This window comes from Mesorhizobium amorphae, assembly GCF_014843845.1.
In the GTDB taxonomy this organism is placed as follows: Bacteria; Pseudomonadota; Alphaproteobacteria; order Rhizobiales; family Rhizobiaceae; genus Mesorhizobium; species Mesorhizobium amorphae_A.
In genome coordinates, this window is sequence record NZ_JHQS01000057.1 from 1 (window position 1) to 56,281 (window position 56,281).

Sequence of the window (56,281 nt, forward strand, 5' to 3'; positions counted from 1 at the left end):
GCGACGCCACCTGTCCACCGATCAGCGGCAAACAAACCCAGGATGCGTCATGAATAAGCCGGGCTAGGGGTTGGAGTGGATTGGAATTTCAGCAGGAGGCGAGGACCGGGGCTTTGAGCGATATTGAACATTGCGCCATTTTGCGAGGCGCGGCCGCCGGCCGATGGTGATCGGCTATGCATTGAGGCGACATATATGAATTCCACCGCCACCCGGCTCTGACAGGACCGAATTCAGGCGAAATGCTGCGGTCGCACCATCATGTTTTTGGGTGGTGGCCCAAGTCCTGATTAACCTGAAAGGTCCGCCGCCCGTAGCGCCAGCGTTTGATGCCAAGGTGAAGACATGCGCTTGCATGCCCTTCTTGATCGCAGTGGTGGAAATACCAGGTTCGAGCCTTGGTTTGCGGCGGATTCCGTTTTTTGAGGCGATGACAGTGGGGAATCGCCTGTGGCATAAGGCCAGCGGTCGAGCCAACACAACAGAAGGGATGGAAACTATGGCCGTAAACACGATCGATATTGCCGAACGCCTTGCTGACGCGCATGGCCTGTCGAAAACCCAAGCGAAGACCGTTGTCGAGGATGTGCTGAAAGGCATTGCGGAGGCCGCTGCAAAGGGCGAGGAAATCAGCCTCAACGGCTTCGGCAAGTTCAAGGTGCAGAACAAACCGGCTCGTGAGGGGCGCAATCCGTCAACTGGCGCCACGATCAAGATTGCTGCTTCGAAGAAGGTCGTCTTCCAGCCGGCAAAGGCGCTCAAGGATGCCGTAAACGGCTGATCATCCGTATGAACGACGATGTTCTCGACTGGCGGCGAGGCGATGTCATTCGGGACGATGGTCGTCCAGGCTACGACCCTCGAAGTGTTCTTGACGCGCAATGCACGACGAGCAGGACAGTTGCAGACAATTTTAACGGGGCTTTTACCCTGCTCAAAGGCCCGGCGCATCGACCCAGCGCCCGGACTTTTAGTTTGCCCCTAGGTGCTTTGTGCTCAGCGAGCCTGTGTCCTCGGTCTCATTTGAGGGATTGCTAATCTGCTATAAATGCGTTCAGAGCGGGTTAGTGGTCTCGCAGGGCCGGTGCGGTTGGGGCTTGGCTAGGGCGCTGCACCGGCCGTTAGCGCTCGCTCATGCCACTCATGCATACTCCGGGTTGCGGAACTCCAGGCTCATCCAATTTGAGGATAGTGGAACGACCCACCGCCGTTTTGCCGAATAGCGATGATGCTTGACCGGCCTATAACCTCGCCAGCCGGCGAGCCTTGCCGGTTAGGCCCGGCGGTCAAGCCCAAGCGCCCAGCCCCCGACCGTCGGGCCGCTGAACGTGGTAATCCCAGGAGCCGTCCATTTGAGTGATCGCTAATACTGGTGTAAAGTCCTAGCGCGGGTTCGAACACCATCCGCAATGGCCAGTGCAAGGCTGCCCAAGCCCAACTTCCAATAGTGCACCGGCCATTTCTATTGCCGGGTGTTTTGCCTGACACGATCCTCGCTAGACTCGCCTTGGGTCGCCTGCTCAATGAACAGCCTGGCTTGTTCTGCCCAGTCGGAGGGACCAATGTCATTCTCGCGCGCCGATTTCTTGAACGCCTCACGCAGAGCGTCGAGATCAAAGGCCGAATGGCGGTTCGGTATCGCTCTATCCATCACTGCACCCTAGAAGCAATGGGGACACCGAATTCGATATGCTCCTTAAGCTCGGGCTTTCAAGGGGGCGGGTAGCGGATAGCCGGCCTGCCTAATTCGAGTGACACAGGATTCCACAGGCCGGGCCATGCTCACCGGCTTGAGGAAACCGGGCAGCAAAAAACATGTGCTGCATAGTGCAGGCCTTCAAGGGAAATCGCTGTACGGATTCATACCGTCTGGGTGGTGAACCCGCGCCTTCTTGGACGGGAACGCGCGGGCAGTTGCCACCAGAATCACGAACAGTGAACACCTGACACAACCATCGAAGTCAGGCGCATGTCAATTACCAATATTGCGAGGTTTAGAATCGCTAACGAAGGCCGGCTTGACTTCCGACGCCTGAAATATTTAATTCCCGTTGGAAGCGGCGTTCTTACGGCAGTGGCCCCAACGGGGGTGAACCTGATGTTGAAGCGTCATGAACTCGCTGCCTTGTGGCCTTCTGATCCGCAGATATGCCAGCGCGTGTTCGACCGGTTTTGTGTCGAGCGACATTTCGAACGCGCCAGCGAGGAAGCACGGGATCTCGCCACGCTATCCTCTTTCTCTTTCAAGACGGCCATACAGAGGAAGCAAGCCTGTTGAGTGCGGTCTCTGCTACTTTCTATTTCCGCACTCCCTCGGCGAACGCTGCGAGGGGAAAAGCCTTGGTCGGGCGCAGTTAATGGGAAAAAATCTGGCCTGGATCGATCGCGCAGGGCTAGATGGGGGCCGGTAGACTAGCAAGCTATTGGGGACTTCCTTCAACCGGCGCTCACCTTGGTGCGCACCGCACCAGGCTAAGGCTAGCACGAACCCGTGAAGGCTTTCCTCTATCGAATGGATGACACAGGTTTATCCATACTAGGGCAATCTGGGACTAAGGTCCGATAGTCTCGCGCAGTGGTCGAGGGGCGGAAACCTTCGTCTCGCCACGGTGTTTGGTACGCGACCGTCGAGCAAAGTCCCTTCATTTGGCGGTTACCGGGTGCCCGCCTAGTCCATGGCTAGCGTAACGGGCACCCGACTAAGGAGCACCGCCATGCGCTTTGGAAATATGATAGCCAACACATGCGCCTTGTTGCTGCCTAGTTTTATCGTTTTACACAATCCTCAGTTGCTAGACTTGCATAACACACCGGGCGTTAATTTTGCCTCAGCACCAGGAGGAAAAGGTCGAAAACTGGGAGGTTTGTAGTCCATGAATGACGATTTCAGCATCGCCAATAAATCTGAAAATCAGCCATATGAAGTTACCTCTTTCGCCAAAAAGCATGGCCTGACGATTCCAGCCGCGGATGCGGTTCTTTTCGCCAAAGGTCCGTCTCGCACGGCGTGCGCTGCCGCCGCATTGGCGTGCAGTCGCCCAATACGCTAAGAAACAATCGGCCCGCTAGCCTTCCGCGCCATCCGGCGGGTGCCGAGTAAACCGATCCGGGCATTGTTCGCCACGCACGGTTGGCGCGGTTGGCGGCTGATAGGTGCTGACTGCCCGCCGCGGGGGCGTGGCAGCGGGCCTTTGACACAGGGTACCAATGACCGCCGGGCAACTGCCGACCGGCGAAGAAAACGGCGATCGAACGCCTTGGTTCAGCCGTTTCATTTTATATTAGCTGCCGCTTATCTAAGCCCTCGCTCGGCAGCAATCTTCGGCTCAAGAGCCGCTCATCGGGTGGATGTCGGCGTGATAGGATTTGTCCCATGACCCCGGCCAGATGCTCGCCCACCTCCGCGCCGCCAATGCGGTCGCGCGCGAGGCCGCCGCGCTCGGGCATCATCCGTTCGGGTGTGTGCTGGTCGGGCCGGACGATCGCATCCTCATGCGGCAAGGCAACATCGACACCGTGCGCCACGCCGAGACGGAACTCGCCCGGCGCGCCGCGGATGCTTACGAGTCGGATTTCCTCTGGTCATGCACGCTGGTCTCACCCGGCGAGCCCTGTGCGATGTGCACCGGAACGTTCTACTGGGCGAATATCGGCCGGCTGGTCTACGGCTTCGAGGAGACCAAGCTTCTCGCGCTGACTGGCGACCATGCCGAGAATCCGACGATGAGCCTCCCTTCGCGCACCGTACTCGGCTGGCCAGAAGAAGATCGAGGTCTTTGGCCCCTTCCCCGAGACCGAGGACGAGCTGATCGCGCCGCACCGCGATTTCTGGAAGCGCTGACGCGGTGGCGAGAGCCTGACTGCAACGTTCAGCCTCGCCTATGCCGCCTTGCTGGTGATAATCATAACACGCACCGCCTAGCGCTCTTAACCTTCGGCGTGATCTCCTCGATCTGCACCTTAACTCCGTCCTTGGACCATCGCCTGTTCAAGCGCCTTCGCTTCGGCCTTGTGCTTGGTGGTCAGCACCGTGCGCCAATGTGCTTTTCGAACACGCTAACGACGTAGGTTGTCACCGGCCTGTCCGTAATCGCGTTGCGTTCGGCATGGTGTCCGGGGTGTAGATCAGCCTGACTTTCTTGCCGCTGCACTTGGCGCATCGCAGCTTTGGAATGAGGTCGTCGAGCATCAGGCACAAACCGGTCGCGAAGCTTTACCGGGTCGAGCTTCTGGCTATGGTTGCAGGGCGCGCAGTGGCAATGTGCCGTCACCGTCATCTTGCAGTCCATCAGCGATTGGAACGTCCAGCCCGAGCCGTTCGGCTAATCTAGCGCGCCACTAGTCCACCAGCGGTCCATAGCGAAATTCAAATGCTCGTGGTCACTACTTCCTTTTCGATCGGCCTTTGAGCCTATTGGCTTTGTAGCGCCTAGACTCTGCGAATGGTAAGATTGCATATTGTATTGGGAGGCCTGATGACATGTCGACCGGAAACACAAACGATTCGGAAAACAGACCCGAGAGCCTCGTCTCAGAGTCTCAAGCGCGTCGCGACTTTCTCAAGAAGGCGGGACGGTTCGCGGCGGTAACGCCGCCGGCAATAACGCTTCTGCTCGGCACAAGCTTGAACTCCAGGGCAATTGCCAAATCGGGTGGATCACGTCCTGGCAAAGGTGGATCACGTCCGGGCAATGGATGGGGGGACAAGAACCACATTCATCTCGGCCCTTCCGGTCAGGTCCGCAAGGCCGGCTTTGGTCAAGCCCGGAGGGTTGATCGAGGTCACTCCGACAACGCCGGCGGCGGGTCCCACGGGGGCTCGAGGTCCGGCGATCCTAACTAGCCAGATACGACCCATCATTTGTGAAGGACATCACCGGCAAGGATACCCCGTTCGTTCAATGGAACGGGACAGGGCCGGTGAAGCCGCCTACGGCTGAGTAGCGGACGCTTCACCATTCGTTTACTATATTACATTGAATGCCGATCCCGAAGCGCGCACGCGAGAATGGATCGAAAAGACGGAACAATGGCGCTGAGGCGAGAACCGCATGTGCTTGTTGTTGGCGGGTCGGACTCCAGCGGCGGCGCCGGAATCTCGCGCGACATCGAGACGATCTCTTCCATTGGCGTGCGCACCTGCCTTGCTGTCACGGCACTAACAGTGCAGACGCACGAAGCCGTCATGGAAATCCATCATTTGCAACCCAGTCTGGTGGCCGATCAAATGCGGGCGGCGTTGCAAGCCAACACAGTGGCGGCCATCAAGATCGGCATGCTCGCGACGGCCGAGATCGTCGTTGCCGTTGCCGGCGCGCTGCGCGAGAATCCGCAGGTGCCGGCAGTACTTGACCCGGTGCTGGCCTCGACCTCAGGCCGGGCGCTCCTGGAAGCAGGCGCCATCACCGCCATGAAGCGCAATCTGATGCCGCTTTGCCGTCTCGTCACCCCAATTTCATCGAACTGGCGCTTCTTGCCGGCTCAGAACTGGCAGTGGATGAGGACGGCGCAGTTTGGCAAGGCCAAGAATTGCTGGTGGCCGGGTTGCAGGCCCTGCTGATCAAGGGCGGCCACGCATCGGGACCTCGATCGACCGATATTCTGTTGCGCCCCGATCACGAACCGATCCGCTTCGACACGCCGCGCCTTGCCGCATCGATGTGCGGGACGGGTTGCATACTGGCCAGCGCGATTGCTGCGCAACTGGCGAAGGCGAGGTCGCTTGAAGACGGCGTGCGCAAAGGCAAGCTGTTTGTTTTCGAGAAGCTGCAGAAGAATGCAGCCGAACGACAGTGACGCTGCCTCAGTCAATCTAATCGCGGCCGCGCAGCGATCAAGCCAATCCAGCGCTCTGCAGATAGCGCCGTGCCGGCGGGGAGGAGACCGGCAGGCGCGCCGCACATAGGTCGCGACCGTTTGGCAAGGATAGAAAAAGATCAGAGAACAGGCTTGGCAGCGTTTCTGGTCAGGATCGCTTCCTCATGCCACATCGCGCGTGGATACGCCAACAGCGGTCGGTTCAGTACGCGCTCGACGTAGCAGTGCACGACGAGCATCGCAATGCCGGGGGCTTTATTGCTTTCAGCGGCAACCGCCACTATGACTTCGCCGACTGTCTTTCAAGCCGCCCGGAGAGTTTCATGACAGAAGAAGCCGACAGCAACATCGACACCCTCATCGAGCTCACCGCCGATGTCGTGTCAGCCTATGTCTCGAATAATCCGGTCCCGGTGGGCGATCTTCCCGCCCTGATCGGCCAAGTGCACGCGGCCCTGAAAGGCACGGCCGGCAGCGTTTCCGAAGAGCCGGAGGCTCTCAAGCCTGCAGTCCCGATCAAGAAGTCGGTGGCGCCGGATTACATCATCTGCCTTGAAGATGGGAAGAAATTCAAATCGCTAAAGCGCCATTTGTCGACGCACTATGGACTGACACCGGATGCATATCGGGCCAAATGGGGCCTGTCGGCAGATTATCCCATGGTCGCGCCGAATTACGCCGCGGCGCGCTCGGCGTTGGCCAAGACGATGGGTCTCGGCCGCAAACCGAAAGAGCCGGAAAAGCCGGCGCCGGCGAAGCAGACCCACAAGAAGGTCGCAGCCTGACCTCATCTCCCAAGGTTAATCTGCCGCGCGGCAACCCCCAATGGAATTGGCGGAGGCCTGGAGCAATTTGCTGCTCCCGGCCCTCGTGTTGAGCCATGTTTCTCGCCCGCCCTTGTCAAGCGGCCGTCAGCACATCCGTCACTTGCCGCGTCCTTCCGGCTCTTGCGGGACGCGGCAGAAAATTCAGCCAGCTTTGGTGAGGCTGCCGGCACAGGACTTGCCAGTGCGTCCTGTTCGATCTCATAGTTGATCTTCTGGCCGTCAGTCAGCGTCGAGAGGCCCGCGCGTTCGACAGCGGAAATGGGGACAAAAACATCCTGACCGCCACTGTCGGGCTGGATAAATCCAAATCCCTTGGCGCTGTTGAAACACCTTCACGATTCCAGTCGCCATACGGGCCGAGCGAAGCCTAGCCGCAGGAGCCTGCTAAATTTCATCGTGAACGGTTGAAGTTCGTTTTTCCGGTGAAGCCCGGAGCAATGCAGCGCGGAATCCCGATCGCATTTGCGGCGCCCGTTCTAAAGAACGCGCCAATAAGCGCCGGCAGCTATATCTACGTGTGGCCCTATCTTGGCAGAGGTGGGAACGACCTGCTTTCTAGCCGGGATGCCGAGGACATACTTTTTAATCGTCGACGGCCGAGAAGAATTGATCGCTGAGCTCGAAGCCGCGGACGACGAGGTCCGCACCTACATCGGCGACCAGTTCAAAGCTCTGCTTGAAGCCCCAGATTTCGATGACTTTCTGGACGGCAATATCAGAGGCCCCAAGGCCGGGTCGAGATCGTGCGCGAGCGATTTGTCGCGATAAGCCAGAATGCCAGCGGCGGCTGACATGGGCTTCGAAGTTGATTGGCACAGCCAGCAGGGCACAAGAACTCCCGATAACCGCGACTATGTCGGTGTCGGTAGGGGCATAGGGGCGGGCCGGAGCACGACCGCCGTCCCCGGCTCCCGATATTGCGTCCATCAAAACTGCTTTTTACGGGAGGGGCTCGAAAGCAAGATTAGACTGAGTTGGCTTGAATAGCCGAGCTCAAGGGCTTTTGTTCTTTTCCAGCAGGCCATGCTGCGCTACTGCCCGAAAATAAATCCTATTCTAGACCTCGGCCAGGTCACAGCGAGATGAAGCCAAGGGTTCCTAAATCAAAATCTTTTGCGGGAATGCTCATGCATTCATCGGTTTTGATGCAGGATCGTCTCGGCGGCGATGAAGCCCCATGTCATGTTGGGGCCGAGGGTCGTGCCGGCTCCTACGGCGCGGGTGCCGATGGGGTTGGCCATAGCCAGCCCGGCCGCATAAAGACCGGGGATGATCGAGCCGTCCGGTCTCAACACCTGCGCTCGCTCATTGGTGCGGGCGCCGCCCTTGGTGCCGAGAATTGAGCGATTGATCGTCATGCCGACATAGGGAGGCTTGTCGACAGGCTTCAGCCGGCCCTCGGGTCCATGCGCCTTGTATTCCTCCCAGCCGTTCTCACCGCGGCGGAAATCCGCGTCATGGCCCTTCGCGCAAAAATCATTCCAGCGGGCGATTGTCTCCTCGAGCGCCACCGCCGGCAGCCCGAGCTTGGCGGCAAGACCGCCGATCGTATCGGCCTTCTTGACCCAATCGCGCTCGTAGGAGGCGTACCAGCGGAAAGGCAGCGACGTTTTCAGGAAACGGTGATCGCCAATGAGATAGCAGGGCAGATTGACGGGCAAGCCATCCGGTCCGCGCGCATCGATCGCCTCGCCGATATTGAAGTCGTTTTCACTGACGAAGCGCTTTCCACCGCGATTGACCACGATCGAATGCGGCTCGGCCTGGAAGGTCATGGGCAAGCCGTGCGGCTGTCCTTGGTAGCGCGTCGGCAGGCAGGGATAGACGTTCGCCTGGTCCATGCGGTCCAATTGCGCGCCAACGGAAGCCGCGAGCTTCTGGCCGTCGCCCTCGTTGCTGCGCGGGCTGCCGATCCGGTCGAATGCACCGGGGAAATGGCGCATACACATATCGGCATCCCATTCGAAGCCACCGGTGGCTATCAAGACGCCGCGCCGCGCGAGAATCTTCGTTCGTTGGCCGTCGCTCTCCACTTCCGCGCCGGTGACGCGAGAGTCCGGTTCCTGAAGCAGGTCGACGGCGCGCGTCCCCAGCCGAAAGGTGACGCCGGCATCGAGGCAGCCCCTGATGAGCCCGGTCATCAGCGCCGTGCCCTGCCCGCCGGAATTCGTCAGCCATCGCCAAAGAAGCCTCGGCCAGACCTTGAGCCCGGCCAGGATAGGGCGGTGATAAAGATCGAGGTCAACCACCTCCTGGTAAGTGAAGCTGTGCGGCAAGGTGGAGCGGCGCAGCCGGGCTGCGAACCTGCCAAGGATACGGCGGCTAAGTGGTCTGGGCGAGACCATGCGTCCGTAGAGCTTGCCGCCCGGCGCTTCGGCGAAGGGGTCCGGCTCGTTGACCAGGCGAAAATCGAGCGGCGTGTTGCCGGACAGGAAGCGCAGCATGTCCGGCGCGGCCCTGACGAAGGCGCTCCAGAGCGCGTCTTCCTTACCTGCCCAGCCCTCGGGCGCAACGTGGCGTAGATAGGTCAGCGCGTCTTCGCGGCTATCGGCAATGCCGGCCTCGGCCGCGGCGTGATTGGCGGGCACCCATACGCCGGCGCCTGACATGGCTGATGTGCCGCCCAGCCATTCGCTCTTTTCGATCACGAGAACCGTGAGACCGCCGTTGGCGGCCCTCAATGCCGCCGCGCAGGCCGCCGACCCCGAACCGATGACCAGAACGTCGAATTTATCCATTGGCGTTCCCCTGCTTTTTGTCGCCGCAACACTATAGGAGCAGGAAATTAAATCTGTCTACTATTGTGTCGACACTTTTTTGCCTATAGCTTCCCTGGAGGTCGGCAGCTTGTCGGCTCGACCCTCGCAGCTCCTTTCGACAGGTAGAACCATGGACGATACCCGCCTTCCAACCGCCCCGTCCGGCATCCATATTTCCGGATCCGAAACGCGCGAAAGCTACTGGCAGCCGGTGCCGGCAAACGGCCATATCGACGTGGCGCTCGCGCCGCATATCGTCGGCATGGAGCACCCCTTCGGGCTGGGCACGCAATCGGTGGCGCCCGGCGGCTATGTGCGCGAACACACGCATGACCGCAACGAAGAGACGATCTACGTCATCGAAGGCCATGGCCGCGCCGTCATCGAAGGCAAGGAATATCCGCTGGAACCGGACAGCGTGGTGTTCCTGCCGAAGAATGTCAGGCACATGTTCATCAACGATGGCGAGACGCGCCTGCGCTGGGTCTGGTTGATCGTGCCGAACGGGCTCGAGGACTTCTTTCGCCTTATCGGCAAGCCGCGCAAGCCGGGCGACCGCGTGCCGTCCAATTTCCCGCGCCCGGAAAACGTCCTGGAGATCGAGCGCAAGACGGTTTTCGGGGCAGACCTCGCCGACAAGTTCGATCCCCTGAAACAGAACCCCTGAAGAAGCCCCGATGGTGACGCTCGGCCTCATCGGCTTCGGCACGATCGCGCGCGAGATCGTCTCCGCTTTCCCACCGGACTCATGTCGCTGGGTAGCGCTAATGCGCGAAGGCGCCCGCCCCGCCCTGCCGGCAAATGTCAGCACTGTCACGCAGCTGGACGCGCTGATCGACGCGCGCCCAAGCGCGGTGGTGGAGGCGGCAGGCCAAGAGGCAGTGGCCGCCTACGTCCCCGCGCTTCTCGACGCCGGCATCCCAACCATCATCGCTTCGGTCGGCGCGCTCTCCGATCCGGTACTTGCCACCCGGTTGACCGATGCTTCACGCAACGGCGGCGCGCGCTTGGTCCTGCCATCAGGCGCGTTGGGCGGCCTCGACTACATCAGGGCAATAGCCGCCCTTCCCGATGCGCGGGTGCGCTATACCTCGCGCAAACCGCCGGCAGCCTGGGCAGCGGAGCTAACTTCAGCCGGCCTTTCGGCCGGCGATGGCGCCATAACCCTCTTCGAGGGTACGCCAGCCGAAGCAGCAAAACTCTATCCGAAAAACCTCAACGCCGCCTTCGCCGTGGCGCTCGCTGCAGGCATCGACAAGGTCTCGGTGAGCGTGGTTGCCGATCCGAAAGCTGCCGGCAACACGCATGAAATTGAGGTCGAGAGCACCGCTGGCACCGCCTCCTTCCGCCTCATCAACGCGCCCTCGCCCAACAATCCGAAAACCTCGATGCTCACGGCGCTCAGTCTCGTAGCGGCCCTTGGCGAGTTGCTCGATAGGGAAGGGCCTCGCTGATGCCCTTCTTCACCGCCGCCGATGGCTGCCGCATCCACTACGAGACGTTCGGCAGCGCTGGCCCGCGCCTCATCCTCATCCCGGGGCTCGGCGGTGACGGAAGATTCTGGGCTGGCGTGGTGCGCCTGCTCGAGACCGACCATCGCATCATCGTCACCGACCATCGCGGCGCCGGTCGCAGCGATCGCCCGGAAAGCCCCTGCTCCATTCCCCTGATCGCCAGCGACATTGCCGGGCTGCTGGCGCAGACGGGCGGTTCCGCACACATTGTCGGGCATTCCACCGGCGGCGCCATCGCGCAGGTGCTGGCGCTCGATCATGCGGAACTCGGCCTGAGCTACACGATCAGCAGTTCCTGGGCGCGAGCCGACGCCCGTTTCCGCACGCTCTTCAGCGCCCGCGCCGAACTGCTGGAGGCCGGCATGGCCGAAACCTACCAGCGCCTTGGCAATGTGCTCTGCCACGAACCGTCCTACCTCGAAACGCATGCCGGACAGCTCGAGGCAGCCGTCGCCGCCGCCGCTCATAGCCTGGCTCCGCTCACGGTCACCGCCGCACGCGTCCGCATGCTGCTCGACCACGATCGCCTTGACGACCTGCCGCGTATCGACGCCCCGGTTCAGGTGATTGCGGCCACCGGCGATATCCTGACGCCACCCGCCCTTTCACAGGCGATAGCCGCTGCGATACCGGGTGCGGGATTTGTCCCTGTTGCCGGCGCGCATTTTCATCCGCTCGCCGACCCCGAGGGTTTTGCCACCATCATTCGCCGTTTCATTCCCGAAGCTCACCTAGACCGCATAGCATCATGATCGCTGACCTCAGCCCCGCTCTCATCGACCCGCGCCTCAAGCCTGGCGCCGAACTCCTTGCTGATGGGCGCGGGATGGCGCGCGACTGGCGCCTCGGCGGCTGCCGCTTCCTCGCCGAGACCGGAATGCCGTCCGAGGCCGCATGGAAGCGCAAGGCAGTGGCCGAAAAGCGTGTCATGCAGCACGCCCATATCGGCTTTAGAAGCGTCGACCGCACCGTGGCAGCGATCGGCGAGGTGCATGAGCAATGCCGCAAGGCTGGGGTGACGGTCGACCGTTTCGGCATCACCCTCGACTGGTCGATGGGATATCCGCAGGCCATGCGCGCCAAGGCCGCGCGCGGCACCGGGATCGTGCTCACCGGTCCCGAGGATTTCGCGCGCATCACCAACGCCGCGCCCGCTGCTGCTCATTTCGGCGACTTCATGCTCGGCCTGCCGGGCGCGGTGGAAAACACCCGCGCCGCGATCGCCGCCGGGGCAACGGCCATCGGCAATCTGGGACAGTATTTCACCTTCCGGCTGCCCTATTGGGACGATGACGTGGCAACCACCGAAGCGACCGTCACCGCGCTCGGCCTGATTGCCGCGCAGGATGCCGAAATCCTCGTCCATTCCAACCTCGACGACGGATTCGCCGGGCTGTTCATCGACATGGCTTGCGCGCTCGGCATGGTGCTAGTCGAAAAGCACATCGTCGAGGACCTGATCGGCGCGCGGCTCGGCCATTGCTACGGCCACCATTTTAGCGATCCGCTTTCGCGCACCGCCTTCCATGCCGCGCTGGTGCGGGTCAGCGACACGCCAGGCACCATGATCTTCGGCAACACCGTCTCCTACCAGTCGACCGCGGCAGGCAATTACGCAAGCCTGGCGAGTTATCTCCTGGCCGACATACTCGCCGTTGGGCGATGGCCCTCCGGCCATGCGATCAATCCGGTGCCGGTGACCGAGAACCAGCGCATTCCCGATGTCGACGAGATCATCGACGCGCAGACCTTCGCGCACCGGCTCACGCTGAACGCACCGTTCTACGACCCCGTCTTCGACTGGGCCAAGGTGGAGGCGATGGCCGATGTGCTGGTCGAAGGCGGGCGCCGCTTTGCCGATGCCGTCATGAAGGGGCTGGCCGAGCGGGGGGTGGATACCGAAGACCCGGCCGCGCTGATGCTCGCCATCCGCCGCATGGGGCCGAAGCGCATGGAGGCGCTGTTCGGTCCGGGCGCGGACGGCATGCGCGGGCGAACGCCCTTGATCCATGCCGAATGGGCCCGCGAACTCAACCACAAGGCCGCAGCCTGGGCCTCGATACAGAAACCGCTGGCAAGGCAAGAACCCCTGACCGTCTGCATCGGCACGACCGACGTCCATGAGCACGGCAAATATCTCGTCGAGCAGGCACTGGCGGGACTGGGCATTGCCGTCGCCGATGCCGGCGTGGCCGTCGACCCGGAAGCGCTCGTCGCCCATGCGGCGGAGACCAGGGCGAATGCCGTCGCCATCAGCACCTACAACGGCGTGGCGCTTCGCTACGCACAGGCGGTGAAGGCAGCGATGGCGGCGCGCGGACTCGTCCTGCCGGTGCTCATCGGCGGACGACTGAACGAAGTGCCCAAGGAGTCCAATTCGGACCTGCCGGTCGACGTGACCAAGGACATTGCGGACCTTGGCTGCCTGCCCTGCGCCGATCTCGACGAGATGCTGCGCGCCCTGCGTTCCATCCGGCCTGTTGCCTGAAGCGGCAGGCTTCGTTTTCCGCCACGACAGGCGCGCCCTCACCAGGCGGTCATGCCGCCGTCGACTGTCAGGATCGAGCCAGTGGCGAAAGAGGATTCGTCGCTGGCGAGCCACAGGATTGCATTTGCGATTTCAATCGGTTGCGCGACGCGATTCATCGGCGAACGTGCGTTCAATGCCGCGACAAACCCCTGAGGATCGGGATGAGTTTCCAGCATGCTTTCGAAATAGCTCGACCAGGTCACACCCGGCGCCACGGCATTGACGCGGATCTTGTCTGCAACATGGTCAAGCGCCATGGCACGCGTCAGCGCCGCGACGCCGCCCTTGGAGGCGACATAGGCCGCCCGATCGGCAAGTCCGACATGGGCCACGTTGGAAGCGGTGTTCACGATCACCCCGCCGCCACCCGCGGTCATGACGGGAATGACATATTTGGAGCAGAGAAAGACGCCCTTGAGGTTCACGGCCATGAGCGCGTCCCAATCCGCCGCCGCAGTGGTGACAACCGAACCGCGTATGCCGTAACCGGCATTGTTGACCAGAATGTCCACCCGACCGAATGCCTCTCGCGCGCGGCGCACCATCGTCGCCACGGAGGCTTCGTCCGAGACGTCCGCCTCAGAGGCCAGCGCTCCGGTCCTGCCGGCCACCTCGCTGGCCCGCGCGCCGTCGCGGTCGACGACCAGAACGCGCGCGCCCTCCTTCGCAAACAGTTCCGCGACGGCGGCCCCGATACCAGCGCCGGCTCCGGTCACGACGGCTGCTTTGCCCTTCAAACGCATGATCGATCCCTTTTTCAAAAACTTGTTTTGCCCTATTTTGCAGAAGCGCTTGCAAAGTGTCGACACTTTTGTATTTAATTTCGGCACGAACTCGGGGATATCAGTGAAAAACACTCCTTCCGTCGAACAACATCTGGAAATCTATCGCCGGATGCTGCTGGTGCGGCATCTGGAAGAGAGCCTTGGTGCGCTTCACAAGGAAGGACGCACGCGCGGTCCGATCCATCGCTGCGATGGCCAGGAAGCCGTCGGTGTCGCCGCGACCGCCGTGCTGGAGACGGGCGACAAGGTCGCCACCACCCATCGTGGCCACGCGGTCTATATCGGCAAGGGCATGGCCGTGCACCCGGTGGTGGCCGAGATCTTCGGACGGGCTACCGGTGCCTGTGGCGGGCGCGCCGGCCACATGCTGGTGGCCGATGCCGAAAAGGGCGTGATCGGCGGCAACGCGATAGTCGGCGCGGGCATTCCTGCCGCCACCGGCATGGCGCTGTCCATGCAGATCCTGGGCACCGGCAATGTCGCCATGTGCGTCTTCGGCGACGGCGCCGCGCAGACCGGCATTTGCCACGAGGCCATGAACATGGCCGGGCTGTGGAAGCTGCCTGTCGTTTTCGTGCTCGAACACAACCAGTTCGGCCTGACCGTTCCCTCCGAGGTCCAGTCGCCGGTCGAGGATCTGTCGATCCGCGCCGCCGGCTATGCGATGCCGGCCGAGATCGTCGACGGCAATGACGCGGTGGCCGTCTATCGCGCCGTCTCGACCATGGTTGAGCGTGCCCGGCGTGGCGAGGGTCCCGGCATGGTCGAATGCAAGACCTACCGCGTCGAGGGTTTTTCCACCTCCGACATGGGTGGCTACCAGAAGCCGGAGGACATCGCGGCCTGGAAGGCGCGCGATCCGCTGATCGTCTCGCGCAAGGCGCTTTTGGGCGAAGTCGGCGAGGCGCAGCTCGCCGGGATCGAGGCGGCGGCCAAGGCTGAGGTAGACGAGGCATTCGAGGCCGCCCTCTCTGACCCGATGCCCGAATTCTCGCTCGACGAAGCCTGCAACCCCTACAGCGAGGCGCACTGACATGGCCATGATGCGGTATGCCGAAGCACTCAATGCGGCACTGCGCGAAGAGATGCAGGCCGACCCCTCCGTCTTCCTCTTCGGCGAGGACATCGGCCGCTATGGCGGCGTCTTCAAGGTGACGAAAGGGCTGATGGAGGAATTCGGCGAAACGCGGGTGCGTGACACGCCAATCTCCGAACAGGCGCTGACCGCCATGGCCGTGACCGCCGCTATGACCGGCACGCGGCCGGTGCTGGAAATCATGTATGCGGATTTCGTGCCGCTGACACTCGATGCGCTGGTCAACCAGGCCTCGATCTACAACTACATCTGGAACGGCCAGGTGAAGATGCCATTCGTGCTGCGGACGCAAGGCGGCGGCGGCGCTGGTGCCGGCGCGCAGCACTCCAAGGCGCTCGATTCCATGCTTGCCCACATACCCGGAATCAAGGTGGTCGCGCCTTCGACGCCCGCAGATGCCAAAGGCATGCTGAAGGCCGCGATCCGTGACGACCAGCCGGTGGTCTTCCTGGAGCACAAGCTGCTCTACAACACCCGCGGCGAAGTGCCGGACGGCGATGAGACGGTGCCGCTCGGCAAGGCCGCGACCATGCGCGAGGGCAGCGACATTTCGATCTTCGCCACGTCAAAGATGGTGGTGGAGGCGTTGAAAGCTGCCGACCTTCTCGCGGCCGATGGCGTTTCGGCCGAAATCGTCGATCTCCGGTCGCTGCGCCCACTCGATGTCAACGCCATCGTTGCCTCGATCTCGAAAACGCACCATGCCGTGGTGGTCAACGAGGGTTGGCGCTTCTGCGGCTACGCCGCCGAGCTTTCGGCAACGATCATGGACCACGCCTTCGACGAACTCGACGCGCCGGTCGCGCGCGCCACCTTGCCGGACATGCCGATCCCCTATTCCGAACCGCTGGAAACGGCGATGCTGCCAAGTGCCGAGAAGATCCGCACTGCCGCGCTGAAGACGCTGAAGTGACGGAGGCGGCGATGGCAACCCATCCGATCAGCATCGACAGCGCCGGCGGCGAATATATGGAAGCCGTGCTGGTGATCGCCTGGGCGGTGAAATCAGGCGATCCGGTCAAGGCCGGAGATCTTCTCGTCACCGTCGAAACCGCCAAGGCCGCAACCGAAATCGAAGCCGACCGCGACGGTTGGCTGGCGGAAATCTTCTTCGCCGAGGGACAGGAAGCGCCGGTAGGCGCCGTGCTTGGCACGATCGCTGACGAGAAGCCGATCGCTGGCAAACCCGCTTCGATCGCGCCGACCACGGCTGCGGCTGCGGAATCCAATCCGCGCGAGCCTGTGGCAAGTGAAGCGCCCTCCTCCATCCGGCAACCCGGCAGCCGTGCGATCGCAAGCCCGCTTGCCCGGCGACTTGCCGCCGCGGCCGGGCTTGACCTTGCCACCATTTCGGGAAGCGGCCCGCACGGGCGCATAAAGAAGCGCGACATCGATGCCACCCTTGCCGCCCTCTCGAACGAACATGACGGTGCAGTTCAGCGGACGCCGGCCGCGGGCCAGACTCCGTCCGTTGCCGCGCCGGCACTGGCCCGGCAGACGGCGCCCGTGGTCCTCATCCATGGCTTCGGGGCGGATGGCTCGGTGTGGCGACAAGTTGTCCCGTTGCTCGGGCCGGGGATCGAGACAATCAGCCTCGATCTGCCCGGCCATGGTGCGGAAGCGGCAAGACCTGCGAAGAGCATCGAGGAGATCGCCTTCCTTCTCTCCGACCGGCTGGAGGATATGGGCGTTGGCAATGCCCATCTCGTCGGCCACTCCCTGGGCGGTGCGGCGGCTCTCGCGCTCGCCCGGCTGGGCCGTCTCGCCGTGCGTTCGGCAACGCTTCTCTCCCCGGGCGGGCTTGGCCCGGAGATCAATGCAGGCTTCATTGCCGGCCTTGCCCGCGCGACCACGGCGCAGGCCCTCGAGCGGTGGCTGACGGTGATGGTCGGCGACCCCTCGGCCTTGCCGGGCGGCTATGCGCAGGCCGCGCTCAGACAGATGGAAAAGACCGGCAACCGCGACGCGCTCGCGGCGATGGCCGAAAGCCTGTTTCCGGATGGGACGCAGGGGTTCGATCTTGCGGGCGCGCTTGCAGAGCTCACCGTACCGACGCGGCTCCTCTGGGGCAGGCTCGACCGTATTATCCCGGTCGCCCATGCGGCGCGCGCGCCGGGCTTCACTGCTGTTCATCTTCTCGATGGCATTGGCCATGTAGCGCAGATAGAGGCGCCGGCGCTGGCAGCCCGACTGATTACCGAGACGGTGCGGAGCGCCGGCTGAGCCGGCAGTCCGCTTGGCCCTCGCGGATCAGCCGCGGGAGGCAGACAAGACCACATGACGCCGGCGTCGAGGACGCCGGACAGGATGCCAGAAGGAGTGACCAAGATGATCTTCGACCATCGCACCTATACCGCCCGCCCGAACAAGCTTTCGCATTTTCTCAAGCTCTACGAGGAGGTCGGCCTGCCGATGCAGCAGCATTATCTGGGTGAGCCATTCGGCTTCTTCCAGACGCATATCGGCGACCTCTCGCGCACCGTGCATCTGTGGAAATATGAAAGCCTGGCCGATCGGGAGGAGCGGCGCGACCGCATGGAGGCCGACCCCGAATGGCAGGCCTATCGGCGCAAGGTGATCGAGACCGACTATCTTCTCGACATGCGTAACCAGATCCTCAAACCCGTCTCCTTCTTCAATCCCGGAAAATAAAATGGACCTGATCTTCTCGGCCGAGGGACGCAGCTGGCCGCTGCGCCTCACCGGCGATGCCGACCGCACGCGCCGTGCGTTGCTTTCTGCCTTGCCCATGCGCCTGCAGCTCCACACGCCCAAGATCGCCGGCAGCCATATCTATTGGCATGCCCCCTTCGTGGAGGATATCGAAGGCGCAACGCATGTGCTTTCCGCGACCGCCGGCGCCTTCATCTACTGGCCGGTGCGGCAGTTCCTCGAAATCACCTTCGCGCCGCTCCAGGCGGAAAATGCCGAGATCACAGTTCTCGGCCATCTTGACGCGCCGATGGTGGGCATTGCCGAGCTTGCCGCGACACTGAAGCGGGACCAGGGCCGCCACATTCTGGAAGGCACGCTTGTCCGGTCGGATGGCGGCGTGTCCGAGCCTTCGCCGTCATCGTCGCTGCCGCAGGATATCATCGCCGCGCGCAAAGCGCTGTGGGCGGCCTGTCCCGCCGACATCAGCCGGGTCACCGCGTCACGCGCTATCATGCACCCGGCAGGTCCCGTCTTCACCGCGGAGTCGGAAGCGCGGGTGCTGCACGAATTCCTGTGGTGGGTCCGCGCCGAGCGCGGCCGGAAGGACGAAATGGTGCTGCGCCAGACGGCCGCGCTCGCGCTCGACAAGACCGCGACCCGGCTGCGCGACTTCTGCCACATGGAGGAAACGCCGGCCCTGCTTTTCCGGCTCAAGGCGGCGATGGACGACGAACATCCTTTCGATCCCCTGATCGACGAGGCAATCTTGGTTGCCGGACGGATCGGCGCCTGGCTCGATCTTCTCATCCCGTGGAACGACCTCAATGAGGCCTTCCGCGCAGCGCTTGACGGAAGGAGGGTGGGATGATGGAAAAACTGACCATCGGCATTGTCGGTTTCGGCGTGATCGGGCAGCGCTGGACGGCTTGCTTTGCCCATGCCGGCCACGCGGTGCGCGTGTTCGATCCGACGGAGCGGCGCGAGGCAGCGTTCAGCGAGGCGCTGCCCGCACTCATGGCCGACCTCGACGCGTTGAAGGGGGCCTCGCCCGCGCCCGGTACGATCCATCTTTTCCCGACGCTCGCCGAGACGCTCGAAGGCGTCGATTTCGTGCAGGAGAACGGCCCGGAAGACCTGGCGCTCAAGCGCCGGCTGCTGGCCGAAATCGAAGACCATGTCGGCGATGAGATCGTCATCGCTTCCTCTTCATCGGCCCTGCTGGTGTCCGACATGCAGGCCGAGTGCCGCCTGCCTGGCCGCGTCGTGCTCGGACACCCCTTCAATCCGGCGCATCTGATGCCGCTGGTCGAGATCGTCGGCGGCAAGGCATCCGATCCACAGGCGATCGCCCGGGCACGCGCCATCTACGAAGCCATCGGCAAGAAGCCGGTGACGCTCAACCGGGAAGTGACCGGCCATATCGCCTTGCGCCTGATGGGCGCCATGTGGCGCGAGGCGATCGCGCTGGTGCGCGACGGCGTAGCCTCGGTCGAGGATGTCGATCGCGCGTTCATGTATGGGCCGGGTGCGAAATGGACGCTGCAAGGCTCATTCATTTCCAACAGCCTCAACGCCGAGGGCATTGAAGACTTCCTGCGCAAATATGGCCCGACCTATCAGGCGATCTGGGACACGCTGCTCGACGCGAAGCTTGACGAGGAGACGATCCGCGCCGTGACGGCCTCGACCGCGGCAGCGGTGGACGGGCGCAGCCAGGTAGACCTGAAGGCCGCGCGCGAGGCTGGCCTCGTCGGCATTTTGAAAACGGTGGCCGAACGCGGCGCGCTCTAATCATCACGGTTCAGGAGAACGGCCATGACCTATCACACCGCCCTCGTCACCGGTGCCTCGAAAGGCATCGGCGCCGCGATCGTCGAGAGCCTGATAGCGGAGGGCTTGATCGTCCATGCGCTCGCGCGCAACCATGACGCGCTGCAGGTCCTGCAGGCACAGCTCGGGCCGTGCGTAAAACCGCTCGTTGCCGATGTGCGCGACCACGAAGCGATCGCCACTGCGCTCGGTGCGGCGGAAATCGATGTGCTGATCAACAATGCCGGCGGTCTGGCGACCGTGCGCCCGCTGCATGAGCAGAGCGCGGAGGAAACAGCCGAGGTGGTGGCGCTGAACCTCACCGCGCCCTTGCAGCTCATCCGAATGTTGCTGCCGGGCATGATAGCGCGCAAGCGCGGCCACATCTTCAACCTGACCAGCACGGCAGCTAGCGGCGTCTTTCCCGGCACGACGACCTACGGTGCGGCAAAGGCCGGCCTTTCGCAGGCCGGCCGCATCCTGCGCTTCGATCTCGCAGGCACCGGCGTGCGGCTGACCGAGATCGCCCCCGGCCGTGTGGAGACGGATTTCTACCTGAAGGCCTTCGACGGCGACCGTGAGGGCCTGCGCAAGCGCATGTACTCGCAACAGCGGCCGCTCGGCCCGGCCGACATTGCCGCCGTGCTTGTTGCCGCGCTGCGGATGCCGGACCATGTCGACATCGCCGAACTGATCGTTGCGCCAAGCGAACAGGCAGCCGGCGGCCATACCTATCCGGCCGCGCCGCAACGATGAGCGCGCGTGGCGTCAGCGACGCCGCGCCTCAGCCTGGCCCCGTCAATTTGTCGAGCACCGCCGTGCAAGCCTCCTCCCAGGCCGCAGGCACACCGCGCGCAGAAAGCACCTGCAGGCCCCGCTCGGTGATGCCGCCCGGTGTCACCAGCTCTTCGAGCATCTGGTCCATCGGTTCGCTCTTCTCCGCAATCAGCCGCCCGGCGGCCACGAACGTCATTGCCGTCAGCCGGCGGGCGATTGCCGGATCGAGACCTTGGGCGCTCGACCATTCAGCCGTGTTGCGGATCAGATCCTGCGCCCAGCCGTAGACGGCGGCGCTGACCGTCGCCACCTCGAAATCCTTTTCGCTGCCGAGCGCGATCGAGGGCCCGAGCCGGTCGAGGACCGTCCGCGCCTGCTCGATGTCGGGGAAATAGACCGTCGGACTGGCGGCAATCTCCGAAGCGGTGAACGGCATGGCGCGGACAGCGCGCGCGGGCGCGACCTCGAGCCGCGACAACGATACGCCGGCGCAAACCGAAACCACCACCTGCTCCTTGCGCCACGGCAAGCCTGCAACCGCCTGCGGCGCATGGGCGGGTCGCACGGAGAGAATAACGACATCGGACCGTTCGACGAGATCGTAATTGTCAGCCGCCAGCCGAAAGCCATAGCGGGCAGAAAAATCGGTCGCCTTGCCGCGCGGCGACAACAGTATCGTTTCAGGGTCGAGCCCGGAATGCAGGAAACCTGCCAGCATGGACGCCGCCAGGTGCCCGACGCCAAGAATGCCTATGATCATCCGTTGTCTCCCGGGTTGCAACCTGCGGCTTGCCATTCACATGAAGTTGGGAAAGAAAGAGGCACCGTAAAGTGTCGACACAGCCTGCAGACAAATCAGATTGGAATCTTCATGACCGAACGAGCTGAGACCGGCGCCGACAGCGACCCGTCCCTTGCGAACGAGGCCGAGACGCGCCGCAGCGCCGACAGCAGCGAGCGCGCTTACAACACCATCCGCAAGCTTTTGGTCGAGTTCAAGCTGAAGCCTGGCGAACGCATCAACGAGGTCCAGCTTTCGCGCAGCCTCGGTGTGTCGCGCACGCCGATCCGCGAGGCGCTGAACCGGCTTGCTTCCGAGGGCTTCGTTTCGCTCACACCCAATCGTGGCTTCTTCGTCAGGAGCCTCAGCACCGAGGGCCTGCTCGACCTCTACGAACTGCGCTCCATCATAGAGTGCGCCGCCTTCAAGCTGATGTGCGAGCGTGCGGACGACAGCGATCTCGATCGGCTGCGGCGGTATTGGGAGGCGATCGTCGATGTCTATCGCGACCAGCCGCCGGATATCATCCTGGCCGAGGACGAAGGCTTCCATCTGCTCATCGCCGAATTGTCCGGAAATCCGGAACTTGTCGGCCAGCTCAGCTCTATCAATGCGCGCATCCGCTTCATCCGCCGCATCCAGATCGAACATCCCTCGCATGACAAGGCGCAGATCACCTCCCACTCGGCGATCGTTGAAGCCGCCGTCAAGCGGGATGCCGAGAACGGCGCGAAATTGTTGCGCGAACATATCGAAATGACCGTCTCCGCCACGCAGCAGGCGCTGAAGGACGCACTGCTCAAGGTTTTCGCACCCGACAACGGCGCCGACCTGAAGCGCCGGCGAAGGGTGCGCGATCTGTAATTGCTAATTGAGCACAAAATTGAACGCAATAGTGTCGACACTTTCTTGACGACGCTCTCTTTGTCTGCTTCGATGGGCTCACACGGGGAAGAAGACCGGAACGGCCTCTCCTGTCGTAGTCAGCAGCTAAGGGGAACCATGATGAAAAAACTTATCGCCGCACTTCTTCTCGGCGCGTCGCTTTTTGCAGCGCCGGCCATGGCCGAACAGATCACCGTCGGCCTTTCCGCGCCGCTCTCGGGCGCGCAGGCCTATTTCGGCACCACCTGGCATAACGGCTTCAAGCTCTACGTCGACAAGCTGAACGCGGATGGCGGCGTCAATGGCGTCACCGTTGCCTATGACCAGCAGGACGACAAGGCCGATCCGCGCGAGGGGACGCTTGTGGCCCAGAAATTCTGCGACAACGACAAGGTCGTGCTTGGTCTGGTGAATTTCAATTCCGGCGTCGCCCAGTCCACGCTGCCGATCTATGAGGACTGCACGTTGCCGACCATGACCTTCGGCTCCAATCCGTCCCTCACCAAGCAGGGCTACAAGTTCATGGTGCGCCCGGTGGCCAACGATCTGGCGGGAGCATTGCTGCCAGCCGAATATGCGCTGGGCAAGCTTGGGGCCAAGACGGCCCTGGTCGTCAACGACAAACAGGTTTTCGGGCAGGGAATCTCCGAAATCTTCGCCAAGAACTTCCAGGATGGCGGCGGCAAGGTCATCGACACGATTTCGGTCGCGCCAAGCGATGTGGACTTCGCCGCCGTGCTGGCGCAGATCAAGCCGAAGAAGCCCGACGTCATCTATCTCGGCGCCGTCATGCCGCAGCTGGCGCTCTTTGCAAAGCAGATGCATGAGCAAGGCATCACCGCCACCCTGATCGTACCCGATGGCGGTTATACGCCGGACCTGATCAAACAGGCCGGCGAGCCCAACGTTCAGGGCACGATCGTCGCCATCCAGGTGCCGCCGATGGATGCCTCGCCGGAGATCGCCGATTTCGCCAAACTCTACAAGGCCAAGTACGGCGAGGAAGCCGGCCCTTACTCGATCTATGGCTATGTGCAGGGCCAGATCCTCGAACAGGTGCTGAAGACGACCAAGGGCCTGACGCGCGAGGACATCAACGCGGCGCTGCACGCGGTCAAGGTCAAGACCGCCGTGGGTGAACTGGAATTCGACGAAACGGGCGAACTTAAAGTCGCCCCATCGTACCTCTACAAGGTCGAGGGGTCGAAGTTCCAGCTTGTCGGCTCGAAATAGCAGCCGGGCGCCGGAGCCGCCTGCCATTTTAAAGGCGGCTCCTCTTGCCTGTCGACGGCCGCGCCTGACAAGAGTGCGACGGACCGTCGATCGGGAACCCATTGCACAGGACACCGGCCCATGCTGGGAAACCTCATTCAACAGACGGTCAACGCGTTGACCATCGGCTCGATTTACGCGCTGATCGCGCTCGGCTACACGATGGTCTATGGCGTGCTGCGCATGATCAATTTCGCTCATGGCGAGATGTTCATGCTCGGCGCCTATGTCGCCTTTCTGGTCCTCAGCATGCTGGTCGGCGATGTCGGCATGGCGGGCGCGATTGCGCTTACCGTGGCCTTTGTCGTCGCTGTCTTCCTGGTGGGCTTCATCGGCGTCGGTATTGAACGCGTTGCCTACAAACCGTTGCGAAACTCCACCCGGCTTGCGCCGATGCTGTCCTCGCTTGGCGTCTCGCTCTCGCTGGTCACCGGCATGCAGATTCTTGCCGGCCCGCAGCCGGTCGCCTTTCCGAGCTTCTTTCCCGTCGTCCGCTACGAGGTGCTGGGCGGCACCATCACCTCTATGCAGATCGGCATCCTCGTCGCCGCCTTCGTGTTGATGCTCAGTCTGCATTTCCTCGTCAACCGCAGCCGTATCGGCATCATCGTGCGTGCCGTTTCGGAAAGCCGCCCCACCGCACAGCTTCTGGGCATCAACGTCAACGGTGCGATCTCGATGGTGTTCTTCGTCGGCCCGCTGCTCGGGGCGGCCGGCGGCATCCTCTATGCCAGCTATTACGGCATCATGTCGCCGACGATGGGCGCCGTCATTGGCTTGAAGGCCTTCACCGCGGCGATCCTCGGCGGCATCGGTTCCATTCCCGGCGCCATGCTTGGCGCCTTCATCCTCGCCTTCGTCGAAGTGGGCGGAACCGCGCTGCTGCCCGTCATCACCCATGGCGTGCTGGGCACCGAATATCGCGATGTGCTCACCTTCGCGATCCTCATACTCGTGCTTCTCGTTCGTCCCGCCGGCATATTGGGCGAGGCCGTGTCGGAGGAAAGCATCGTGTACAAGAGGGAATTCTGATGTCCGTCGCCGAGAGCCTCGCGGCTGCCAGGCCGCGTTCAAGCCGGGCCGTCGCGTTCCTTGTCTTTGCCATCGCAATCGCGCTGATCGCGGCGACGCCCTTCCTGCCCAATTACTACATCCGCGTCATCGACAGCCTGCTGATCTACATCCTGCTCGGCATCGGCCTAAACATCGTCATCGGCTATACCGGCCTGCTCGATCTCGGCTTCGTCGCCTTCTATGCGGTCGGTGCGTACAGCTATGCGCTGCTGGCCAGCCCCCAGCTCGACCTGCACCTGCCCTTCCTGCTCATTCTGCTCGTCGCCGCCTGCCTTGGCGCGATCACCGGCATATTGCTCGGCATCCCGGTGTTGAGATTGCGCGGCGACTATCTTGCCATCGTCACACTCGGCTTCGGCGAGATCGTGCGGATCATCATCAACAATCTCGACTGGCTTACCGGCGGGCCGAAAGGCATCGCCCGTCTCGACAAGGCTTCGATCCTCGGCATCCAGATCGCCCGGCCCGTCGATTTCTTCTGGCTCCTGCTTGTCGTCGTGCTTCTAGCCGGCCTTGTGGCCTGGCGGCTGGAGCGGTCCATCCTCGGCAAGGCCTGGGCAGCGATCCGCGAAGACCAGGATGCCGCGCGCGGCATCGGCATCAACACGACCAACGCCAAGCTTGCCGCCTTTGCCACCTCCGCGACGATCGGCTCGATCGCGGGAGCGATCTTCGGCGCCTCCCAGCGCTTCGTCAGCCCGGAGAGTTTCACGCTCCAGGAATCCGTGCTGATCGTGCTGATGATCGTGGTCGGCGGCATCGGCAACATTCTCGGCATCGTCGCCGGCGCGGCAATCCTGATCCTGCTCCCGGAGGTGCTGCGCGAATTCGCCGAATGGCGCATCCTCTTCCTCGGGCTGTTGATGATCTTCCTGATCATCGTGCGCCCGGCAGGCATCGTTCCGCGCAGCTTCGGACCAGACAAGCTCATCGGGAGGTTGTTCGGCAAATGACCCTGGTCTTCGACAGACTGCGGAAAGAGTATGGCCAGGTCGTTGCCATTGATGACGTGACCGCCTCCTTCGCCCCCGGGTTGATCCACGGTGTGATCGGACCCAACGGCGCCGGCAAGTCGACGCTCATCAACATGACCGCCGGCTCCTACACCGTCTCCTCCGGATCGATAGCGCTCGACGGAAAACGCCTCGACAAGCTCAAGAAATATCAGATCGCCAATTCGGGGGTAGCCCGCACCTATCAGAACATCCGTCTCTTCGACCAGATGACGGCGCTCGAAAACCTCGAGGTCTGCTTCTATCCGAGCGACGTCGGCGGCACCTGGAAAGAAGTTCTGTGGCCGCCCTATGCCTCGGCCCGGCGCGTTCACCGGCGCGAAAAATGCATGGAGATCCTGCGTTTCTTCGATCTGCAAGGCCATGCCGATGCGGAGGCCGGCAGCCTGCCCTATGGCCGGCAGCGCATGCTGGAAATCGCGCGCGCGCTGGTCTGCAATCCGCGCCTGCTGCTGCTTGACGAGCCCGCCGCCGGGCTGAACCATCACGAGACGGCGGAGTTGACCGCCAAGCTCGCGGCCCAGCGCTCGCCCGACCGGATCACGATCATCGTCGAACACGACATGGATCTGGTGATGGCGCTCTGCGACAACATCATCGTCATGCATCACGGAAAGCTGCTTTTTCAGGGAACACCCGCCGAGGTGCAGGCCAGCACCGACGTCCAACTCGCCTATCTGGGAACCGCCAATGACATCGACGACATCCGAGCCGCTGCTCAGGATCGCCGGGCTCAGCTCGGGATACGGACGCGTCGGCGTTCTTGAAGACATAAACGTCGACGTCGATCCGCACGAGATCGTCGTCGTTCTCGGCCCGAATGGCGCCGGCAAGACGACGCTGCTCAACTCCATCTCCGGCGTTGCGCGTCCGACCGCCGGCAGCATCACCTTCGAAGGGCGCGACATCACCGGCCTGCGGCCGGAGCAGGTCGTGCGCCTGGGCATCACCCATTGCCCGGAAGGCCGCCAGATATTCCAGCGCCTGACGGTGGAAGAAAACCTGGTCGCCGCCCATGTCGGCCGCGGCGGCAAGAGTTTTGAGGCGCTGCGCACCGAGGCCTTCGATCTTTTTCCGGTGCTGAAGGAGCGGCGCAACGGCATGGCGAGCCGCATGTCCGGCGGTCAGCAACAGATGCTTGCGATTGGTCGCGCGCTGATGGCCGAGCCGAAACTCCTGATGCTCGACGAACCGTCTCTCGGCCTTGCCCCGAAGATCGTTCATCAGATCTTCCACATCATCCTCGACCTGTCGCGAAACGGCATTTCCATCCTGCTCGTCGAGCAGAACGTTCAGCTCGCGCTCGAATGCGGCGACTACGCCTATCTGCTGAACACCGGCAAGGTGAAGCTTCACGCCCCCGCACAGGAAATGGCCGAGCATTCCGCGTTGAGCGAGCACTATCTCGGCGGCGCCACCGTGGAAGTTCTTCATGTTTGAAGTCGACTGGAAGACGCCGCATCTCTGGCGCAGGACCGCGGATCCGCGCCAGACGGCGCCGGCGCTGCAGGGCGATTTGAAGACGGACGTGCTGGTCGTCGGTGGCGGCTTCACCGGCATGGCCGCGGCACTCGGCGCGCGCGACAGCGGCGTCGATGTCATCATGCTCGAAGGCAACGAGATCGGCTCGGCGGCTTCCGGCCGCAACAACGGCCTCGTCATCTCTCACCATTCCAAGGCATCGCCTTCGGAATTCGAGGCGGCGTACGGAAAGACCGTCGGCACCCGCTACAACCGCATGGTCGCGGATGCGGCCGGTGTGTCCTTCGGCCTGATGCAGCGCTTCAACATCGATGCGCACCAGGTGCAGGAGGGTTGGATCCAGCCCGCGCACACCGAGGCGACGCTTGCCCGGACCCGCCAGTTTTATGAGGAATGGAAAGCCTTCGGCGCCAATGTCTCCAGCCTGGACCGTGACGAAGCCACCACGCGCATCGGCAGTCCTTATCTCGGCGGCTGGATGGTGCACAATTCGGGCCATATCAACCCGTTTGCCATGACCATCGGCCTTGCCGCCGCGCTGGAGCGCGAAGGCGTGACCATCCGTGAGAACTCCCGCGCAACGCGCATCGAGAAGGTGGAGAGCGGCTGGCGCGTCTTCACCGCGTCGGGAAGCGTCACCGCACCGGAGGTGGTGCTGGCGACCAACGCGCTGACTGGCGACATCTGGCCAGGGCTCAAGAAGACGCTGGTGCCGCTCAAGGTGTTCCAGGCGGCGACCAACCCTCTGCCGGTGGAGGTGCGCGCGAAAATCCTTGTCGGCAATCCAGCCGTGTCCGACATGCGCAATGACATCCGCTATTTCCACTATGACCGCGACAATCGGCTGGTCAGCGGCGGCACGCATACTTTCTGGTTCGACGAGGCCGATCGCGGCCGCGCCAAGGTCTCGCATATGCTGGGTAGGGCCTTTCCTGCCTTTGGTGCAGAACCGGAGATGGTGGAATATTGGCACGGGACGTTCGCGGTGGTGCCCGACCGCAGGCCGCGCCTTTATCGCCTGGCGCCCGGTCTTGTGTTTGGTGGCGTCTATTCCGGTCGCGGCGTGGCACTCTCCATGTCGCTTGGCCAGGAGATCGGCCGCTGGGCGGCAGGTCGGCGCACGGACGAGCAGATGTCGCTTCCGGTCACCAACATGAAGCCGGTTCCGTTCCATCCGATCGCGGTGCAGGTCGCCAATCGCATGCACGCCTGGAACCGCTTCCAGGACCGCTCTTGATGAAGCCGCAGATGCTCCCAAGCTTGCCACGACACCGAAACTATGGCCGCTTCAATACCTCCGGGCTGCGAAGTCCCATGTGCCGTTCAGAATTATCTGTCTCTGTCCGGAATTAAGCCGATCTTCGGAGGTCGTGTCGGAGCTCGTGCAGAAGCTTGAGCACATCGCTGCCGCACGACATGCCGCTAAGCGTGGTCTCGATCCGGGGAAGACGAATGCTGCCGAAGCCGCTGGTGCCGGCAGCGCAGTTCTGGAGAAGGTAGCAAAGCGCTCGTAGGGAGGTGTTCTCACCGTAGATGGCAATCGCTTCGTAGCTGTCGGTTCCCTCAACGTTGTGTTCGGCGCCTATCCTCACGCACCTCCCGCGTCGGCTGCCCGATCTCGAAACGCATGCCGATACGGCTTTCGATCTGACCCATCGCGTGAGTGTCACGCCTCGTGCCAGCTAACCGATGAGTGTTACCCGCGAGCAGCAACGCGAAACCGCAACGCTCCTGAAGATGCAGCAGCTCCCGCAACACGGTGGGTGTGAAGTTCTGATATTCGTCCACCAGCAACGGACGCGTCGGGCCGTACCGGGCCCCCAAAAAGTTCATGCAATTCTTCGCAAGGTCGTATGTGAACTTGCTGTCCTTTTGAACGCCGTAGGCGTCGTGTAGCATCTTGAACATTGGCCTGATGGCCTTGGTATGCTGCGTAACCTCACAGTAGGCAGCTCCGCTTTGGGCGGCTATCCAGCTGAGTGCTACAGTCTTGCCGAGCCCGGCTTTGCCGACCGCAAGCACCGCCGCCGCTTCACGATTGCACATGAGATCGCTCACTTCATCTTGCACCCCGACCTTATCGGGAACGAGCTTTATGATGATGGGCTTTACCGGAGCGGTCTAACGAGCCGCATGGCCACCGCCTCCGCCGGTCTTGCGGCGTTCGAACCGCTCAGGCAGCCGATGGAGCTAATCGGCGACGTAACTCATATCGACGGCGATCTAGTGACGGTGAACCTTGGCGTGCCCGTCACCGTGAACATGGACACCTTGCGGCGGGTGAACGCCTACAAGCCGCCGGCGTGCCGCCCCCGCCGAACCAGCGCTCCTTACACTGGTTCCCGAGAAAACCCGCCGGCAAAACGCAGCGGGCTTCACTTGCGCAAGAATCGTGACGGAACTCTGCCTGTGGATAGTAACCGTTCGTTCACCATGCACTGGCAATCTGATTGAAGGCGCATCCAACGCGCCTACCCTGACTACGCGTCATTGACGACGCGCCCCCGCCCAAAGCCGGCCGTCGACGCTTTCAAGTACCCCACCCCAGCACAGTATGCGTCGACCGCCGGTTTTTGGAAGGGATCGCGATGGCATCGTCTCAGAAAGCAAGGGCCATGGTTGTCGTGCCGCCTCAATTTTGTCTGGTCACTCCCGCGTTGCGCCTATCTTCTCGCTGGGGCTTTGCTTTAGCCACGGAGCGGTGTTCGGCCCTGCCTCCAGCGGGCCAAGGTACCCTGTCCCGCGCTCTGGCGACTCGCTGTGCCTGCAGGAAGCGCTCGTACTTAGCAATCTCTTGTATTTCGCCTGAAGCAGGATCATCATGCGAGCAGGTTCGTAGGGTTAAAGCGCCATGGAATTCGCGGTCTGTTATGACAACAGCGCGGCTATATTCGCATGGTCGATCTGGCTCGATGTCACGGCGGTTTTGGTTATTTTGGCCGGATTCGCCGCTGCAATGTCGGGCGCGATTTCTGTTCCTGACACGGGAACATCGCGAATTCTTCCTCTAGAAGTTCATCCCTGAGCGACGGCGCTAGGGTGAGGCTTCGGAAGTGACCGTGACCGTCTTAACTTTCGTTCAATTCGTTTATTTCAGAATGCCCTAATGCGCTTCTCCACTCGGCTTTTTTGCTGGGTGGCCTTCTTCGGTTGCGATTTCGCCGCCATTGGTCTCGGACTTCTAATTCGTCTGTCGGGGCTCAGAAAGGTTCAGCCGGGGCTCCTCGGGCCGCCTAATGTCCCCGATAACATTGGTATCAGCGCTCGTCCCTGTGTGCTCCTGGCTATATGAGCAACACTGCAAGTACGCCGAGCCGGCTGTTCCTATAAGTCGGTTAGGCCCGGCAGCGCCCCCCCGGTTAAAGCTGCTGGGCCGCCCTGATTGCCAATCGGCACAGGGAAAAGAAAAGAGGTTTCTGGTGAAACCAACCGCCTTCGTTGGCGTTTAGTGCGCGCTATGGCACAACGCCAAGGTAGATTTGTTTGTTTTCCTGAGCCGTACGGAACCTGGGACCGTCTGGGACAACGTTGCGGGCTCGCCTGCAACGCTCGGAGGCCGCCTGCTTGTCGGCCGCGCGGGCTGAAACTGCTCGGGATGTGCTGGTTCGGATTTATCAGAACTGGTCCCATGGGGAGCAGGCAAAATGGTTATCGAAAGACGGCAAGCGGTAGACTTCATAGTCAGCGACGTACGCAACCTGGCGGACTATTCCGATCGCGGAATATGCGTCACGCTTCTTGATCGCGGCGGAGCCAGTATCCGCCTACACCTCAACACAGAGATGGGCGAGTTACTTTGCGCGCGAATTGCCGACGCGCTGGAATGCCGGTATGGCAAGGATTCCAGCTCGGCATCTGGGCACTGAAATGATGCGGTGCGATGCGGCGTGGCGGTGTCCCGCTCGCTGCAAAATAAAGACCTTCATCAGTCCCATGCATGCATTGCTGATCCGGCCCGAGCCGCCGCGCCCCTCAGTTGCGCAAGCAGCTTTTTGCGCCGCTGTCCGTGATGCAGTAGTGACCTAACGGCCAGAAGCGTTCCGCTGGCCTCGATGAGATCCGCGAAACGGGGAGCTACTAAATCACATACACGCGCTTTAAGCGCAGTGAGTTTGGCGGCTTTGCTCGTTCCGGGATTTCGTCCCGTGGGTTCATCGCTTGTAGTTGCACTTGCATCTGTCGGCCTCCGCTCCGATCAGGCGGGTGCAGTCATCGAAGCGGCTTAGGACGATGATAAATTCCGCCCTTATTCAGAAGCGCCCAGATGGTCCGGGCCATCTTGTTAGCCAACGCGACAGCAGCCACCTTGAAGGGGCGCCTGGCGAGTAGCCCCTTCAGCCACGGTCGTGCCCGATCATCGTTCCGGGCAATCCGCAGAACGGCTGTCGCACCGAGGACCAGGAGAGCGCGGAGTTCAGGATTGCCCATTTTAGAGATGCCGCCCAATCCAATCGTTCCTTGCTCCGCTGGAATGGGGCCTCGGTGTCAATCCCACCTAGGCAGCGAAGTGGCGGCCCGATTTGAACCCGCCGGGATCCGGAACCAGGGCCTTGATCCGCTGGCACCGACGCCGGGAATCGTCGTCAGGCGGCGCATGTCTTCATCGCGCCTCGCCTCGGTGACGATGCCACGTTCGAGTTCGTTGATCTGATCCGCCAAGGTGTCGATCTGATCGGCGACCGCCGTCAGAGCAAAGCGTGCCGCGGCGGGCAGTCGAGTATCGTCACTTTTCCGCACGATGGCGATCAGCGCCGCAACGTTCGCAAGACCGCTGGCCGAGATTATACCCAGTTCAGCCAGATGTGCACGCAAGGCGTTGACTGACTGTGTTCTCTGCTGGACGAGAAGAGCACGGGTTTTCAGCAGCATTGCGTCAGCTTGCTGTTCGGCTGTCTTGATCGGACGAAGCGCATCGTCATACGGATCACCGCCTCGCCAATGGCTTCAGCCGGCCGCGTCCGTCTTGCCGCGCTTGACGAAAGGCTTGACGGAGGCCGGCGGTATGAGGCGCACGTCATGGCCGAGCTTCGCGATCTCGCGCGCCCAGTAGTGAGCCCCGCCGCATGCCTCCATGCCAATCAGACATGGAGGCTGCTTTTCGAAAAAGCCCAGCAATTCGCCGCGTCGCAGTTTCCGATTGAACAGGGGCGAGCCTTCGATATCTGCGCTGTGAACCTGGAAAACGTGTTTAGCTAAGTTCACCCCGATGGTGCTAACATGCTTCATGGAACGGTCCCTCCTTTGTGGCGTTCGAGCAACGACCACGTTCTAGCATTTGATGCTGTCGGAGCGGGGGCCGTTCCACCTCATCACATACGGTCGCCGCGTGAGACGGCTGAGCGCCCGGTTGGCGCGCTTTTTCCGGCGTTTCGGCAAGCCCGCTCGAGGTCCGGTTATAGTTGGCAACGAGCGTCTGAACGCGAGCGCCTCGGTGGTGCCTTCGAGCGCCATCAGCGCTATCTCGCCTGCAACAGAGGAATCCATTGGCGCGGGTCGATGAAGCGCGGACCGATGATAAGCGCCGTCAGATAGCCGTCGAGCCCATCCATGCCTGTCATCGGGCGATGAATATTCCCTGATTGTGGGCATCGAAAATTCCCTAGTTGGCGCTGCTGCCGCCAGTTCCGGGACGCGTCCCGGAACTGGCGGCTTTCGCTCCGGTGTCGACATCATCGCCCCGATCCGGGACACAACGGGGTGAACTCCCGTCTCGACGACGCGGGCGTCGCCGCCGTTGCAAAGGCGATCGTCGCCATCCGCTAATACTTCATGCCCAAGCGAGTCAAAGCGGCCCGCATCTGAATCCTGCCTCTGTCAAGCAAGGACAGCCGTGCGGTGCTCGTGACGCTTACGAATCTTCCGCCACATAATATTTCGTACCTGTCCGATGGGCGCCGGGATGCGACCGTCAGGCGCTTGTACTGCGAGAGCCACGATCAACTCCGCCAGCACCTTGCCGACTTCATCTCGGCCTACAACTTCGGCCGCAGGCTCAGACCCTCAAAGACCTCACGCCCTATGAGTCATTTGCAAGTCTTGGGGCGCACAGCCCGAGCGCTTCAAGCTTGATCCGCGCCAGCAAATGCTGGGACTAAACATCTAGTGGAAACCGACATGCTGAGGAAGATCGGCGGCAGCTCATACACGCTGGGTTTCGGGGTGGCCTCCATCGCCGACGCTTTAGGCGTCAGTTGGCAGCGCCCGCATGATGGCGGAGCTGGCCGAAGGCCACGGGCGAAAAGCATACCGGGAACGGCGCCGGTTCGTGCGGGGGAGATTGCCCATGGCACCGCAGGTGACGCCCATGCGCGAGCCAGCGGAAAAATGCTTCTGTCCATGGTCCACCCCTCCAAGCGGGAACGGTACTTTTCCAAGCACAACCTCAGGAAACGGAGAACACCATTATTGACAAGGATGTCCTCAAACGGCAGCTTGCTCAAGCGTCAGTCCATCGCGCTCGTGGGCGCGCCCGAGCGCTGTGTACATGTGGGTGACCGCGAGAGCGACATCTACGAGTTCTATTGCACCGCGCAAGACCTTGGCGCTTGCGGGCAGGTCAGCATCAGGCAGTTGGTTTCGGCCGGAACATGCGCCAGAAGACGCTCGGCATAGGCAACGATGCTCTCGTCGAGATAGCAGGGTGGATGTTGAGCTGGGCAGATTGATCGGCAATGGGCTTGGATGAAGCGAGGATGGCAGTGCCCCACAGTTGTGGTGGTGCCCAAACCCGCAGGGAATGAGAGCAGGAGCTGCCCTTGCCGCTCTTTCACTTTTTCTTCACCTTACCCATCCCATTTGAAGCGGTCAAAAACCAGTGAGCAAAACCCATGGCGTCAACTGGCTTGCTATAGAGGTAGCCTTGCGCTTTCTCGCAGCCATTCGCCATGAGAAACGCCTCCTGCGCCGGATTCTCGATCCCTTCTGCAACCACCTTGAATCCCATTTTTCGGCCCAACGTTAGTACGGCGGTTACAATGGCTGCATCGTATGGATCGGTGAGTACATCTCGCACAAAACCTCGATCAATTTTCAGCCGCGTAAGCGGAATGCGCTTTAACGTGCTGAGCGAAGCATAGCCGGTCCCAAAATCGTCGAGCGTTATTCCAACGCCCAATTCGTAAAGCTGGCGCAAAGGCTCAAGCAGGTGGTCATCATTAACCAGAGCAATATTCTCGGTAATTTCCAGCTCTAATTGCGGGGGTTCAAGGTTGTGTCGGGATAATGCGGCCTTGACGGTTCCGGCCAGATTTCCTGAACGGAGCTGTGCGGCAAACAGATTCACGGCGACCCGGGAAATGGACACTCCGTGATCTCGCCAGAGCACAAGTTGGCGGCACGCCTCATCGATAGTCCAGTCGCCAACAGCATCGGCCAACGCGCTTGTCTCCAGCACATCCAGGAATGCACTTGGCGCGATCACGCCTCTCTGAGGATGGTTCCAGCGCAGAAGCGCCTCGGCCCCAACAACCTGACCGTCGCTGAGGCGAATTTGGGGTTGATAGAACAGCTCCAACTCGCCAGCCTCGAAGGCGATACGCAGTTCAGCACTGAGCCGTTCCCGCTCCACGACGCGATCCCGCATGGAAGGCTCAAAAAGTCTGTAGACAGACCCTCCGTGTTCCTTTGCTCGATAAAGAGCGAGGTCGGCATTCGCGATCAGATCGTCGACAGAACAACCATGGGCAGGGCAAAGAGCAATTCCGACACTGGCGTTGATGTGGAGCGTTCGGTCTCCCACTTCAAAAGGCTTTCCCAGACATTTGAGGACCGCCTTTGCGATTTCGGCGGCGTTCAGGGGATCAGCCGTAAGCGGGATCAACACTGCAAACTCGTCGCCGCCAAAACGGGCTACAGTCCCGCCCCGCGGGACCGCAGCCAACATCGAAGCGGCGACTTTGGCCAACAACAAGTCGCCCACCTGGTGACCGAGGCTGTCATTAATCACCTTAAAGTCGTCGAGGTCGAGGAGCATGATGGTTGCTGATCGCGCATCATTCACCGCCCCCCTGGCTCGTTCGTGAAACAGTACACGGTTCGCCAACCCTGTGAGCTGATCGTAATGGGCCAGGTAGGCAATCTGAGCATCGGCTCGCTTGCGATCGGTGATATCTTCCGAAATGCCGAGCAGGAACGGTCGCTGGCCATCGGAGCGCCGCATGGGCATCTTTATGGTTCGCAGGATGCGGGTGCAGCCGCTGGGGCTCGTCACTGGTTCCTCCTGGACTAAAACGGGCTTGCCAGATGACAGCAGTTCCCGATCGCTCTCAGTGAAGAAGTCTGCCTGCTCCTTTGGGACAAGATCATAAACATTCTTCCCAAAAAGCTCTTCCCTCGGCCGCCCCAGAAGCTCTTCCCCCGCCTTGTTAATGAGGACAAGCCGGTGCTGGTGGGGCTCCCTCACCAATACGATGGAAGGTATCGTTTCTATGATGAGGTCCAGGAACTCGTGCGTTCTCTTCAGCTCATCTTCAGCTGCCTTACGTTGAGTGATATCAACAACTGCGACCAACACGGCATTGCATCGACCCGTTAGCTCTCTGGCATATGTGAGAACCTCTATTACCTCGCCATTTGCTTTGTGATGTCGCCAGCTCTTCTCCGACTGCAGAGTGTCAATCAGGGAGGCCTTGTCCTCCTCCGGGCGGATGTCGAGAAGTGACATGGAAAGAAATTGGTCGCGGCTGTAGCCGTAATGTTGGACGGCTGCCTCGTTCACCTCCAAGAAAGAGAGAGTCTGGCGATCGTAAACCCACATGGGAACGGGATTGCTTTCGAACAGCAGCCGGAACCCGGCCTCGCTCTCCTTCAGAGACTGGAGTGCCTGCTCGTCGGTGATGTCCACCAACATATTCACCGCCCCAACGAGATCGCCCGACGCATCTCGCAGCGGCGTTGGGTAGGGAATGAACGTAACCCTCGTACCATCGGCACGCTCGGCCACCGCTTTTGCCCCTCTAACGGGGCGATTTTCTTTCAAAGCCACAGCCATAGGACACTGATCGTGGGGGAGCGGTGTTCTTCCGTCCGGCAAGAACAACCGCCACGGCCCACACCATTTATCCTTCCCCAGTTCGGGCCGGCCACCCCAGAAATCGGCCGCCGCCTGATTGAAGAATGTGATGTGGCCATCAGCATCGGTGGTGTAAATGGCTGCAGGCAGGGCCTCAAGGAGCCTGTGACAGCTTAATTCGCGCCCGTCCGACACTCGATCCAACTTCACTCTTCCTTCCGGCAACTTTGAACATGGCTGCGGAACTGTACTCAGATGATTATGAGACGTGATAAGCTAACAAAGTTTTGCGAAACTACCCACATTCATGCTTCGCCGATGAAACCAGCCCTAAAAGAATGCCGGCACCGACAGAAATGTTCCCGCCAGTCAACATACAAAAGGCTTCTCGGTTGCTGAACGGCTGGCTGCCACCATGCAGGCGGTGGACTTGGTCTGTCCCGTGGCGTTCTCAATCGCCGCGTCAACGGGTCTCCTTTCTTATGGTGATGCCGCGATTGCCGGGACTCAATGTTCTCTCCGTGGTCGCAAAGTCGTCTGATCCTGGTAGTGGTGGCACTAAGGCGTGCATCTTGTTCAGCGACGGGCGCAATGCCACCGCAGAGGTGGCACCACGATCGTTTAGCTTCAAGCCGCAGAGCTGTCGGGCGGCAAGGCCGATCGCAAGCGCCAAAATGACTTGCCCGCCCCAGGTGGCTACCCATTAAGCCGGGAAAGTCACAGTGCGACGCTCATGCTTTCATTCGGCTCGCCTGCACCCTTCGCCGCGCATAATTCGCCGCGCATAATCAGAGAAGCGCGAGCGCCTATCATCTGCCAAGTCCAGTCGATGTTGCATGCCCGCGAGGCGCTCGATGTCGGCGCAGATGTAATTGTGGCGCAGGGCAAAGAAGCCGGCGGCCACAGGAGCAAAGGCGGCGCCGAGCTGTCGCATCGAGCGTGCCGGAGCCGCGGCGAGAGTGGCACGTCGAGAGACAATCCGCCTCGAACCAGACATTTGCCAGTGCACTTTCGCGTCTGAATAGATTTCCGGTCATCCGGCAAGCCGGATCTCGTCCCAAGTTCCAGGGCAATTCTCTTCTTCTGCCAACTTCAGACGCGTTGCGTTTCTTGATCGTCCCTCCGGGTGGGAGTGCTCAAGCGTATCTCGGCAAGACAATGGCTGCATCCGGTTCCCAAACGACTGCCACGTCTTTCTGTGAATCCAACCCGTTAGATCGGCCGGATGACGGCATAGAGACCTTGAGTGCGCCGAAGTCCGTCTGCACGACATGGACGCATTGCGGTCCCAGAAACGCCGACCCGATGATCGTGCCGGGGATTGACGGCCGGACCTCCGGAGAGGACCTGTCGACCAATTGCAGCCGTTCGGGCCTCAGTACGAGGCTCGCCTCATCACCGGCTCGCAGCCGGCCGGTGTCAGGTATGGGAAATTGATACTGACCGCTCTCGAGGACGAACCGATCCTCGGAAGTCGCTGCGACCGTGCCGTCGAGGAACGCAGCATGTCCAACAAACTCCGCCACGAATCGCGAGTTAGGCAGTTCGTAGATCTCACGGGGCGTGGCGACCTGCATCAGCGTTCCGTCCTTAAGCACAGCGACGCGGTCCGACATGGCCATTGCCTCCTCCTGATCGTGGGTGACGTTGATAAACGTCGTCCCCAGGCGCCCGTGAAGGCCCTTGAGTTCGAACTGGAGTTCGCTGCGCAATTGCTTGTCGAGGGCAGATAGCGGCTCATCGAGAAGGACGATGCCGGGTTCAAACACGAACGCCCGAGCCAGGGCCACGCGCTGTTGCTGTCCACCAGAGAGCTGACGCGGTTTTCTGTCGCCCATTCCACGTAGCTTGACAAGGTCGAGTACGGTATCGACGCGCCTTGCAATGTCGGACTTGGACACGCCGCGAAGCTTCAGCGGATAGGCCACGTTTTCGGCGACTGTCATATGCGGGAAGAGCGCGTAGCCCTGGAAGACGACGCCGAGTGAGCGCCTCTCGGCGGGGACGCGGGTGATGTCCTGCCCGTTCACGAGGATGCGTCCTTCCTGGCAGTCGACGAAGCCAGCGACCGCCATCAGGAGCGTCGATTTTCCAGAGCCCGAGGGACCCAGGAGACTGATGAATTCGCCGGCCGGGATTTCGAGGGATACGTCGTCTAATGCGCGAACCGCGCCAAAGCTCTTGCAGAGCGATTGTATGGCCACGGCATGGCCCGTTCGCCTCGAAACTGTCATGTCAGTGGCTCTGCCGCACGGGGTCGGTCGATTTGAGAAAATGGGTGATTGCCAGCACCGAGATCGTCAACAGTACGAGAAGGGCCGAGATGGCCGCAACGGAAGGATCAACGTTCTCGCGGATGCCGTCCCACATCTTGCGGGGTAATGTATAAACAACGCGATTGGCGACGAAGAGGGTCAAGACCAGCTCGTCCCACGACATGATGAACGCGAAGAGTGCGCCGGCCGCTACGCCGCCCTTGATGTTGGGGAGGATTACGTCCGCCACTGTGCGTAACCGAGAAGCGCCGAGGCTTCGGGACGCCTGCTCTAGCCTAGGATCGAGAAGTGCGAGCGACGCGGAAACTGTCAGCGCTGAGTAGGGAGCCGCGACGATCGTATGGGCAAGGATCACGCCGATCCAGGTGTCGTAGAGCCCGATCGCCGTCCACATATGGTAGAGCGCGACGGCTGAGATGATCGGCGGCACGATCATCGGCGCCACGAGGATCGCGGTCAGCGCCATGGTCCACCGCGCCTTGACGCGCCATACGCCTATCGAGAAGGCTACGCCGATGACCGTCGAAAGAATTGCGGTCGAAACCGCGACGATCAGACTGTCGCGGACTCCGGTCAGCCATGTCGGTTCCGTCAACACATTGGTGACGTGTCGTAGCGACAGGGCCGACAGGCTGTCCGGCATAACGACGAAGCGACTGTCGTTCAGCCCGATCGGGAACACGATCAGGGTCGGCGCCAGAAGGAAGGCACCCATCAGCCAGCCTAGCGCGACCAGAGCCAGCCGGGCACGCCCTTTGAGGAACATCAGCCGACCTCCACCATACGCCGGAAGCCGATCAGCCTGGCGATGATTGCCACGAAGGCCAGCGTCGCCAGCAGGATACCGACCGACAGCGCGGCTGCCGCCGTCCACCGCAAGGTTACCAAGACGGAGAAGCTGATATATTCGCTCAGCATCACCACGCGGCCGCCGCCGACGATGGCGGGGGTCACGAAGAAGCCGAGGCATAGAACGAAAACGAGAAAGGCCGCGGCAACGAGCGAGGGCATGGTGAGAGGCAGATAGATGTCGCGCCAGATCCTGGCCTGCGAGGCGCCAAGGCTGCGCCCGGCCATGACGTGGCGCGAGTCGATTGCAGTCATGGCGCCCAGCAGCGGAAACGTTGCGAAGGGGACACAGAAGTGGACCATCGCGATCAGCACCCCGAGTTCGTTGCGCGCGAGTCTGAGAGGTTCGGAAATGACGCCCAGCGCGAGGAGCGTCTCGTTTGCCAGGCCGTTGTTACGCAGGAGAATTAGCCAGGCGAGGGCCCTCACCAGCGCCGACAGCCAGAAGGGAATAACGACCAGTGCGAGGAGGATCGACCGTGCGCCACCGTCGAGATGTATTATGGAAAGGGCCAGAACATAGCCGAGCGTCACGGAAATGACGGTGGTCAACACCGAAACACGGAAGGTGACCCACACGACATTGCGCACCGCCGGCGACTGGACCAAGTCCACATAGGCCGAGAATCCCGGTTCACCCGGGATTCCGAAGGACGCCAGGACGAGCCCCGCCATTGGCACGACATAGAGGAATGCAATGATCGCTGTGGCGACCCATGCAAATGACCAGTAGGGAGCATCGGCGGTTCGCACTCGTGTCAGCCCGGTTTTCAGTTCGCGATACCGTCGAACCAGGCAGCGGCGATGGTGTCGTAGTTCTTGGCGTACCAGGCCTCGTCGCGCGCGATCTGTTGTTTGAAGTTCGGTGCGAAACCGGGGTCGAGACGCTTCATCGCATCGGTTTCGAGCGCTTCCGCAGCCGGATTGCCAGGCCCCTGCGCCAGCTTCTCCAGCGCCACGATCTGGCGCTCAGGAATGAGCACGGAGGCGATGAAGCGCTGGGCGTCCTTTCCAGCCGGCGCTCCCTTGGGGATGACATAGGCACCAGGGCAGAACAGCCCCTGGCTCCAAGTCCAGGTGACACGTCCGCCCGTGTCCTTTTCCAGGTTCGCCGCACGGGACGACCAGATGACGCCCATGACCACTTCCTCGTCGATGAACATCTGCTGGCTATCTGCGCCGGAATCCCAATAGACGATGTCGTTTCCGAGCGACTTGGCCTTCTCGAGAGCTATCTTCAGATGTTCTTCCGGAGCGATCGAGTAGATCTCCGAGGGTTTGACGCCCGCCGCGAGAAGACATGGTTCGGTGGCGCCGCACTGATACTTCCAGAGCGTGCGTTTGCCGGGATATTTTGCAGTGTTGAAGAAATCGGTGAAGGTCGGTGGGGCATTGGGGAACTTCGTTTTGTCATAGGCAAGCACGTAGCTGTAGGAATAGGTGTGCACGCCGTACGGGAAGACAAAGCCTGGGCGGATCATCGACCGGTTGACGATCGAGTAATCTATCTCTTCCAGCACGCCGGCTTTTCCAAGCTGCTCGCTCGTGAACCCGTCGCCATCGCATACATCCCAGACGATGTTGCCGGAATCGACCATGGCCTTGATCTTACCGGGCAAGGGAGACGCTCCGTCGACTCGCACCGCGATGCCGGTCTCCTTGGTGAAGGGGTCTCCGTAGGCCACCTTCGTTGCCTCCACCGCGTCTCCTCCGAAGTTGGCGATCGTGAGTTCGTTCGTCTGTGCCCAAGACCGCGAGACGAACGGCATTGCCATCGCGGCGCCGGCGCCGAGCTTGAGGAAATTGCGGCGGCGCATTGCCGTCAGATCGCGCTTGTGCGCCTGCATTGGACTGATGATCATGGTTAGTTCCCCTTGTTTTTGCTTGTCGTCAATTTAGTCGTCTTGTCCGGCCGAGAGTTCGAAGACATCGGCCTTCCTGCTGCACCATCCAGGAATATCCGGATCTGCCGGATGGCCTCGGCCCGCGCGCCTTCGAGGTCGACCTGACCGGTCAGGAAGCGCGACCATTGCTGGTTGCCGATAGCCAGCCCGAGTTCGGCGAGGTCCGAAGCGCTGATCGCATCTCCCAACGTTCCGCGTTCTTGCAGGTTGCCGAAGAGGCGCCGCATCTCATCGAAAAGTTCCGCGTCGAGCTCCGCCACGATGCCACCGAGGCTCGCCGTGGGCGCGGTGTAGCTCGCCGCATACGCTTCGCACCACAGTTCGCGTGAAAGGCCACGCATGGATTCAGTGAAGACGGCCGCGAAAAACCGGTCGATTGCCTGCAGCGGGTTGTCTGGCGGGTTGAAGGCGATCGCAGCCACGACCGTCCGTGTTTCCTTGGAATGCTCGCGTAGGATCTCGAGGAGGAGAGCGGCCTTGTCTCCGAAGTAATTGTAGATGGTCGCGGGAGCGACTTCCGCGCGTGCGGCAATGGCCTCCACCTTTGCCTCGTTGAAGCCGACGGAGCGGAACTCCTCGCCCGCAGCGGCGAGGATGGCGCTGATGCGCTTTTCTTTTTGCTTGACCCGGAGCGTACTCATAGAGTTAACTCTAAAAAAGAATGGTCACTATTGCAAGAGCGAATTTTAACAACAAGGCGCGCGGAGAAAAGCATGAAGGTTATGGTTATCGGAGCCGGGATCGCCGGACTGGCGGCGACTTGGCGTCTACGGGAGCGGGGCGTCGAGGTCGTCCTCGTTGAGCGCGAGGCGGAAGTCGGTGGCCGCTGCCGCACCCATTTCTGGCAGGATGGGTGGCGCGTACGGGGGGCATTCGCATTCGTCGGATCGGAACAGAATCTCATCGAGCAGAGCAAGGCGCTCGGCATCTACAAGCCGGAAGCCCTGGCCAATCTGACCAAGGCGCATGAGCAGTATCTGCTCCATCGGGACAAGGGTATCGTACGGCAGCCGTCCTTTTCCCCTGCGGACATCCTGAAAAGCCCGCTCCTGTCGCTCGGCGAGAAGGCGGCGCTCGCGCGGATGTTGCCTTCGGTCGGCAAGCAGATGGGGCGCAACGATCCGCGCGACCTGACATCCGCGGCGAGCCTCGACACAGAAAGCGCCTATGACTACATGAATCGGCTCTCCCCGAACTTCGCCAACTATATTCTCGAGCCCACGATGCAGATGTTCTGCGGCTATGAGAAGGACGACTATTCGGTCGCGTGGCTGATGTGGCTGATGGCCGGCTTCCCGTGGAGCGGTAACTGGTGGTCGTTCAAGGAACGCGGCGTTGGCATGCTGACCTATGCCATGGGTCAGCATTTCGCGAAGGACACTGGATGTGAAATTCATCTCGGCGCGGAAGTCCGGGAGGTCGTCCAGACTGGCGACGGGATGCGGACGACCGTCCTGAAGAATGGACGGCAGTCGGTCCTGCAGGCGGATGCCGTCGTCTTCGCCGTTCCGGCACCGTTGGTGCCGAAGATGATGCCGAAGTTGGAGACGGCGCGCCGCGAGTTCCTCGCTAGCGTTGGCTATGTCGGTCATCACATCGTTCACTACCTCTTCAGGTCCAAGGCGCGGGATCTGCCACCTTCGCTGCTGCTGCCAACCAGGGATGGTTTCACGCGCGTTTCCAACCTGCATTTTTGGGAACGCGGCGAGGATCTCTTCCTCGCCAGCGGAGAACTCAAGGGAGCCTTCTGCGCAGAAACGCTTGGACAGGACGAGGATGTCATCCTCGATCTTGCATGGAAGGACTACGCCGCGGCTACCCCGGCGGTCGCGGATGCTGAGTTCGTAGACCGGCATCTCCAGCGCAACGATCTGGCGATCTGCCGCCGCGAGACTGGCTTCGTCAAACGGCTGGCCGATTTCCGCAGCATGCCGGATCTGCCCGGCATCGCCTTTGCGGGTGACTACATGATCAACAGCACCGTCGGGCAGGCGCATTGGTCCGGCCTAGAGGCCGCGGATCGTATCGTCGCTCACCGGATCGCCGCTTAGCACCCGAATGTCCCTCTTCGACGACAGGAAGGGAAACTCCATGGCCGAAACATCACGCCTTGAAACGCTTCGGCGGAAATATGGTGAGGCCCATGGCGGCGAGCTGACAACGCGCGAAGGGCTGGAGCTTGTCCGAGGAATGAAGGGCACAAATCTTGTCGGCGGCGACGTGGTGGAGGTCGCTCCGCAGTACGACGCCTCCACCAACACGGCTCAGGCGGGAGCACAGATGCTCTTCGAGGTCCTGAGCCTGATGGTCCTTAGCCCTAGCCTGACAACGCGGGCCTGACTGCGGAGGACGCGATGTGGAGGTAGCCGTTATGCGCGTCTCGGTTCGGACAATACGCGACGGACGAACGGCGAAGCATCGCGAGAATATGTTGGAAATGGAACGTACCGGGAGGAGATTGTCACCATGTGGTCGCCAGTGATGTCCACACTAGCAGCGGAAGCGGCGCGGCGGTTCGGCGATGCAATCGCCGTGGCTTTGCCCGGCGCGGAAAGCCTTAGCTTTCGTGAGATTGACGCCCGTGCAGGCCGCTGCGCAGGCGGATTGTCTCAACTGGGTATCGCGGCCGGCGATCGCGTTGTCCTTCATCTCGCCAATGGCTGGGAATGGATCGTCGCCTATCACGCCCTCGCGCGTATCGGCGCAGTGGTCGTACCTGCCAACATCATGCTGACGGGCGATGAGGTCGGATACATGGCGAATGATTCCGGTGCGAAGGCGCTGATCGCGCCGCTCGACCGGGCTGCGAAAATCTCCCGCCCGTCCGGCGCGCAGGCCATTACGCCCGGCGGAGGGGATATTGATTTCGCCGACGTGCTGAAGGGCAGTTACAACGATCCTGCCTCGTGCGAGCCTGCGGATCTGTTCACTATTGGCTATACCTCGGGCACAACCGGCCGTCCCAAGGGTGCGATGCTGAGCCATGGCAACGTCTTCGCCAGCATGGCGCTGACGGCGACCATCCATGTCCGCCACCGCAGCGACGTGGTGCTGTCGGCACTGCCGTTGCCGCATGTCTACGGCAACATCGTGATGAACGCCGCGTTCCAGAGCGGGATGCGCCTCGTAGTCCTGCCGCGCTTCGACGCCGGCGAGGTCATGCGCCTGATCGCCGAAGAACAGGTCACGCTTTTCGAGGGCGTGCCCACCATGTACTACCAGATGCTCGCCCATCCAGACATCGCCACGGCCGATCTGTCGAGCCTGACCCGGTGTACCGTGGGCGGGCAGACCATGCCGACGGCGAAGATGGAGGCGGTGGTCCGCCGCTTCAATTGTCCCCTGTTGGAACTGTGGGGCATGACAGAGGTGGCGGGTCCTGCGACCAGTCATTCGCCGTTCTGGCCGCCTCGGGCCGGTTCGATCGGCCTACCTTTCCCTGGTGTTGAAGCGCGCATCGCCGATCTCGATCAGCCGAAGCGGAATGCGCTACGGGGCGAGCCGGGCGAACTGATGGTCCGCGGTCCGCTGGTTATGCGGGGCTACTGGAACAACGAGGCCGCGACGGCACAAACCATCGACGCAGACTGCTGGCTCGCCACTGGTGACATCGCCCATATGGACGAGGACGGCTACATCTTCGTCGTCGACCGCAAGAAGGACATGATCATAACCGCCGGCTACAACGTTTACCCGGCCGAGTTGGAACAGGTCGTCGCCATGCATCCGGCGGTCTCCATGGTCGCTGTGGCTGGCGTGCCAGATGAGGAGAAGGGCGAGATCGCAAAAGCGTTCGTCGTGCTGCACGCCGGCGCGAAGCTCAGCGAGGGGGACCTCCTGGACCACTGCCGGAAGTACATCGCCGCCTACAAAGCCCCACGCCTTGTCGCCTTCGTTCCGGATCTGCCGAAAACCAGCACCGGCAAGATCCTGCGCCGCAGCCTTAGGGAGCAATCCCACAACTAATCTGGCCAAACGGCCTGATGGAGGAGAAGAAGGGCAAAGGACTTAGCAGGACATCGCAGACTAAAGGAACGAATGTCGATCGAATGTCCAGAATGCTGAAGCTTGCCGCCGCCGTGAGCGTCATAACGTTGTTTCCCGCTGCCCTTGCCACCGCCTCGGCCGAGAATCTGAAGGTCGTCGCCAGCTTCTCGATCATCGCCGACTTCGCCAAAAATGTCGGCGGCGATCGCGTGACGATCACCACGCTGGTCGGGCCGAACGGCGACGCCCATGTCTATGAACCGAAGCCCGCTGACGCGGCTGCGTTCGGCGCCGCCGATGTGGTACTGGTCAACGGTCTCCAGTTCGAGGGCTTTTTGCAGCGTCTCGTGGAAGCGAGCGGCACCAAGGCGCCGATTGTGGAACTGACGAAGGGTGGCGAGGTGTTGAAGAACGCCGAGGAAGAGCATCACCACGATGAAGCCGCTGAAGGCGAGCAGAAGCATGAGCATGAAGCGGCTGAAGCGGAACCCGATCAGCACGCCGAGGAGGGCCACGAGCAGGCTAACGAAGAAGCTCACCATGACCATGGTGAATTCGATCCGCATGCCTGGCAGTCGGTCCACAATGCCGAGACCTATGTGAAGAACATCGCCGACGCTTTCTGCGCCGCTGATGCAGCCGGCTGTGACACCTACAAGGCCAATGCCGAGGCCTATGGCGAGAAGCTCGAGGCGCTCGAAGCGGAGATCAAGTCGGCCGTAGCCGAGATCCCCGAAGACAAGCGCGTCATCATCACCTCGCACGATGCCTTCAAATATTTCGAGCACGAATACGGCCTGAAGTTCCTCGCGCCGGAAGGCGTCTCCACGGAATCGGAAGCCTCGGCAGCAGACGTCGCTGCCCTGATCAAGCAGATCAAGGAAGACAAGGCCTCGGCGATCTTCGTCGAAAGCATCAGTAATCCGCGCCTGATCGAGCAGATCGCCAGCGAGACGGGCCTGAAAGTGGGCGGTGAACTCTATTCCGATGCGCTGTCGGACGAGGGCGGTCCGGCTTCGACGTATATCGACATGATCAAGCACAATGTGAGCACGATCAAAGGCGCTATCCTCGGAAGCTGAGCATCCAGGACGTCCCGAAGAGGCGGAGCAATCCGCCTTTTATTTGGGTTTGCCACGTTATGTAATAACATGTTCGATGGCCCGCCCTCGCAGATGTTGAACGCCAAAAGTTCGGTCACCGGACCTTTCATGGCACGGTATCTGGACGCTGCGGACGGATCTGCAGCCGGGATCACACCTGACGGTTGAGTCGCTGCCGCTACCTGCGTCCGACCAGCTCCGATGTTGCCCACCCTGGAAATTCCGTTCGATCGCCAGTGGCGATCTCGATTCCGAAAGGGCCCGCCATTGCGACCAGCCTGCGGGCGAGATGGTCATTGCATCATCAACGTCTAAACTCAGGATGCCCCATGCTTGGAATTGTTCGGTATTTGACCCACCGCAGGTTCGCCGGCCGCGTTTCAGATAAACACCACATTCACCACCCGCTCAAAGAACGCTCTTTTCAGAACCATAAGGTTTGGCAATGCGGACCATGCCTTTGGTCCGAAGGCGCTGATGTAAATAGAAAAGCGTCATCAACCCGGTCGTTGTTCCAGCACCAAGACACAGCGCGAGCATTAAGTCTGCACCGACACGTAACGCAAGCAGAGTAACGCCCGCCGCAGCGACGAGAGCATTTACGAATGCGATCATAGTCGCGGCAGTAGTCAGGTATGCCAGGAGTGGCCCAGTACGAAGCGACGGTTCGGCGTCGTTTTCAGGCCAGCGACCGAATTCTTTGGAAAACTGAAAGGCAGCTTCGTCGTCCAAAGTTCGATAATAGGCTCTGATCCGGGCAATTCCGATATGGGCCTGCATGTTCTCAGCGGCGATGTCGACCAACCTTAAGACGGTAAAGGTACCCAGCAAAAAGATCGATGGCAGCACAACCGCGACAAACGGCAGGAAGAATTCAGAGGACTGCGTAACAAAGCCTGTCGCCACCAGAGCGCTCGACAGAGACATGATGTAGATGCTCGTTCGCGACGCCATTTCGCTTATGGATGTGCTGATTGCTGTTTGCTGCACGAAATGTTCTGTCGTGAGGGCAGTGAGAAGCGCAGTGTTGAGTGTCGGCGTGTCAGCCATGGAATATATTCCCTATCAATTGCCCTGGATCAGTTACGGTCTCGTTTGACTTTGCCAGTGGCGCCGCCTCCGCTATAAGCCATTGCCCGTACGCCGCCATACAGTTGCTGGCCGACCTTTGATACCCGAATGGTTTGCGCTTAAGGCAAGGCATCATTTTGGGGGCGGAAGGAGTTGCGCTGGGTTGCGCGGGCATGGCTGAGTTTGCCTCCGCCCTCAAGCGCAAGCACGATATTCCCGTGGTGGACGGAGTCGGCGCTGCAGTCGGTCTTGCGAAGACCCTGATACGTTGCGGTCTCGTGCTTTCCAAACTGGCGTGTGGGCCATGCCGGCGCGCGCAAAGGAATTGGACAGGTTCTAATGACCCGGAACGATACGGAAAGACTTCTGATTTCGGCCCACGAAAAGAGAACGAAATCACCGTCGTGCCAAATCCTCGGAGTTCACCATGACCATTGATTTTGCAACGAAACAATGCGCTATTGGAGCGGAGACGGTACTTTTCGAGACGACTTGGGCGCGCGGTCGAACGCCGCAAAGTGCAAAAACGCCCGATTGTCCCCGATAGTTGTTGAAACCTCAAAATATTTTTTGCGGCGCTTTTCCCTTTAAAATCAAAAGCGTAACTTTTTGACGGATCATGCGTCGGCTTTCAATGCCGCAAGCAAGAAAAACCTAGCTAAATCAATGGCCTAGCTAGGTTAAAAACAATTGAATGGAGTAGGCGGAAGCACTGCGAAATTCGGCGAAACGGCCATTTTAGCTAGGTCGGCAGCGCGAATTCACTGGCGAGTTCGATGGCACGGCCTTCGCGGGCCGATGTTTGAGCAGCGAGGCCCATGACGACGGCCCACCAGCCGTCTTGCAGCGTCACCTCCACCTTGCCTTGTCCGCGCACCGCAGCAGTGAAGCGGGCATGCTCGAAATAGGTCGAGCCGTTGTGGTCGCCTGCCTCGAGGCAGGGTCGATCGGGACTTCCAGTATCCGCGGTCCCGGCGGATTGCGCGGACTGACGATGATCTGCGGCAACGGGGCGACGCCCAGGTGCCGCGGCCAGAAGCGACCCGGTCCGGGCACAAGGCATTCGATCTTTCCATTACTACCGACGGCGCAAAGTTCCTCCTGGTAGCGGCTGCCCTCGGCGAACATGCACAGTTCTATCGGCGGCCAGGGCGGGAGACCAGTAGCGGATGTTGAAAAGATGGATGCCGGTCGGGCGCAACGTTCTCTCTGCCTCCGGTAGGAAGGAGATCCAGAATTGCATACGATCGTTCGGCAGGCGCAATACCAACTCGCTCTCCTGCTGCCGCCAGACCGCAATCGGTGGCCGACGGAGTGCACCATGGATAGATGATGGTATTGCCCAACGATCTCGAGTGCGATGTAGCGCTCAAGCTCTCGAAGCGTCAGTGTCGCATGGCGTTTGGCATCGTACTCGCGCCGTTCCTCGATGTTGCTCGAGGTCGATCCTGGCAGCAGGCGAACCGCGCCCATCTGCGTGCCAATCAACCGTTCGATGTGGCCGCCGAAATGGGGCGTCCCCGGCGGACGCCAATCGATCTGTATGCCGTTGTCCCGGCAAGCACGTTCGAATGCATGACTACGAAAATCCGCGCCGTTGTCGACATGTATCGTTCCCGGCAAACCGGCCACGCTTCATGGATACCCCTCTCCTGCAACCATGGGGTCTTGTCGAACACGGAGTGCAGTATGCATAGGCTTGTCGATAGTCGCGAGGGCGCTCCATGGTCAGATAGAGGCCCGTCACCATCCGAGAAAAGATGTCCAACGCTAGTGTCAGCCAAGGCCGTCCGAGCGGCTGACGCGTGTCTTCGTCGACAACGAATACGTCAACTTTGGTATGATCGATTTGAACAAGCTCAAGCGGCCGCGACGCCGAAAGGGCACCTGGCGTGGCCGTTGTAGCTTTGATGACCTCGCTCTCGCCGCGCTTACGCCCCCTCACCCGTAGATCGACCTCTTCAACCCGGGATTTGATAGTGCGCCAGTTTGGTGGAGCAAGGCCGGCCGCTGCGCAGGCGATTTGGACCTGGCGAACCAGCTGCGCGAAGGACGGGCGTGTCGGCTTGAGATAAAAGCCTTCAATCGTTCGTCGCACGAGGGCTTCTCGATCTTTGTTGAGGGCGCGATGTCCCTGGCGCCGACCGCGCTTTCGGTCCATCAGTGAACTTACAGTGCCACCCGCTCGAAACAGCCTGATCATCCTGTAGAGAGTGGCCCGGCTGAGGTCCAGTTCCCACGCCAGATCCGCTACAGCCTGCCCACTCAGACCTTTTGGATAGCGCTCCACGAGCTTGCGGATTGCCTCTTCGCGCCGGCACGCCTCGTTCCAACGCGCTCGGTCTCCGTAATCATCATTGGTGTCGTCGCCCATGCCGCCTGCGAACAATTCAAGCTAACGTTATACCGTCAGAATCTCACAATAACTGCAGCGGGCCAAGCGCGAATCTCAAATCAAATGCAAATTCTCAATTTAAGTACAAGGCTAAGGGCTTGATATCATTAGGCGAGAAGTCTCACCTTTAATTACAGCGCGACACGCCCTTTGCCGCCAGCCAGATAGCCGTGTTCTCGGGAGATTCGCCCGGCGTATGGATAAGCTGCATCTCGGCGCCCGCCACCTCAATCGTCAAGCTCTCGCCGCTGAAGGTGCGCGTCGGCGGCAGGTAGCCTTCCCGCGTGTGCGGCGTCACCCGACCGTATTCGATTTGGGTGCCGGCATTGATGAACAGTTCGTCGGGCAGCTTTGTGCCAAATGCATCGCCGCCGTCGCGCTGGCCTCTGCCGAGCTCTGGACCGGCTTCCACCAGCGTCTGGTGACTATAGATTTCGGGGTTGTCATTTCCGGAAAACACATTCGCGCCGCCGGAATGGTCGGGGTGATTGTGCGTGTAGAGAATTGCTCGCACGGGCCGCACCAGGCGATCCCCGAATGCACCTATGATGGCCTTCGCGTCGACAGGGTTTGCGGACGTATCGACAATGATCGAGCCATTGTCGCCCTGGATAAGCGTGACATTGCTCGCCGAATAGCCGACGGCCGCAAAGACGCCGTCGGTGATTTGAATGACTTCCTTCCGGAACTCGGCGGAACTCGCGCGGAGTTGCTCACGGCCGGCAAAATCGTCTGCGTAGGCGGGCGCCGATTGATCTAGAGCCGATCCAACCACCATAGCTAATCCTCGCACCTCCACCATAAATACTCCGCCGCTGACCATGATGGCGACATGGTTCGACACGGCGGTCGCCACGCCGATGTTCTGCTCGATTACCAGTACCGCCATCTCGCCTTCGGCGGCAAGGTTGACCAGCATCTGCTCGACCTGGTCGACGATGATCGGCGCCGGGCCCTCGGTCGGCTCGTCCATGACCAGCCAGCTTCGGGTCGCTAAGCAGCGCGCGCGAAATCGCCAGCATCTGCTGTTCGCCACCCGACAGCTGCGAGCCGCCATTGGTGCGGCGTTCCGCCAGGCGCGGAAAGGTCTGGTAGACGCGCTCGACGGTCCAGCTGGCATCGCGCCGATTGCCGGCGGCAAGCCGCAAATGCTCGTCGACCGTCAGGCTCGGCCAGACGCGGCGCCCTTGCGGGACGTAGCCGACGCCGAGTCGGTGGATCTCGTGTGGCTCGAGTGCTGATATCTCGCGACCATCCACGCGGATCGAGCCGGAGCGTGCTCGCTTCAAGCCGACGATGGTGTTGCAGAGCGTCGACTTGCCCATGCCGTTGCGGCCGACCACCGAAAGCACGCCGCTCTCCAGCGTCAGCGAAACACCCTGCAGGGCATGGCTTTCGTCGTAGAAGACCTGCAGGTCGTCTATCCTGAGGATGGCCTTGGTCGGTTTATCGGAAGAGGCTGGGCGCTCAGCCATGCTTGCCCCCGAGATAGTTTTCCTGGACCTCGGATCGGCTTCGATCTCTTGCGGCGTGCCTTCCTTGAACAGGCGGCCATTGTGCATCATCGAGACATACTCCGACACACGCAGCGCGACATCGAGATCGTGTTCGATGATGATGTAGCCGATATGCTTGGGCAGCGCGTTGAGGATGGCGACGAGGTCGCGGCGCTCGGTCGGCGAAAGTCCTGCCGCCGGCTCGTCGAACAGGATGAAGCGCGGTGCGCCTGTCTGGAAACGCGCCGGACCCTATGACCTACTCCCAGGGCTGCCGACTGATCGCATGAACGAGGCGGTCGTGCAGTTCGTGCATGAGCGGCGGTCAACTGGCCACTCTACGATCCGGCGAGGCGGACGACCGCTCTGATCGGCGAACGGCTTGTGCTGTCGGAAGACCCCGGCAGGATAATGTTCGGGTTGCTCGACGGGCAGGACGCATCAGTCGACAAGGCACGAAACGGCGGCGAAAGGTGCTGCCATGACGGGTCGGAATCGCCTTGCGCGCAACCGAACGCCCGGGTGCAGCGTGTTGGCGCCGCGACAGTTCGCTTGACGAATATGACCCGCGCGGAGGGCTGCAGGAGCGCGGTCCTGAGACAGTCCAGCCGCCGCTCCAATAAAAGGCGGCGGCTCGACCTGGGTGATTCAGCTGGGAATCGTGGCTTACTCAGACCAGTCCTGAGACCACGAAGACCAGCCAGGCGATGACAGGTCCGATGATGGCGATGAGCGCGCTGTAGATCAGCAATGTCCGCAACACGCTGTCGCGCTCGGATTCTTGCGCGTTGGCGACGACAATGGCGCCGTTTGTGGAGAACGGGCTGGTGTCGACGATGGTCGTTGAAATGGCGATTGCCGCAACGACGCCGATGGCGCTGATGTGGCCCTGCAGCAAGAACGGAACGGCGAGCGGAATGATGGCGCCGAGCAAGGCGGTGGACGAGGCGAACGCCGATACGATCGCGCCGGTGAAGCAGAGGAGGAGTGCAACCAGCAGCGGCATACCGAGGCTGGAGATGCCTTTCGCGACGTAGTCGATCGTACCGATCTTCTCCATGAGGCCGACATAGGTGATGATGCCGGCGATCAGCAGCACTGTCGACCAGCTGACCTTGTCGATCGCTGCCTTCTGGGTCTTCGGTGAGAGGAGCGCGAGGGCGACGGCCACCGTGATCGCCACCAGCCCGACATTGAATTTGAAGACGAGTGCGCCGACCGCGAGCGCCGTAAGGCCAATCAAAGTCGTCAACCTTTCCGTAGTTAGACTGGAAAGCGCCGACACATTTTTCGTCTGCTCCTCAAAGACGCGATGGCTGATCGGCACAGCCGGCGTGCCGCCGTGGCCGATGATTGGCTGCGTCACGCCCTCAGGGTGGAGGTCGGGCAGTGGGCCTAATACGATCGAATGCTTACGCAACACCTTCGAGCCGCCGAAGACGAAGAAGACGAGGACGGCGATGGCCAGGTTGAAGAAGAAGCTGGAGAGGAACAGTGACGTCGGTGCGAACGGCAACCCCGCCTTCTCGACGATCTGGTTGGTGATGCCACCATAGACGCTGATCGGAGAAAAGCCCCCCGCCTGTGCACCGTGAATAACCATCAATCCCATCATGACCGGATTGATGCGATACTGGAACGCAAAACCCAGCGCCACCGGGGCCAAGATGGCGACGGCTGCAGGTCCGAGCGCACCGAAGCCGGTGATGACAGCGGCGACCAGGAACATGACCCAGGGAATCCACGCCACATGTCCGCGCACCAGTTTGACTGCGCCCTCGACCAGCCAATCGATGGTGCCATTGATCTGGGCGATGGCGAACAGATAGGTAATGCCGACCAATGTCAGGAAGAGGTCGCTCGGGAAGCCGGCGAATATTTCCGCCGGCTTCATAGCCATGATGAGCGAGCCGACCACAAAGGCGCAGGCGAAGGCGAGTGCGCCCATATTGATCGGCTGGATGGTTGCGATCACGAACATGCCAACCAGCAGGGCGATCGACAGAATCTGTATGTTCATAGCTTCCTCCCTCGGGAACCGCATTCAGGCGCCCGTTCTCATTTCCATCGGTTAGTAGATCGGCCTGCATCGGTCTCGCTCCCAAGCACCAACGCGGGTCGTGGCCTCCTATGAGGCGGGCATGTAAAGGTCGCTGTACCGGTCGCGCAGAAGGTTCTTCTGCACCTTTCCCATGGTGTTGCGCGGAAGGTCCTCGACGAAGATGACCCGTTTCGGCTGCTTGTAGCGCGCGAGGCGGGCGTGCAGCGCGTTGAGCACGGCCTTTTCGTCCAGCCTGGCGCCGGGCTCGAGGACCACTATCGCCGTCACGCCCTCACCGAAGTCGGGGTGCGCAACGCCGATCACCGCGCTCTCGGCGACGCCGCCGAGCTGGTCGATCTCGTTCTCGACCTCCTTCGGATAGATGTTGTAGCCGCCGGAAATCACCAGGTCCTTGCCGCGTCCGACGATATGGACATAGCCCGCCTCATCGATCTTGCCGAGGTCGCCGCTGATGAAATGACCGTCCCTGCTGAACTCCGCCGCCGTCTTTTCCGGCATCCGCCAGTAGCCTTTGAAAACGTTCGGGCCCTTGATCTCGATCATGCCGGTTTCGCCTGGTCCAAGCGCCTCGCCCGTGGCTGGATCGGTGACCCTCACCGACACGCCTGGGAGTGGAAGGCCGACTGTCCCGGCCCTTCGCTCGCCTTCATAAGGGTTTGAGGTATTCATGTTGGTCTCGGTCATCCCGTAGCGCTCGAGGATGGCGTGACCGGTGCGCTGCTCGAATGCGGCGTGTGTTTCGGCAAGCAGCGGCGCCGAGCCTGATATGAAAAGCCGCATATTGGCAACGGCGTCACGGTTAAGGCCCTCGTGCTGAAGCAGCCGCACATAGAACGTCGGCACGCCCATCATCAGCGTCGCGCGCGACATCAGAGGAAGGATTTCTTCCGGCTCGAACTTTGGCAGCAGAAACATCGAGGCGCCCGCGATGAGCGTGATATTAGTCGCCACGAAGAGCCCATGCGTGTGAAAGATCGGCAGCGCGTGGATCAGCCGGTCGGCTGTCGTCACGCACCAGCACTCGCGCAACGCAAGCGCATTGGACAACAGGTTGTCGTGCGTCAGCATTGCGCCCTTGGAACGGCCGGTGGTCCCCGATGTGTAGAGGATCGCAGCGAGATCGTCAGGCGCGCGCGCGGCGTCGAAGAAGTCGACAGACTCCTCCCTTGCCAGCTCCATCAGCGATCCGGCGCCGTCGGCATCGAGTGTTTCGACGATTGCGCCGTGGCGATGTGCGATCTTTTCGACTTCAGCCCGAGCCCTTGATGAGACGACGACGAGCCGCGGTTCGGCGTCACCGATAAAATAATCGAGTTCGGCCAACGTGTAAGCGGTGTTCAACGGCAAATAGACCGCCCCGCAACGCACGCATGCAAGGTAGAGCATCAGAGCCAGCGGGCTCTTGTCCACCTGGACTGCGACTCGGTCGCCAGGGCGAACACCAAGCACGTCGACCGCGCTGGCGATCTGTCCGGAGAGCCGCAGCGCATCTCCATAGGTCCAATGCCGACCATCGATGGTCTCGATGAAAATGGACTCGCCTGACTTGGCGGATGCTCGCATGGCGTCGAACAGGTGATTGCTCATTGAACTCCTCCCAATTGCTTATTAGGTCCTTCTGCCTAGGTTTTCTGCCTTTTGGTACGGCGTCGACGAACCGGGGCGCCGAGACTGACGTCGGCCGAATCGGTTTCCGCCAGTTTCTTCACCTCCGGCGAGGCCGCGACCTCGCCATGTTGCGCCAAGGCTTCATGGTTCGCTTCGATGTCGTCCAACTTGTAAAGGTAGTTGACCATCAAGCCGTGGGACTGCCGCATCGCCTTGGCGGAGTGATCGGCGAGGAAGTTCAACCGTTCGAGGCGAGCGCCGTTGCCCAAATGAAAACGCGCCACAGGATCGACCGGCCGTCTGCCGGCGGCACGTTCCTTCACGAAATAGCGTGCAGCGAGCGGGAGGAGTACACCTTCGACGGCCCGCGCCTTCTGTGGATCATCCGCCCAACTCGGATCGTCCAGCAGGTCGAGCGTCTTGATCGCCTGGTCACCGAGGCGCGAATCCGTCGCCTTGCGCAGTTTTGCCAGCCAGCCGGCGAAAGCAGGAGCCGGCGACAGCGTCACGAAGGTCTTCAGACTTGGAAGCTCGCGGCGCAAATCCTCCACCACCTGCTTGATGAGAAAATTCCCGAAAGAGATGCCGCGCAGTCCGTCCTGGCAGTTGGAAATCGAATAGAAGACAGCGGTGGTGGCCTCCTGGGCCGTGATCGGGGAACGGTTTTCGTCGAGCACATCCTCGATGGCGGAGGGAAGCGCCTTGGTCAGCGCAACCTCAACGAAGATCAGCGGATCGTCTGCGAGACGCGGGTGGAAAAACGCAAAGCACCTGCGGTCAGGTGGAGCTAGTCTCCGCCGCAGTTCCTCCCAGCCGGCGATCTCATGCACAGCCTCGTATCTGATGATCTTCTCCAGGATATCGGCTGGCGTCGACCAGTCGATCGGACGCAGGGTCAGGAAACCGCGATTGAACCAGGAGCTGAACAGGTGGGCGAAGTCGGCATCGACGGCACGAAACTGCTCCGTCGCATCCTTCATGGCTAACAGGCGCTCGCGCATCTCCACCAGTCTTGCCGTACCTTTGGGGGCCAGGTTGAGCCTGCGCACGAGTTCCTGGCGACGCGGCTCGGCGGCTTGATGCAGTTCGATGACGGCATCCGAACTCCTGTCGCTGCGGTAGCGCTCGATGGCTTTGTCAAGCTTGGCGATGTCTGGGCCGAACTGTTCGTGCAGCATACGCACGAAGTCTTGCTGACCGGCCGCGTCCAGTTGCGCCCAGCGCTGATGGATCTCGGCGGCCAATGCCATGCCCGAGGCTTCGCCCCGGCTCGACAGCAGCATGTCGCAGAGTTTTTCGATATTGGTCTCAGCTTGGACCGGCCCGCTGCGCGCGCCTACCGCAAGCAGCCTACGGCCGCGATCGGTGATGCTTTGCACCATATCGCTGAAGAACGAGATGCCTTCCATGTCGGAGTCCCTCCTGGCAACGTCGAATCGGCGCA

The 56,281-nt window shown here is 61.3% G+C and carries 51 protein-coding genes and 7 pseudogenes; 34 read left to right on the forward strand and 24 right to left on the reverse strand.

The annotated features are described in order from the left end of the window. Positions 1-499: 499 nt before the first annotated feature. The 6 genes and pseudogenes from DH08_RS23945 to DH08_RS23970 all read left to right on the forward strand — a co-directional run bounded on the left by DH08_RS23945 (position 500) and on the right by DH08_RS23970 (position 6,602). Positions 500-781, forward strand: a complete 282-nt coding sequence (locus DH08_RS23945; RefSeq protein WP_129554791.1) for an HU family DNA-binding protein — start codon at positions 500-502, stop codon at positions 779-781. A gap of 1,188 nt (positions 782-1,969) precedes the next feature. After that, positions 1,970-2,278 (forward strand): hypothetical protein, encoded by a 309-nt coding sequence (locus DH08_RS23950; protein WP_192181647.1) that lies wholly within the window; start codon positions 1,970-1,972, stop codon positions 2,276-2,278. Between the two features lie 595 nt (positions 2,279-2,873). Next, the gene (locus DH08_RS23955; RefSeq protein WP_192181648.1) at positions 2,874-3,050 is read left to right on the forward strand and encodes a hypothetical protein; all 177 of its coding nucleotides are present in this window, start codon (positions 2,874-2,876) and stop codon (positions 3,048-3,050) included. A 337-nt stretch (positions 3,051-3,387) separates the two neighbouring features. After that, positions 3,388-4,068 carry a nucleoside deaminase gene (locus tag DH08_RS23960; protein ID WP_428339037.1) on the forward strand — a complete coding sequence of 227 codons (681 nt, stop codon included), beginning with the start codon at positions 3,388-3,390 and terminating at the stop codon, positions 4,066-4,068. A gap of 961 nt (positions 4,069-5,029) precedes the next feature. Continuing rightward, a pseudogene (locus tag DH08_RS23965) lies at positions 5,030-5,796 on the forward strand (hydroxymethylpyrimidine/phosphomethylpyrimidine kinase). 344 nt (positions 5,797-6,140) lie between these two features. Further along, entirely contained in the window at positions 6,141-6,602 is a 462-nt protein-coding gene (locus DH08_RS23970) for a Ros/MucR family transcriptional regulator (RefSeq protein ID WP_192181708.1), read from the forward strand. Positions 6,603-6,785: 183 nt separating this feature from the next. Here the strand turns inward: DH08_RS23970 and DH08_RS23975 are convergent. The 3 genes and pseudogenes from DH08_RS23975 to DH08_RS23985 all read right to left on the reverse strand — a co-directional run bounded on the left by DH08_RS23975 (position 6,786) and on the right by DH08_RS23985 (position 9,382). Further along, positions 6,786-6,995 (reverse strand): annotated as a pseudogene (locus DH08_RS23975) (cold-shock protein). Positions 6,996-7,226: 231 nt separating this feature from the next. Then, on the reverse strand, positions 7,227-7,571 hold the full coding sequence (locus tag DH08_RS37500; RefSeq protein WP_192181649.1) for a hypothetical protein: 345 nt from the start codon (positions 7,569-7,571) through the stop codon (positions 7,227-7,229). A gap of 206 nt (positions 7,572-7,777) precedes the next feature. Further along, on the reverse strand, positions 7,778-9,382 hold the full coding sequence (locus DH08_RS23985; RefSeq protein ID WP_192181650.1) for an FAD-dependent oxidoreductase: 1,605 nt from the start codon (positions 9,380-9,382) through the stop codon (positions 7,778-7,780). 151 nt (positions 9,383-9,533) lie between these two features. On the opposite strand from DH08_RS23985, the gene DH08_RS23990 reads away from it, so the two are divergent. Genes DH08_RS23990 through DH08_RS24005 form a run of 4 tightly spaced genes read left to right on the forward strand, consistent with a single transcriptional unit; the run spans position 9,534 to position 13,405 of the window. Beyond that, entirely contained in the window at positions 9,534-10,070 is a 537-nt protein-coding gene (locus DH08_RS23990) for a cupin domain-containing protein (RefSeq protein WP_192181651.1), read from the forward strand. A gap of 10 nt (positions 10,071-10,080) precedes the next feature. Continuing rightward, entirely contained in the window at positions 10,081-10,857 is a 777-nt protein-coding gene (locus DH08_RS23995) for an aspartate dehydrogenase (RefSeq protein WP_192181652.1), read from the forward strand. Next, positions 10,857-11,669 (forward strand): alpha/beta fold hydrolase, encoded by an 813-nt coding sequence (locus DH08_RS24000; RefSeq protein ID WP_192181653.1) that lies wholly within the window; start codon positions 10,857-10,859, stop codon positions 11,667-11,669. Before DH08_RS23995 ends, DH08_RS24000 begins: the two co-directional genes overlap by 1 nt. After that, complete coding sequence (locus DH08_RS24005) at positions 11,666-13,405, forward strand: cobalamin-dependent protein (protein WP_192181654.1); 1,740 nt, start codon at positions 11,666-11,668, stop codon at positions 13,403-13,405. Before DH08_RS24000 ends, DH08_RS24005 begins: the two co-directional genes overlap by 4 nt. Before the next feature lie 38 nt (positions 13,406-13,443). On the opposite strand, the gene DH08_RS24010 is transcribed toward DH08_RS24005, so the two are convergent. After that, a complete protein-coding gene (locus DH08_RS24010) occupies positions 13,444-14,190 on the reverse strand; it encodes an SDR family oxidoreductase (protein WP_192181655.1) in 747 nt (248 codons plus the stop codon). Positions 14,191-14,293: 103 nt separating this feature from the next. Here DH08_RS24010 and DH08_RS24015 point away from each other — a divergent pair, with 103 nt between their 5' ends. The 7 genes from DH08_RS24015 to DH08_RS24045 all read left to right on the forward strand — a co-directional run bounded on the left by DH08_RS24015 (position 14,294) and on the right by DH08_RS24045 (position 20,548). Further along, on the forward strand, positions 14,294-15,265 hold the full coding sequence (locus tag DH08_RS24015) for a thiamine pyrophosphate-dependent enzyme (RefSeq protein WP_192181656.1): 972 nt from the start codon (positions 14,294-14,296) through the stop codon (positions 15,263-15,265). A 1-nt stretch (position 15,266) separates the two neighbouring features. Next, positions 15,267-16,241, forward strand: a complete 975-nt coding sequence (locus DH08_RS24020; protein WP_192181657.1) for an alpha-ketoacid dehydrogenase subunit beta — start codon at positions 15,267-15,269, stop codon at positions 16,239-16,241. Between the two features lie 11 nt (positions 16,242-16,252). Beyond that, positions 16,253-17,551, forward strand: a complete 1,299-nt coding sequence (locus DH08_RS24025) for an alpha/beta fold hydrolase (protein WP_192181658.1) — start codon at positions 16,253-16,255, stop codon at positions 17,549-17,551. A gap of 105 nt (positions 17,552-17,656) precedes the next feature. Next, the gene (locus DH08_RS24030) at positions 17,657-17,980 is read left to right on the forward strand and encodes an NIPSNAP family protein (RefSeq protein ID WP_192181709.1); all 324 of its coding nucleotides are present in this window, start codon (positions 17,657-17,659) and stop codon (positions 17,978-17,980) included. Between the two features lies 1 nt (position 17,981). Next, positions 17,982-18,851 (forward strand): hypothetical protein, encoded by an 870-nt coding sequence (locus DH08_RS24035; RefSeq protein WP_192181659.1) that lies wholly within the window; start codon positions 17,982-17,984, stop codon positions 18,849-18,851. Continuing rightward, positions 18,848-19,774 (forward strand): 3-hydroxyacyl-CoA dehydrogenase NAD-binding domain-containing protein, encoded by a 927-nt coding sequence (locus DH08_RS24040; RefSeq protein WP_192181660.1) that lies wholly within the window; start codon positions 18,848-18,850, stop codon positions 19,772-19,774. The genes DH08_RS24035 and DH08_RS24040 overlap by 4 nt, the downstream gene beginning before the upstream one ends. A 24-nt stretch (positions 19,775-19,798) precedes the next feature. Beyond that, entirely contained in the window at positions 19,799-20,548 is a 750-nt protein-coding gene (locus DH08_RS24045) for an SDR family oxidoreductase (RefSeq protein ID WP_192181661.1), read from the forward strand. Between the two features lie 28 nt (positions 20,549-20,576). Here the strand turns inward: DH08_RS24045 and DH08_RS24050 are convergent, their stop codons facing one another. After that, positions 20,577-21,329 (reverse strand): pyrroline-5-carboxylate reductase family protein, encoded by a 753-nt coding sequence (locus DH08_RS24050; RefSeq protein ID WP_192181662.1) that lies wholly within the window; start codon positions 21,327-21,329, stop codon positions 20,577-20,579. 111 nt (positions 21,330-21,440) lie between these two features. Between DH08_RS24050 and DH08_RS24055 the strand changes: the two genes are divergently transcribed. The 7 genes from DH08_RS24055 (at position 21,441) to DH08_RS24085 (ending at position 28,313) form a co-directional block, all read left to right on the forward strand. Beyond that, complete coding sequence (locus tag DH08_RS24055; protein WP_192181663.1) at positions 21,441-22,214, forward strand: GntR family transcriptional regulator; 774 nt, start codon at positions 21,441-21,443, stop codon at positions 22,212-22,214. A 141-nt stretch (positions 22,215-22,355) separates the two neighbouring features. After that, a complete protein-coding gene (locus DH08_RS24060; RefSeq protein ID WP_192181664.1) occupies positions 22,356-23,468 on the forward strand; it encodes a branched-chain amino acid ABC transporter substrate-binding protein in 1,113 nt (370 codons plus the stop codon). A 120-nt stretch (positions 23,469-23,588) separates the two neighbouring features. Continuing rightward, entirely contained in the window at positions 23,589-24,539 is a 951-nt protein-coding gene (locus tag DH08_RS24065) for a branched-chain amino acid ABC transporter permease (RefSeq protein ID WP_246800986.1), read from the forward strand. Then, positions 24,539-25,534, forward strand: coding sequence for a branched-chain amino acid ABC transporter permease (locus DH08_RS24070; RefSeq protein ID WP_192181665.1), 996 nt, complete (start codon positions 24,539-24,541; stop codon positions 25,532-25,534). Before DH08_RS24065 ends, DH08_RS24070 begins: the two co-directional genes overlap by 1 nt. Continuing rightward, positions 25,531-26,361, forward strand: coding sequence for an ABC transporter ATP-binding protein (locus DH08_RS24075; protein WP_192181666.1), 831 nt, complete (start codon positions 25,531-25,533; stop codon positions 26,359-26,361). The genes DH08_RS24070 and DH08_RS24075 overlap by 4 nt, the downstream gene beginning before the upstream one ends. Then, entirely contained in the window at positions 26,285-27,034 is a 750-nt protein-coding gene (locus DH08_RS24080; RefSeq protein ID WP_192181667.1) for an ABC transporter ATP-binding protein, read from the forward strand. Before DH08_RS24075 ends, DH08_RS24080 begins: the two co-directional genes overlap by 77 nt. Continuing rightward, a complete protein-coding gene (locus DH08_RS24085) occupies positions 27,027-28,313 on the forward strand; it encodes an NAD(P)/FAD-dependent oxidoreductase (protein WP_192181668.1) in 1,287 nt (428 codons plus the stop codon). Before DH08_RS24080 ends, DH08_RS24085 begins: the two co-directional genes overlap by 8 nt. Before the next feature lie 326 nt (positions 28,314-28,639). Here DH08_RS24085 and DH08_RS24090 read toward each other — a convergent pair whose 3' ends face one another. Next, complete coding sequence (locus tag DH08_RS24090) at positions 28,640-29,134, reverse strand: AAA family ATPase (RefSeq protein WP_345892444.1); 495 nt, start codon at positions 29,132-29,134, stop codon at positions 28,640-28,642. On the opposite strand from DH08_RS24090, the gene DH08_RS37505 reads away from it, so the two are divergent. Continuing rightward, entirely contained in the window at positions 29,036-29,530 is a 495-nt protein-coding gene (locus DH08_RS37505) for an ImmA/IrrE family metallo-endopeptidase (protein WP_210328863.1), read from the forward strand. The genes DH08_RS24090 and DH08_RS37505 overlap by 99 nt on opposite strands. A 397-nt stretch (positions 29,531-29,927) precedes the next feature. Then, the gene (locus DH08_RS24105) at positions 29,928-30,101 is read left to right on the forward strand and encodes a hypothetical protein (protein ID WP_192181670.1); all 174 of its coding nucleotides are present in this window, start codon (positions 29,928-29,930) and stop codon (positions 30,099-30,101) included. A 1,184-nt stretch (positions 30,102-31,285) separates the two neighbouring features. On the opposite strand, the pseudogene DH08_RS24110 reads toward DH08_RS24105, so the two are convergent. Both DH08_RS24110 and DH08_RS36580 read right to left on the reverse strand, forming a co-directional pair. Beyond that, a pseudogene (locus DH08_RS24110) lies at positions 31,286-32,302 on the reverse strand (IS110 family RNA-guided transposase). Positions 32,303-32,426: 124 nt separating this feature from the next. Then, positions 32,427-32,637 (reverse strand): annotated as a pseudogene (locus tag DH08_RS36580) (UPF0149 family protein); the annotation flags it as partial. Positions 32,638-32,971: 334 nt separating this feature from the next. Between DH08_RS36580 and DH08_RS36585 the strand changes: the two are divergent. Together DH08_RS36585 and DH08_RS24120 are read left to right on the forward strand one after the other, a co-directional pair. Beyond that, positions 32,972-33,179 (forward strand): annotated as a pseudogene (locus tag DH08_RS36585) (IS481 family transposase); the annotation flags it as partial. An 11-nt stretch (positions 33,180-33,190) separates the two neighbouring features. Continuing rightward, a complete protein-coding gene (locus tag DH08_RS24120; protein ID WP_192181715.1) occupies positions 33,191-33,688 on the forward strand; it encodes an ARID/BRIGHT DNA-binding domain-containing protein in 498 nt (165 codons plus the stop codon). A gap of 154 nt (positions 33,689-33,842) precedes the next feature. Here the strand turns inward: DH08_RS24120 and DH08_RS24125 are convergent, their stop codons facing one another. From DH08_RS24125 to DH08_RS24155, 7 genes are all read right to left on the reverse strand, one after another. Further along, positions 33,843-36,281 (reverse strand): EAL domain-containing protein, encoded by a 2,439-nt coding sequence (locus tag DH08_RS24125; protein ID WP_345892445.1) that lies wholly within the window; start codon positions 36,279-36,281, stop codon positions 33,843-33,845. Between the two features lie 544 nt (positions 36,282-36,825). Then, complete coding sequence (locus DH08_RS37210) at positions 36,826-37,020, reverse strand: hypothetical protein (RefSeq protein ID WP_192181672.1); 195 nt, start codon at positions 37,018-37,020, stop codon at positions 36,826-36,828. Between the two features lie 202 nt (positions 37,021-37,222). Continuing rightward, the gene (locus DH08_RS24135) at positions 37,223-38,290 is read right to left on the reverse strand and encodes a polyamine ABC transporter ATP-binding protein (RefSeq protein WP_192181673.1); all 1,068 of its coding nucleotides are present in this window, start codon (positions 38,288-38,290) and stop codon (positions 37,223-37,225) included. Between the two features lie 31 nt (positions 38,291-38,321). Beyond that, positions 38,322-39,128, reverse strand: coding sequence for an ABC transporter permease (locus tag DH08_RS24140; protein WP_192181674.1), 807 nt, complete (start codon positions 39,126-39,128; stop codon positions 38,322-38,324). Further along, a complete protein-coding gene (locus tag DH08_RS24145) occupies positions 39,128-39,964 on the reverse strand; it encodes an ABC transporter permease subunit (RefSeq protein ID WP_192181675.1) in 837 nt (278 codons plus the stop codon). Before DH08_RS24145 ends, DH08_RS24140 begins: the two co-directional genes overlap by 1 nt. 17 nt (positions 39,965-39,981) lie before the next feature. Beyond that, a complete protein-coding gene (locus DH08_RS24150) occupies positions 39,982-41,073 on the reverse strand; it encodes an ABC transporter substrate-binding protein (RefSeq protein ID WP_192181676.1) in 1,092 nt (363 codons plus the stop codon). Between the two features lie 2 nt (positions 41,074-41,075). Beyond that, positions 41,076-41,756, reverse strand: a complete 681-nt coding sequence (locus DH08_RS24155; protein WP_192181677.1) for a TetR/AcrR family transcriptional regulator — start codon at positions 41,754-41,756, stop codon at positions 41,076-41,078. Between DH08_RS24155 and DH08_RS24160 the strand changes: the two genes are divergently transcribed. The 4 genes and pseudogenes from DH08_RS24160 to aztC all read left to right on the forward strand — a co-directional run bounded on the left by DH08_RS24160 (position 41,733) and on the right by aztC (position 46,184). Then, complete coding sequence (locus tag DH08_RS24160) at positions 41,733-43,166, forward strand: protoporphyrinogen/coproporphyrinogen oxidase (protein ID WP_192181678.1); 1,434 nt, start codon at positions 41,733-41,735, stop codon at positions 43,164-43,166. The genes DH08_RS24155 and DH08_RS24160 overlap by 24 nt on opposite strands. Positions 43,167-43,263: 97 nt before the next feature. Continuing rightward, positions 43,264-43,455 (forward strand): annotated as a pseudogene (locus DH08_RS24165) (arginase family protein); the annotation flags it as partial. 126 nt (positions 43,456-43,581) lie between these two features. After that, on the forward strand, positions 43,582-45,081 hold the full coding sequence (locus tag DH08_RS24170) for an AMP-binding protein (protein WP_192181679.1): 1,500 nt from the start codon (positions 43,582-43,584) through the stop codon (positions 45,079-45,081). 83 nt (positions 45,082-45,164) lie between these two features. Next, positions 45,165-46,184, forward strand: a complete 1,020-nt coding sequence (gene aztC / locus DH08_RS24175; protein ID WP_192181680.1) for a zinc ABC transporter substrate-binding protein AztC — start codon at positions 45,165-45,167, stop codon at positions 46,182-46,184. Between the two features lie 429 nt (positions 46,185-46,613). On the opposite strand, the gene DH08_RS24180 is transcribed toward aztC, so the two are convergent. Next, positions 46,614-47,255 (reverse strand): hypothetical protein, encoded by a 642-nt coding sequence (locus DH08_RS24180; protein ID WP_192181681.1) that lies wholly within the window; start codon positions 47,253-47,255, stop codon positions 46,614-46,616. 194 nt (positions 47,256-47,449) lie between these two features. On the opposite strand from DH08_RS24180, the gene DH08_RS36595 reads away from it, so the two are divergent. After that, positions 47,450-47,707, forward strand: coding sequence for a hypothetical protein (locus tag DH08_RS36595; RefSeq protein WP_246800988.1), 258 nt, complete (start codon positions 47,450-47,452; stop codon positions 47,705-47,707). Positions 47,708-48,018: 311 nt separating this feature from the next. Here DH08_RS36595 and DH08_RS24185 read toward each other — a convergent pair whose 3' ends face one another. The 5 genes and pseudogenes from DH08_RS24185 to DH08_RS24200 form a co-directional block, all read right to left on the reverse strand. Beyond that, the gene (locus DH08_RS24185) at positions 48,019-48,339 is read right to left on the reverse strand and encodes a hypothetical protein (protein ID WP_210328864.1); all 321 of its coding nucleotides are present in this window, start codon (positions 48,337-48,339) and stop codon (positions 48,019-48,021) included. 15 nt (positions 48,340-48,354) lie between these two features. After that, the gene (locus tag DH08_RS36600; protein ID WP_246800994.1) at positions 48,355-48,519 is read right to left on the reverse strand and encodes a Mu transposase C-terminal domain-containing protein; all 165 of its coding nucleotides are present in this window, start codon (positions 48,517-48,519) and stop codon (positions 48,355-48,357) included. Positions 48,520-48,855: 336 nt separating this feature from the next. Then, positions 48,856-49,650, reverse strand: a complete 795-nt coding sequence (locus DH08_RS36605; RefSeq protein WP_246800989.1) for a helix-turn-helix domain-containing protein — start codon at positions 49,648-49,650, stop codon at positions 48,856-48,858. Between the two features lie 148 nt (positions 49,651-49,798). After that, on the reverse strand, positions 49,799-50,494 hold the full coding sequence (locus tag DH08_RS24195; protein ID WP_345892446.1) for an MBL fold metallo-hydrolase: 696 nt from the start codon (positions 50,492-50,494) through the stop codon (positions 49,799-49,801). Further along, positions 50,477-51,146, reverse strand: a pseudogene (locus DH08_RS24200) (ABC transporter ATP-binding protein); the annotation flags it as partial. The pseudogene DH08_RS24200 and the gene DH08_RS24195, both read right to left, overlap by 18 nt. On the opposite strand from DH08_RS24200, the gene DH08_RS24205 reads away from it, so the two are divergent. Continuing rightward, positions 51,060-51,425, forward strand: a complete 366-nt coding sequence (locus DH08_RS24205; RefSeq protein ID WP_192181716.1) for a hypothetical protein — start codon at positions 51,060-51,062, stop codon at positions 51,423-51,425. The pseudogene DH08_RS24200 and the gene DH08_RS24205 sit on opposite strands and share 87 nt — an antisense overlap. A gap of 412 nt (positions 51,426-51,837) precedes the next feature. Here the strand turns inward: DH08_RS24205 and DH08_RS24210 are convergent, their stop codons facing one another. From DH08_RS24210 to DH08_RS24220, 3 genes are all read right to left on the reverse strand, one after another. After that, positions 51,838-53,187, reverse strand: a complete 1,350-nt coding sequence (locus DH08_RS24210) for an SLC13 family permease (protein WP_192181682.1) — start codon at positions 53,185-53,187, stop codon at positions 51,838-51,840. 108 nt (positions 53,188-53,295) lie between these two features. Further along, the gene (locus tag DH08_RS24215) at positions 53,296-54,816 is read right to left on the reverse strand and encodes a malonate--CoA ligase (RefSeq protein ID WP_192181683.1); all 1,521 of its coding nucleotides are present in this window, start codon (positions 54,814-54,816) and stop codon (positions 53,296-53,298) included. A gap of 35 nt (positions 54,817-54,851) precedes the next feature. Continuing rightward, positions 54,852-56,246: a malonyl-CoA decarboxylase gene (locus tag DH08_RS24220; protein ID WP_192181684.1), complete on the reverse strand. Its 1,395-nt coding sequence runs from the start codon at positions 56,244-56,246 to the stop codon at positions 54,852-54,854. Positions 56,247-56,281 lie beyond the last annotated feature (35 nt).

What these genes read in the sequence shown, in the direction of transcription:
- DH08_RS24025 (WP_192181658.1), top strand. Translation starts at nt 16,253, where the DNA reads ATGGCAACCCATCCGATCAGCATCGACAGCGCCGGCGGCGAATATATG.
- DH08_RS24195 (WP_345892446.1), bottom strand. Translation starts at nt 50,494, where the DNA reads ATGGTCAGCGGCGGAGTATTTATGGTGGAGGTGCGAGGATTAGCTATG.
- DH08_RS24105 (WP_192181670.1), top strand. Translation starts at nt 29,928, where the DNA reads ATGGAATTCGCGGTCTGTTATGACAACAGCGCGGCTATATTCGCATGG.
- DH08_RS24180 (WP_192181681.1), bottom strand. Translation starts at nt 47,255, where the DNA reads ATGGCTGACACGCCGACACTCAACACTGCGCTTCTCACTGCCCTCACG.
- DH08_RS24040 (WP_192181660.1), top strand. Translation starts at nt 18,848, where the DNA reads ATGATGGAAAAACTGACCATCGGCATTGTCGGTTTCGGCGTGATCGGG.
- DH08_RS24035 (WP_192181659.1), top strand. Translation starts at nt 17,982, where the DNA reads ATGGACCTGATCTTCTCGGCCGAGGGACGCAGCTGGCCGCTGCGCCTC.
- DH08_RS24155 (WP_192181677.1), bottom strand. Translation starts at nt 41,756, where the DNA reads ATGAGTACGCTCCGGGTCAAGCAAAAAGAAAAGCGCATCAGCGCCATC.
- DH08_RS24210 (WP_192181682.1), bottom strand. Translation starts at nt 53,187, where the DNA reads ATGAACATACAGATTCTGTCGATCGCCCTGCTGGTTGGCATGTTCGTG.
- DH08_RS23950 (WP_192181647.1), top strand. Translation starts at nt 1,970, where the DNA reads ATGTCAATTACCAATATTGCGAGGTTTAGAATCGCTAACGAAGGCCGG.
- DH08_RS24055 (WP_192181663.1), top strand. Translation starts at nt 21,441, where the DNA reads ATGACCGAACGAGCTGAGACCGGCGCCGACAGCGACCCGTCCCTTGCG.
- DH08_RS23960 (WP_428339037.1), top strand. Translation starts at nt 3,388, where the DNA reads ATGCTCGCCCACCTCCGCGCCGCCAATGCGGTCGCGCGCGAGGCCGCC.
- DH08_RS36595 (WP_246800988.1), top strand. Translation starts at nt 47,450, where the DNA reads ATGGCTGAGTTTGCCTCCGCCCTCAAGCGCAAGCACGATATTCCCGTG.
- DH08_RS23990 (WP_192181651.1), top strand. Translation starts at nt 9,534, where the DNA reads ATGGACGATACCCGCCTTCCAACCGCCCCGTCCGGCATCCATATTTCC.
- DH08_RS24120 (WP_192181715.1), top strand. Translation starts at nt 33,191, where the DNA reads ATGCTGAGGAAGATCGGCGGCAGCTCATACACGCTGGGTTTCGGGGTG.
- DH08_RS24075 (WP_192181666.1), top strand. Translation starts at nt 25,531, where the DNA reads ATGACCCTGGTCTTCGACAGACTGCGGAAAGAGTATGGCCAGGTCGTT.
- DH08_RS24080 (WP_192181667.1), top strand. Translation starts at nt 26,285, where the DNA reads ATGACATCGACGACATCCGAGCCGCTGCTCAGGATCGCCGGGCTCAGC.
- DH08_RS23945 (WP_129554791.1), top strand. Translation starts at nt 500, where the DNA reads ATGGCCGTAAACACGATCGATATTGCCGAACGCCTTGCTGACGCGCAT.
- DH08_RS24020 (WP_192181657.1), top strand. Translation starts at nt 15,267, where the DNA reads ATGGCCATGATGCGGTATGCCGAAGCACTCAATGCGGCACTGCGCGAA.
- DH08_RS23985 (WP_192181650.1), bottom strand. Translation starts at nt 9,382, where the DNA reads ATGGATAAATTCGACGTTCTGGTCATCGGTTCGGGGTCGGCGGCCTGC.
- DH08_RS24060 (WP_192181664.1), top strand. Translation starts at nt 22,356, where the DNA reads ATGAAAAAACTTATCGCCGCACTTCTTCTCGGCGCGTCGCTTTTTGCA.
- DH08_RS24205 (WP_192181716.1), top strand. Translation starts at nt 51,060, where the DNA reads ATGGCTTTCGTCGTAGAAGACCTGCAGGTCGTCTATCCTGAGGATGGC.
- DH08_RS24085 (WP_192181668.1), top strand. Translation starts at nt 27,027, where the DNA reads ATGTTTGAAGTCGACTGGAAGACGCCGCATCTCTGGCGCAGGACCGCG.
- DH08_RS23955 (WP_192181648.1), top strand. Translation starts at nt 2,874, where the DNA reads ATGAATGACGATTTCAGCATCGCCAATAAATCTGAAAATCAGCCATAT.
- DH08_RS24215 (WP_192181683.1), bottom strand. Translation starts at nt 54,816, where the DNA reads ATGAGCAATCACCTGTTCGACGCCATGCGAGCATCCGCCAAGTCAGGC.
- DH08_RS36600 (WP_246800994.1), bottom strand. Translation starts at nt 48,519, where the DNA reads ATGCAATTCTGGATCTCCTTCCTACCGGAGGCAGAGAGAACGTTGCGC.
- DH08_RS24150 (WP_192181676.1), bottom strand. Translation starts at nt 41,073, where the DNA reads ATGATCATCAGTCCAATGCAGGCGCACAAGCGCGATCTGACGGCAATG.
- DH08_RS24050 (WP_192181662.1), bottom strand. Translation starts at nt 21,329, where the DNA reads ATGATCATAGGCATTCTTGGCGTCGGGCACCTGGCGGCGTCCATGCTG.
- DH08_RS24030 (WP_192181709.1), top strand. Translation starts at nt 17,657, where the DNA reads ATGATCTTCGACCATCGCACCTATACCGCCCGCCCGAACAAGCTTTCG.
- DH08_RS24010 (WP_192181655.1), bottom strand. Translation starts at nt 14,190, where the DNA reads ATGCGTTTGAAGGGCAAAGCAGCCGTCGTGACCGGAGCCGGCGCTGGT.
- DH08_RS37210 (WP_192181672.1), bottom strand. Translation starts at nt 37,020, where the DNA reads ATGCGACAGCTCGGCGCCGCCTTTGCTCCTGTGGCCGCCGGCTTCTTT.
- DH08_RS24220 (WP_192181684.1), bottom strand. Translation starts at nt 56,246, where the DNA reads ATGGAAGGCATCTCGTTCTTCAGCGATATGGTGCAAAGCATCACCGAT.
- DH08_RS37500 (WP_192181649.1), bottom strand. Translation starts at nt 7,571, where the DNA reads ATGGACGCAATATCGGGAGCCGGGGACGGCGGTCGTGCTCCGGCCCGC.
- DH08_RS24185 (WP_210328864.1), bottom strand. Translation starts at nt 48,339, where the DNA reads ATGCCTTGTGCCCGGACCGGGTCGCTTCTGGCCGCGGCACCTGGGCGT.
- aztC (WP_192181680.1), top strand. Translation starts at nt 45,165, where the DNA reads ATGTCCAGAATGCTGAAGCTTGCCGCCGCCGTGAGCGTCATAACGTTG.
- DH08_RS24065 (WP_246800986.1), top strand. Translation starts at nt 23,589, where the DNA reads ATGCTGGGAAACCTCATTCAACAGACGGTCAACGCGTTGACCATCGGC.
- DH08_RS24070 (WP_192181665.1), top strand. Translation starts at nt 24,539, where the DNA reads ATGTCCGTCGCCGAGAGCCTCGCGGCTGCCAGGCCGCGTTCAAGCCGG.
- DH08_RS24005 (WP_192181654.1), top strand. Translation starts at nt 11,666, where the DNA reads ATGATCGCTGACCTCAGCCCCGCTCTCATCGACCCGCGCCTCAAGCCT.
- DH08_RS36605 (WP_246800989.1), bottom strand. Translation starts at nt 49,650, where the DNA reads ATGGGCGACGACACCAATGATGATTACGGAGACCGAGCGCGTTGGAAC.
- DH08_RS24045 (WP_192181661.1), top strand. Translation starts at nt 19,799, where the DNA reads ATGACCTATCACACCGCCCTCGTCACCGGTGCCTCGAAAGGCATCGGC.
- DH08_RS23995 (WP_192181652.1), top strand. Translation starts at nt 10,081, where the DNA reads ATGGTGACGCTCGGCCTCATCGGCTTCGGCACGATCGCGCGCGAGATC.
- DH08_RS24000 (WP_192181653.1), top strand. Translation starts at nt 10,857, where the DNA reads ATGCCCTTCTTCACCGCCGCCGATGGCTGCCGCATCCACTACGAGACG.
- DH08_RS24170 (WP_192181679.1), top strand. Translation starts at nt 43,582, where the DNA reads ATGTGGTCGCCAGTGATGTCCACACTAGCAGCGGAAGCGGCGCGGCGG.
- DH08_RS24140 (WP_192181674.1), bottom strand. Translation starts at nt 39,128, where the DNA reads ATGTTCCTCAAAGGGCGTGCCCGGCTGGCTCTGGTCGCGCTAGGCTGG.
- DH08_RS23970 (WP_192181708.1), top strand. Translation starts at nt 6,141, where the DNA reads ATGACAGAAGAAGCCGACAGCAACATCGACACCCTCATCGAGCTCACC.